The organism is Actinomadura madurae (assembly GCF_900115095.1).
GTDB classification, from domain to species: Bacteria; Actinomycetota; Actinomycetes; order Streptosporangiales; family Streptosporangiaceae; genus Spirillospora; species Spirillospora madurae.
The window spans coordinates 104127-161797 of the sequence record NZ_FOVH01000004.1 but is presented as its reverse complement, the minus strand read 5'-3'; the positions used below and the strand labels follow the sequence as shown (position 1 = coordinate 161797).

General features: G+C 71.8%; 51 protein-coding genes (1 of these 51 only partly in view). 41 read left to right on the top strand and 10 right to left on the bottom strand.

Annotated elements, in window-relative coordinates; all coding sequences use genetic code 11:
• Positions 1–31, top strand: partial view of a TetR/AcrR family transcriptional regulator gene (locus BM339_RS13535; protein WP_075021043.1) — the final stretch only. It extends 584 nt beyond the left edge of the window; only the last 31 of its 615 coding nucleotides appear in the window; its start codon lies off the left edge, out of view; it ends in the stop codon at positions 29–31.
• Between the two features lie 112 nt (positions 32–143).
• On the opposite strand, the gene BM339_RS13530 is transcribed toward BM339_RS13535, so the two are convergent.
• Both BM339_RS13530 and BM339_RS13525 read right to left on the bottom strand, forming a co-directional pair.
• Positions 144–554, bottom strand: a complete 411-nt coding sequence (locus BM339_RS13530; protein WP_075021042.1) for a hypothetical protein — start codon at positions 552–554, stop codon at positions 144–146.
• Positions 555–1097: 543 nt separating this feature from the next.
• Entirely contained in the window at positions 1098–1559 is a 462-nt protein-coding gene (locus BM339_RS13525) for an HIT family protein (RefSeq protein WP_075021041.1), read from the bottom strand.
• Positions 1560–1785: 226 nt separating this feature from the next.
• Between BM339_RS13525 and BM339_RS13520 the strand changes: the two genes are divergently transcribed.
• Positions 1786–2886, top strand: coding sequence for a hypothetical protein (locus BM339_RS13520; RefSeq protein ID WP_075021040.1), 1101 nt, complete (start codon positions 1786–1788; stop codon positions 2884–2886).
• Positions 2887–4039: 1153 nt separating this feature from the next.
• Here the strand turns inward: BM339_RS13520 and BM339_RS13515 are convergent.
• A complete protein-coding gene (locus tag BM339_RS13515; RefSeq protein WP_075021039.1) occupies positions 4040–5449 on the bottom strand; it encodes an HNH endonuclease signature motif containing protein in 1410 nt (469 codons plus the stop codon).
• 522 nt (positions 5450–5971) lie between these two features.
• Here BM339_RS13515 and BM339_RS13510 point away from each other — a divergent pair.
• Positions 5972–6961: an ATP-binding cassette domain-containing protein gene (locus tag BM339_RS13510; RefSeq protein ID WP_075021038.1), complete on the top strand. Its 990-nt coding sequence runs from the start codon at positions 5972–5974 to the stop codon at positions 6959–6961.
• Entirely contained in the window at positions 6958–7743 is a 786-nt protein-coding gene (locus tag BM339_RS13505; protein WP_075021037.1) for an ABC transporter permease, read from the top strand. Before BM339_RS13510 ends, BM339_RS13505 begins: the two co-directional genes overlap by 4 nt.
• Here BM339_RS13505 and BM339_RS13500 read toward each other — a convergent pair.
• From BM339_RS13500 to BM339_RS13490, 3 genes are all read right to left on the bottom strand, one after another.
• Complete coding sequence (locus BM339_RS13500; protein WP_075021036.1) at positions 7721–10984, bottom strand: ATP-binding protein; 3264 nt, start codon at positions 10982–10984, stop codon at positions 7721–7723. The genes BM339_RS13505 and BM339_RS13500 overlap by 23 nt on opposite strands.
• A gap of 69 nt (positions 10985–11053) precedes the next feature.
• The gene (locus BM339_RS13495) at positions 11054–11941 is read right to left on the bottom strand and encodes an HAD family hydrolase (protein ID WP_021591667.1); all 888 of its coding nucleotides are present in this window, start codon (positions 11939–11941) and stop codon (positions 11054–11056) included.
• Positions 11942–12312: 371 nt separating this feature from the next.
• Positions 12313–13098: a sigma-70 family RNA polymerase sigma factor gene (locus BM339_RS13490; RefSeq protein WP_083597607.1), complete on the bottom strand. Its 786-nt coding sequence runs from the start codon at positions 13096–13098 to the stop codon at positions 12313–12315.
• Between the two features lie 132 nt (positions 13099–13230).
• On the opposite strand from BM339_RS13490, the gene BM339_RS13485 reads away from it, so the two are divergent.
• From BM339_RS13485 to BM339_RS13450, 8 genes are all read left to right on the top strand, one after another.
• Positions 13231–14550: a putative quinol monooxygenase gene (locus BM339_RS13485; RefSeq protein ID WP_075021035.1), complete on the top strand. Its 1320-nt coding sequence runs from the start codon at positions 13231–13233 to the stop codon at positions 14548–14550.
• Between the two features lies 1 nt (position 14551).
• A complete protein-coding gene (locus tag BM339_RS13480; RefSeq protein ID WP_021591662.1) occupies positions 14552–14803 on the top strand; it encodes a glutaredoxin family protein in 252 nt (83 codons plus the stop codon).
• A gap of 296 nt (positions 14804–15099) precedes the next feature.
• Complete coding sequence (locus BM339_RS13475) at positions 15100–15840, top strand: redox-sensing transcriptional repressor Rex (RefSeq protein WP_024935749.1); 741 nt, start codon at positions 15100–15102, stop codon at positions 15838–15840.
• A 73-nt stretch (positions 15841–15913) separates the two neighbouring features.
• Entirely contained in the window at positions 15914–17491 is a 1578-nt protein-coding gene (locus BM339_RS13470) for a glutamyl-tRNA reductase (protein ID WP_083597606.1), read from the top strand.
• Between the two features lie 47 nt (positions 17492–17538).
• Positions 17539–18408, top strand: coding sequence for a hydroxymethylbilane synthase (hemC, locus tag BM339_RS13465; RefSeq protein WP_420883410.1), 870 nt, complete (start codon positions 17539–17541; stop codon positions 18406–18408).
• A gap of 158 nt (positions 18409–18566) precedes the next feature.
• A complete protein-coding gene (locus BM339_RS13460; protein ID WP_256255364.1) occupies positions 18567–20096 on the top strand; it encodes a bifunctional uroporphyrinogen-III C-methyltransferase/uroporphyrinogen-III synthase in 1530 nt (509 codons plus the stop codon).
• 64 nt (positions 20097–20160) lie between these two features.
• Positions 20161–21144: a porphobilinogen synthase gene (hemB, locus tag BM339_RS13455; protein WP_021591657.1), complete on the top strand. Its 984-nt coding sequence runs from the start codon at positions 20161–20163 to the stop codon at positions 21142–21144.
• Positions 21145–21277: 133 nt separating this feature from the next.
• Positions 21278–21931 (top strand): bifunctional DNA primase/polymerase, encoded by a 654-nt coding sequence (locus BM339_RS13450; protein WP_075021033.1) that lies wholly within the window; start codon positions 21278–21280, stop codon positions 21929–21931.
• A gap of 34 nt (positions 21932–21965) precedes the next feature.
• On the opposite strand, the gene BM339_RS13445 is transcribed toward BM339_RS13450, so the two are convergent.
• A complete protein-coding gene (locus BM339_RS13445; RefSeq protein ID WP_075021032.1) occupies positions 21966–23657 on the bottom strand; it encodes a serine/threonine-protein kinase in 1692 nt (563 codons plus the stop codon).
• Between the two features lie 87 nt (positions 23658–23744).
• On the opposite strand from BM339_RS13445, the gene hemL reads away from it, so the two are divergent.
• Entirely contained in the window at positions 23745–25049 is a 1305-nt protein-coding gene (hemL, locus tag BM339_RS13440) for a glutamate-1-semialdehyde 2,1-aminomutase (protein WP_021591654.1), read from the top strand.
• On the opposite strand, the gene BM339_RS13435 is transcribed toward hemL, so the two are convergent.
• Both BM339_RS13435 and BM339_RS13430 read right to left on the bottom strand, forming a co-directional pair.
• Positions 25046–25918 (bottom strand): dihydrodipicolinate synthase family protein, encoded by an 873-nt coding sequence (locus tag BM339_RS13435; protein WP_075021031.1) that lies wholly within the window; start codon positions 25916–25918, stop codon positions 25046–25048. The genes hemL and BM339_RS13435 overlap by 4 nt on opposite strands.
• A gap of 5 nt (positions 25919–25923) precedes the next feature.
• On the bottom strand, positions 25924–26859 hold the full coding sequence (locus BM339_RS13430; RefSeq protein WP_075021030.1) for an EamA family transporter: 936 nt from the start codon (positions 26857–26859) through the stop codon (positions 25924–25926).
• A 72-nt stretch (positions 26860–26931) separates the two neighbouring features.
• Here BM339_RS13430 and BM339_RS13425 point away from each other — a divergent pair, with 72 nt between their 5' ends.
• The 9 genes from BM339_RS13425 to BM339_RS13385 all read left to right on the top strand — a co-directional run bounded on the left by BM339_RS13425 (position 26932) and on the right by BM339_RS13385 (position 35995).
• Positions 26932–27858 (top strand): LysR family transcriptional regulator, encoded by a 927-nt coding sequence (locus BM339_RS13425; RefSeq protein ID WP_021591651.1) that lies wholly within the window; start codon positions 26932–26934, stop codon positions 27856–27858.
• 74 nt (positions 27859–27932) lie between these two features.
• Positions 27933–29714 carry a serine/threonine-protein kinase gene (locus tag BM339_RS13420; protein WP_075021029.1) on the top strand — a complete coding sequence of 594 codons (1782 nt, stop codon included), beginning with the start codon at positions 27933–27935 and terminating at the stop codon, positions 29712–29714.
• A 64-nt stretch (positions 29715–29778) separates the two neighbouring features.
• Positions 29779–30417 carry a histidine phosphatase family protein gene (locus BM339_RS13415; RefSeq protein ID WP_024935751.1) on the top strand — a complete coding sequence of 213 codons (639 nt, stop codon included), beginning with the start codon at positions 29779–29781 and terminating at the stop codon, positions 30415–30417.
• A gap of 49 nt (positions 30418–30466) precedes the next feature.
• On the top strand, positions 30467–31060 hold the full coding sequence (locus BM339_RS13410; protein WP_075021028.1) for a TlpA family protein disulfide reductase: 594 nt from the start codon (positions 30467–30469) through the stop codon (positions 31058–31060).
• Positions 31057–31800, top strand: a complete 744-nt coding sequence (locus BM339_RS13405) for a cytochrome c biogenesis CcdA family protein (RefSeq protein WP_021591647.1) — start codon at positions 31057–31059, stop codon at positions 31798–31800. Before BM339_RS13410 ends, BM339_RS13405 begins: the two co-directional genes overlap by 4 nt.
• 1 nt (position 31801) lies before the next feature.
• On the top strand, positions 31802–33514 hold the full coding sequence (gene resB, locus BM339_RS13400) for a cytochrome c biogenesis protein ResB (RefSeq protein WP_075021027.1): 1713 nt from the start codon (positions 31802–31804) through the stop codon (positions 33512–33514).
• A 4-nt stretch (positions 33515–33518) separates the two neighbouring features.
• The gene (gene ccsB / locus BM339_RS13395) at positions 33519–34535 is read left to right on the top strand and encodes a c-type cytochrome biogenesis protein CcsB (protein WP_075021026.1); all 1017 of its coding nucleotides are present in this window, start codon (positions 33519–33521) and stop codon (positions 34533–34535) included.
• 552 nt (positions 34536–35087) lie between these two features.
• Positions 35088–35663: a hypothetical protein gene (locus BM339_RS51290; protein ID WP_256255334.1), complete on the top strand. Its 576-nt coding sequence runs from the start codon at positions 35088–35090 to the stop codon at positions 35661–35663.
• A 50-nt stretch (positions 35664–35713) separates the two neighbouring features.
• Complete coding sequence (locus BM339_RS13385) at positions 35714–35995, top strand: hypothetical protein (RefSeq protein WP_021593175.1); 282 nt, start codon at positions 35714–35716, stop codon at positions 35993–35995.
• 60 nt (positions 35996–36055) lie between these two features.
• On the opposite strand, the gene BM339_RS13380 is transcribed toward BM339_RS13385, so the two are convergent.
• On the bottom strand, positions 36056–36259 hold the full coding sequence (locus BM339_RS13380) for a BldC family transcriptional regulator (protein ID WP_021593176.1): 204 nt from the start codon (positions 36257–36259) through the stop codon (positions 36056–36058).
• A gap of 261 nt (positions 36260–36520) precedes the next feature.
• On the opposite strand from BM339_RS13380, the gene BM339_RS13375 reads away from it, so the two are divergent.
• The 19 genes from BM339_RS13375 to BM339_RS13285 all read left to right on the top strand — a co-directional run bounded on the left by BM339_RS13375 (position 36521) and on the right by BM339_RS13285 (position 57322).
• A complete protein-coding gene (locus tag BM339_RS13375) occupies positions 36521–37513 on the top strand; it encodes a threonine ammonia-lyase (protein WP_021593177.1) in 993 nt (330 codons plus the stop codon).
• A gap of 70 nt (positions 37514–37583) precedes the next feature.
• Positions 37584–37865 (top strand): DUF4229 domain-containing protein, encoded by a 282-nt coding sequence (locus BM339_RS13370; protein WP_021593178.1) that lies wholly within the window; start codon positions 37584–37586, stop codon positions 37863–37865.
• Between the two features lie 78 nt (positions 37866–37943).
• Positions 37944–38660 (top strand): demethylmenaquinone methyltransferase, encoded by a 717-nt coding sequence (locus BM339_RS13365; protein ID WP_075021025.1) that lies wholly within the window; start codon positions 37944–37946, stop codon positions 38658–38660.
• Positions 38661–38809: 149 nt separating this feature from the next.
• Positions 38810–40066, top strand: coding sequence for a geranylgeranyl reductase family protein (locus BM339_RS13360; RefSeq protein ID WP_024935753.1), 1257 nt, complete (start codon positions 38810–38812; stop codon positions 40064–40066).
• A 145-nt stretch (positions 40067–40211) separates the two neighbouring features.
• Entirely contained in the window at positions 40212–40571 is a 360-nt protein-coding gene (locus BM339_RS13355; RefSeq protein ID WP_021593181.1) for an NADH-quinone oxidoreductase subunit A, read from the top strand.
• A 1-nt stretch (position 40572) separates the two neighbouring features.
• Complete coding sequence (locus BM339_RS13350) at positions 40573–41118, top strand: NuoB/complex I 20 kDa subunit family protein (protein ID WP_021593182.1); 546 nt, start codon at positions 40573–40575, stop codon at positions 41116–41118.
• Positions 41119–41213: 95 nt separating this feature from the next.
• The gene (locus BM339_RS13345; RefSeq protein ID WP_021593183.1) at positions 41214–41993 is read left to right on the top strand and encodes an NADH-quinone oxidoreductase subunit C; all 780 of its coding nucleotides are present in this window, start codon (positions 41214–41216) and stop codon (positions 41991–41993) included.
• A complete protein-coding gene (locus tag BM339_RS13340) occupies positions 41990–43336 on the top strand; it encodes an NADH-quinone oxidoreductase subunit D (RefSeq protein WP_021593184.1) in 1347 nt (448 codons plus the stop codon). Before BM339_RS13345 ends, BM339_RS13340 begins: the two co-directional genes overlap by 4 nt.
• 91 nt (positions 43337–43427) lie before the next feature.
• Entirely contained in the window at positions 43428–44207 is a 780-nt protein-coding gene (nuoE, locus tag BM339_RS13335) for an NADH-quinone oxidoreductase subunit NuoE (protein ID WP_075021024.1), read from the top strand.
• Positions 44204–45502 (top strand): NADH-quinone oxidoreductase subunit NuoF, encoded by a 1299-nt coding sequence (gene nuoF / locus BM339_RS13330; protein WP_021593186.1) that lies wholly within the window; start codon positions 44204–44206, stop codon positions 45500–45502. The genes nuoE and nuoF overlap by 4 nt, the downstream gene beginning before the upstream one ends.
• Positions 45499–47961, top strand: coding sequence for an NADH-quinone oxidoreductase subunit G (locus BM339_RS13325; RefSeq protein ID WP_075021023.1), 2463 nt, complete (start codon positions 45499–45501; stop codon positions 47959–47961). The genes nuoF and BM339_RS13325 overlap by 4 nt, the downstream gene beginning before the upstream one ends.
• Positions 47958–49319 (top strand): NADH-quinone oxidoreductase subunit NuoH, encoded by a 1362-nt coding sequence (nuoH, locus tag BM339_RS13320; RefSeq protein WP_075021022.1) that lies wholly within the window; start codon positions 47958–47960, stop codon positions 49317–49319. The genes BM339_RS13325 and nuoH overlap by 4 nt, the downstream gene beginning before the upstream one ends.
• A gap of 43 nt (positions 49320–49362) precedes the next feature.
• On the top strand, positions 49363–49968 hold the full coding sequence (gene nuoI, locus BM339_RS13315; protein WP_420883409.1) for an NADH-quinone oxidoreductase subunit NuoI: 606 nt from the start codon (positions 49363–49365) through the stop codon (positions 49966–49968).
• A complete protein-coding gene (locus BM339_RS13310; RefSeq protein WP_021593190.1) occupies positions 49965–50885 on the top strand; it encodes an NADH-quinone oxidoreductase subunit J in 921 nt (306 codons plus the stop codon). Before nuoI ends, BM339_RS13310 begins: the two co-directional genes overlap by 4 nt.
• Positions 50882–51181: an NADH-quinone oxidoreductase subunit NuoK gene (gene nuoK / locus BM339_RS13305; RefSeq protein ID WP_021593191.1), complete on the top strand. Its 300-nt coding sequence runs from the start codon at positions 50882–50884 to the stop codon at positions 51179–51181. Before BM339_RS13310 ends, nuoK begins: the two co-directional genes overlap by 4 nt.
• A gap of 10 nt (positions 51182–51191) precedes the next feature.
• Positions 51192–53108 carry an NADH-quinone oxidoreductase subunit L gene (gene nuoL / locus BM339_RS13300; protein WP_075021020.1) on the top strand — a complete coding sequence of 639 codons (1917 nt, stop codon included), beginning with the start codon at positions 51192–51194 and terminating at the stop codon, positions 53106–53108.
• Complete coding sequence (locus tag BM339_RS13295) at positions 53105–54685, top strand: NADH-quinone oxidoreductase subunit M (protein WP_021593193.1); 1581 nt, start codon at positions 53105–53107, stop codon at positions 54683–54685. Before nuoL ends, BM339_RS13295 begins: the two co-directional genes overlap by 4 nt.
• Positions 54682–56271, top strand: coding sequence for an NADH-quinone oxidoreductase subunit NuoN (nuoN, locus tag BM339_RS13290; protein WP_021593194.1), 1590 nt, complete (start codon positions 54682–54684; stop codon positions 56269–56271). Before BM339_RS13295 ends, nuoN begins: the two co-directional genes overlap by 4 nt.
• A 10-nt stretch (positions 56272–56281) precedes the next feature.
• Entirely contained in the window at positions 56282–57322 is a 1041-nt protein-coding gene (locus tag BM339_RS13285) for a polyprenyl synthetase family protein (protein ID WP_021593195.1), read from the top strand.
• Positions 57323–57671: the final 349 nt, after the last annotated feature.

The window sequence follows — 57671 nt, the reverse complement described above, 5'->3', positions numbered from 1 at the left end:
TCCCTCGGCAGCGGCCGACAACTCTCGCTGAGAGCGGCAAGCGCGACGCCGGCTTTCGCTGCGACCGGAGGGCCCCGATTGCCGGGCCACGGAAGACGCGTGGGAGTGCGGTCCGCAAGAGACGCAACCATTCTTCTCGGATGTCATTCGATGGCTTTCTCGGACCACACCCTCCACAGGCGCAGATGGTCGGTGCGGTCGAGGTCGGGAGCGAAGAGCATCCCGACGTCGGTGCCGGCCATACGCAGTCCGAGCGCGTCGTCGTCCAGCACCACTTCGGGCGCCGACTTCCAGGCAACTCCTGTCGTGGCCAATTCGGCGATCACCCGCTCGTAGGGAAGATCGGCGGGTTGTGGCTCCTGCCAGCCGCATACAGCGAAGGGCAAGGAGACCGAGGTTCTCTGCAGCGGCACGGCCATGTTGTGCACCGTGCCTTGGAAGATCATCAGTTCGAGGTCGTCCCAGAGATGGTGGAAGAACTTCTTGGGTGAGGGGCGGAATCGGCCGTCTGGATCGATCGGGCCAAGGAGCCGCTCGACCTCCAGCAGAGGCATGCCGCACCGTACCGGCCCCAGTTGTCCGGACGCTGCGAACTCCACTACCAGTAAAAGGAGGCTGCTGTTGTGAACATGTCGAGTCCTTGGGAGATCGTCCACGCGGCACAGTATTACTTAAGCCTCGCGAAGGCCACAACTGCCTTTTGGGAGATGATTTTAAATCGGACGAGAATGGGGCTGATTAGAGATTAAAGTCAGTGATCTCTCAAGTGGGCTGGTCGGCGAACGCGGTACTTCTCGTAGTATTGAGGTGATAGGTGTACTATGCCCTTCAGGTCGCCATTGCGAAATGGATTGCGGCAATGATCTCTAGTCGGGGATCGATCAGGTGCCTGGCCGCGCCAGTGGCAGTTGGCCAGCCCTGCTGGAGAGCGCTAGCCGTAACGCAGGTCGTCGCGGTGGTGGGACAGGTAGCGGATGGCTATGGCTATCTCTAGTCCGTTGTGGAGGTCGGTGGGAGCGGCGGCGACGCATTGTTCGGCGACTTGGGCCTCGGCAATGTGCAGGCGGCGGGCGGTGTGTCACCATTAATCAGGGCGTCTACTTTGGCGACTGTAGGTACTGCTGGATTTCGATGGCTATTTCGTCGCGTTGGGCGGTGCTGAGGTCTCGGTCCTCGGGTTGGCCGAGCATGGTGAATACCTTGGGCCCGCGCCGTTCGTCCGCCAAGTCGTTCATGCGCGCGATGATATGGAAGTGGACGTGGGCGAAGCCCTCGGCCTCGGCGAATTGAGCGACGTAGGTTTTGGTGCAGCCAGTGACGGCATGTAGAGCCCGTGACAATCGCACCTGCCACTGGCCCAGCACGGCGGCCTCGGCGTCGGTCAACTCGGCGATGGTGGTCACGTGCCGCAGGGGCACCAGGACCAGCCAGCCGGGCAGGCCCGTGCCGAACGCGTGCGCTGCCCGCCAGTACTGGTCGGCCGCGATGAGTTCGCGGGGCGAAAGTGAGCTAAGGCGTGCATTGTTGCCGCAGGTCAGGCATCCCGATGAGATCGTCATGGTGCCCGATCGTAGATGGTGCCCACCTGGTGTTCTCGGCGTCTAGCCGGGCATCTGCCGGGAGGTCAGTCGTTGTCGATCCGGGCTGGTGTAGCACGGGCGTGCTCGACCGCTCGCGTGCCGCCGCTGTAGTTCGGCCGCTGCGCCGGAGGTTGAAGATCTCGTTTGTCGGTGAAGGGCGACAGACTCGGTGTTGGTACTTCTTTCAGGGCTTGAGGAGGCGGCCATGCAGGTACTGTTCAGCGGCGAGGTGCACGTTCACTACAGTCAGTTGTACGTCACCAGTTCGCCGGACCTGATATCTGACCTGCAGGGCTGTTTCCTGGGGCAGGAGAACGGGTTGTGCGGCGCAGCGTCACCAGGGGCGCTCTACCTGATCACCGGGTTGCACACCGGAGACGTCGGGGTCGTCGTCGAGTCGCATAGTGAGCCGCCTCCGGTCGACAAGGACTGGGAGGAGATCGTCGAGGTCTCGTTCACACCCGAGACCGATGACGTGACCCTGATGCAGTGGGCCGGCGAGGCCGCGTGGAGTCTGGATCTGGATCGGGTCGACTACCGCGTCCGGTACTGCGCGAGCGGCATGCAGGCGGCCAGGGACGCCGACACCAGGCTCGATGACGAGCCGCAAATCGACCGTTATCTCCTGCAATTCTGGCCCGCCCCGCCCGAGGCCGACCGCGTGCTGAAGCAGACCACGGAGCACGCGGCGTATTGGCACAGCTTCGCGCGTGGCCTGCCGCCGGCTCCGACACCCGAGGAGCAAGCCGAGGCTGCACGCCTGGCCGAGTTGGAGAAGGAACGCGAGAGGGAGCGGGCCAAGCTGCGGTTCGAGACACATTCGTGGGGCGGGCACCTCCCTAGCGAGCGGCTTCGGCGCGTGTCCGGTAACGCGCGCGCCATGGCGCGGCTCGACCGTGAGCTCGGCGAGGCGATAGCCGCCGCTGATCCGCAGGTGCAGCGCGAGGTCGCCCGGTGGGTGGCGCGCCGGGCCTACGACGTGGCCGGTCTCACGAGTATCGATTGGATCGCGCCCGCGCTGCACGCCATGGACCAGGGGCGCGACCTGCCCCCGCCCTTCGACGACTTCGAACAGGTCTGGCCGAGGCTATGGGCAGACGAGCGCGTGCCGAGTACGACGGTCACGCTTCCTCATGGGCAGATCCATAACTTCTCCCAGCAGGCCGCCGCCATACCCGCACTGTTCGGGGCCGTCGAATCCGACCCGTTGCAGGCCGCGCTCGACGCCCTCTGGGCTGCGGCGGCGGCCTTCGGTACCGAGCACCCCAGCCTTCTGCAGGAGGTTCGGATCGCGTTCAAGCTTTGATGCGAGCTCGACGGTCAGCGACCTCGTATCCGCGTTGGTGCGGCACCGTCATGATTCATTTGGAGACCCATCGGCCGGTTGACCTGGGCGATGGCCGCGATGTCCGGGATGTTTGGCCTCCTGGCTGGCCCTACGCTCTGCCATCCCGGGGTGATCTGCCGGGATCGGGGGGCGGCTTTGCCGGCGGTGTGCGGCAGGGAGCGCCCCAGGCGGTGCAGGTCGTTGCCCGCTTCCGCCTGTGGCACAAGCTTGGTCATGCCGTCGAACGATCGTGGCGGCCGCCCACGGCGCGCTCGTCGTAGCGTTGACGGTTGCGTGTGGGGGGAGCGGCTTGCCAACGTGGAGGCGGCGGGGTAGCGCGCGGTGGTCGACGCGGCGCAGGGCGCGCGGTAGCGCGTCCTCGACCTTCGGCAGGTGCGCCTGCTGCGGCCCGTCCACCTGGTTCTCGGTCGGGAGTAGGGCGAACCGGCGGCGGGGCATTCGTCGGCGCAGGTGGATCGCCGCATCGCGGGCGTGACCGGCGCTGGATGGTCGGTGGAGCCGCACACCCGGCGCGGGTCGCCGTCATCCAGATCCTCGGCGAGCACGGCCTTCATCCCGTCCACGAGGCCGACGAGGTGCAGGGCGGCTGCGAACGGGTCGCATTTGACCGCGTGAGTGTTCTTAGCGATCAACGGGGCGGACCGTGGCGGTGGGGGTGCGGGGGCCACTGGTGGCGGACGCTGTCAGCATCCCGCCGAGCACGGTCGCGGCGTTTCCGGGACGTCTTCGGCCAGTACATCCACGACATCCACGGCCTCACCGAGACGACCTCGCCGTCCCACGCCGTCCCGCTTGCTCCGAGGCGCCGGTGGACGTTCGCGCCCGTGGTGTGTCACCTGGTGACGGGTGGGTGAGGGCAGGCAGGCGTCGGTGCCCCCGGAGGGACATGCGTCGCAATCGCCGAGGCTGGCCAGTGTGGTCCTGCGATTGATCGATGCGCGAGGCGGGTGCCTGCCAGCGCCGGGACGTCCTGGTACTGCTTGCGGCGGCATTTGCAGCTGGCGACGCACATGGCGTGGGTCACGGGCGTCCCGCGCCCGACGTCGGCGCCCTCGTGCAGGCCGCGTCGCGGCCCCGTCTCGATTGGGGGCGAGGTGCTGGGGCGGGGGCGTTAGAGGGCGCCGGGTGGGTGGTTGGTGCGGTGGGTGGGGTTGTGCTCTTGGGGGTGTGGGGGTGGTCGGGTGAGGGTGTTGGGGTGAGAGGTGTTGGTGGGGTGAGAGGTGGTGGTGATTTTGGGGTCGATGATCCAGGGGGTGGGCTCTCGGTCGGGGAGGTCGGGGAGGTCGGGGAGGTCGGGGAGTTTTGGTGGTTGGGTGTTTGGTGGGTGGGTGTTTGGGGGGCGGAGGCGGTAGATGTGGCGGCCGTTGGTTGTTCGGGTGATGTGGATGTTGTCGGGGTTGGTGGCCTTGTAGCGGTTGTGCCAGCCGCAGGTGAGGGTTAGTTGGTCGATGTCGGTGGGGGCTCCGAGGGCCCAGCCGTGGACGTGGTCGACTTCGCACAGGGGGCCGGGAACTTGGCAGCCGTGTACGGCGCAGGTGGGGTTGAGTGCTTCGAGGGCGCGGCGCTGGGCCGGGGTGGCGAAGCGTTCGGTGCGGCCGAGGTAGAGCGGGATGCCGCCTTGGCCGAGGAGCAAGGGTGAGACTCCGGCGGACAGGGCGATGCGGCGGGCTTGTTCGGCGGGGATGGGGGTGCCGTCGGGGAGTCGGGCGGGGGTGGTGCCGCCGGTGAGGGTGTCCAGGTCGCAGATGACGGTGACCTTGGTGGCCCGGTGGCCGCCGGAGAGAACGGAGGTCAACGCTGCCGCCGTGCGTTCGGCCAGGTCGCGGTGGTCGTCGGTTCCGGCGGGTTTGGCCAGGGGGCCGAGGGTGCCGTCCCAGATGGCGGCGTCTTCGGCGTTGAGCCAGCCTTTTATGTAGCGGCCGCCGTCCAGGGAGCGGGTGGAATCGATCCAGGAGCGTTCGTATCCGCGCCGGGTGTCGTCGGGGGCAGGTTCGGTGCCGTCGCGCTCGGTGATGATGTCGCGGATGCGGCGGCCGAAGGCGGCGATCTTCCCGGCGGAGAAGTCCTTGCCGACCATGTCGAGCAGGACTTCTTCGGCCGTCGCGCAGTCGTGGTCGTCCAGGCGGGCGACGGCGCCTGCGATGGTGGCGGCGTAGCCGAACGACAGTTCGCCTGCGGCCCACTGTTCGGCCACCTGGGGGAGGCGGTGGTGCTGGCGGGCCAGGGTGAGGCGTTCCTTGGCGCGGGCGTCGCGCATGCCGAGGCGGTTGCGTAGCCATGACTGGGTGGAGGGGAAGCCCCACCGTTGTACTTCGCGGCCGGTGTCGACCACGCCGATGAGTCCGGCGAGGGCGGCTTCGTGCATGTCGGTGGCGGCGGCGAGGGTTTCGGTGAGTTCCATGCAGGCGGGCGCCGATGGTGGTGGGGTGCGCCTGGCGAGTTCGGCGGCGATCGCGGACGCGGCGTTCACCAATTCCATGGTGGACGCCGATTCAAGATCGACCGCGATTTTCCCGCCCATGACTTCATGATATGCGATTTCGGTGGCTTGAATGTTCGGCGGACGGTTGGATTATTGTCACCCCCCGGACACGTCGGAGTTAGACGGCGCTGCTGCCTCTGTGGCGCGGTCTTCATTGACTCCAGGCGCATGCCGCCCGTCAGGCGATTGGCGTGTGTGGGCCTCGGCGGTTTTGCGCTCCGCCCTTATTGTTCGCTTTGGGTTGTCGGCTCTTGGAGGGCGGTGGGGGCGGCGCGTCGGGCAGGGGCAGGCGGAGCCTGCCCGATGAAAGCTGCACCTAGGGGCCGTAGAGGCTCCGAAGTCAAGGGTGGGACGGAGTCCCATCGCGAAGCGACGCCGAAGGCGCCCTTGACTTTGGAGGGGCGGCCCCGTACGCAGCGCCGCCCCCACCGCACGGCCGAACGAACATCGAACAATGCATGGCGCTCCGATGCTCAAATTCGATGCCGGTTTCATTCTCAAGATTAGAGATGAAACCCGAATGAAAGTGTGCTGAAAATTGGAGGATGCAAACTCCGTGGCATGACAACGAAAGCACGGCAGACGGCCATCCATGCGACCGGGCTGCGGAAGGCGTTCGGGGAGAAGGTCGTCCTCGACGGGATCGATCTGGAAGTGTCGCGCGGGACGGTCTTCTCGTTGCTCGGGCCGAACGGGGCCGGGAAGACGACGGTGGTGCGGATCCTGTCCACACTGATCCGCGCGGACGCCGGCGAGGCGCGCGTCGCCGGACGGGATCTGGCGCAGGACCCCGACGGGGTGCGCAGGGCGATCGGGGTGACCGGGCAGTACTCGGCGGTCGACGGTCTGCTCACCGGCCGGGAGAACCTGATCCTGATGGCGGACCTGCACCACCTCGGCAAGGCCGACGGCCGCCGGATCGCCGACGAGCTGCTGGAGCGGTTCGACCTGGTGGATGCGGCGGGCAGGACGGCCGCCACGTACTCGGGCGGCATGCGGCGGCGGCTCGACATCGCGATGACGCTGATCGGCGACCCTCAGATCATCTTCCTGGACGAGCCGACGACCGGGCTCGATCCGCGGAGCCGGCGGACGATGTGGGAGATCATCCGGGAGCTGGTCCAGGGCGGCGTGACGATCTTCCTCACCACCCAGTACCTGGAGGAGGCGGACCACCTCGCCGACAAGATCGCGGTACTGGACGAAGGCCGGCTGGTCGCCGAGGGCACGGCTGACGAGTTGAAGCGGCTGGTCCCGGGCGGGCACGTCCGGCTCCGGTTCGCCGATCCGGCCGAGCTGGACAAAGCGGCGCGGACGCTCGGCGTGACGACGCGCGACGACGACGCGCTCGCTTTGCAGGTGCCGAGTGACGGCAGCGTCCGGTCGCTGCGATCGCTGCTCAGCCACCTGGAGAACGCGTCGATCGAGGTGGACGATCTCTCCGTCCACACCCCCGATCTGGACGACGTCTTCCTCGCTCTCACCGGCCAGACCAAGCACGGGCAAGAGACCGACCACGAGAACCAGGACGAGAGGGTGAGTTCGCGATGACGACGCTCACGCAGGCCGCGACCGACTCCGCGACGATGCTGCGCCGCAACCTGCGGCACGCGCTCCGCTACCCGTCCCTGACGTTGGCCGGGATGATGGTCCCGATCCTGATCCTCCTGCTCTTCGTCGGCGTCTTCGGCAACGCGCTCGGCGAGGGCGTCGGCGGGGCGGCGAAGGGCGACTACATCAACTACGTGTCGCCGGGGATCATCCTGATGGCGATCGCCTCCGGGTGCATGGCGACGTCCGTCGCCATCTGCATGGACATGACCGAGGGCATCGTCGACCGGTTCCGGACGATGGCGATCTCGCGGTCCTCGCTGCTGACCGGGCACGTCGTCGGCAGCATGATCCAGACGGTGATCAGCACGGCGGGGGTCATCGCCGTCGCGGTCGCGATGGGGTTCCGGACGCACGGCGGCGTCCTCGACTGGCTCGCCGCGATCGGGCTGATGCTGCTGCTCACGTTCGCGCTGACCTGGGTGGCCGTCACGCTGGGGCTGCTGGCGAAGAACCCGGAGGGCGCGAGCAACTCGCCGATGATCATCCAGTTCATGCCGTTCCTCGGCAGCACGATCGTCCCGCCGGAGTCGATGCCCGCCGGGGTGCGGTGGTTCGCCGAGTACCAGCCGTTCACGCCGATCATCGAGACGGTGCGGGGCCTGCTCCTGACGACGCCGGACGTGCGCGACGTGATGCTCTCCCTCGCGTGGTGCTCGGGCCTGGCCCTGGCCGGCTACGTGTACTCGAAGGTGCTGTTCAACCGGAAGGCGCCCCGCTGACGCGGGTCCGCATGAGTCGGCGGGCCGCGTCCCGCAGCTCTTCACGGCCGAGGCCGGCGTACTCCGACACCGCGTCGGCATACGCCGGCCCGTCGGCTTCCTCGGCGGCGCGGCGAGCGGGCGCGGACGACATGGTCGGCTGGAACGCCCGGATGTGGTGGAGCCGCTCCGCGAGCGCGATCGCGCGTGCGGCCCACGCCCGACCGTCCGACCCGACATCGGGTCGGGCGAGTTCCGCCGCGGCGAGGGCGAGCAGCAGACCGCCGCAGACGGGCAGGTCCATGAAGAAGGACGGCAGCGGCTCCTGCCGGTCGGAGAGCAGGACGGCGAGCTTGGCCGGCAGCCCCGCGACGATGTCCTCGACCAGGTCGAGCCGGCCGTGCCCGGCGTGGGCGACGACGGCGACGCAGTGGGCTTCGAGCGTCCACGGGTCCAGGTCGGACGCCACCATCGGGTTGGGATCGCGGGAGAGCCGATCCACCGCTTCCCGCCACAGCCGCAGCCCGGTGTCCACGTCGCCGCGTGCGATCGCGATCTCCGCGCGCGCACCGAGAGTGAACGTGGCCGTGCCGTACTCGTCGTCCTGTCCAGGGCCCTGGAGGAGCGACCGGTCGAGCCACTGCTCCGCCTCGTCGCATTGCCCGAGGGAGATGTGCGCGGCGGCGAGCGCCCACATCAGCCCGAACGTGTCAGGCCACCTGTGCCGCTCCATCAGCTCCAGCGACGTGTGAAGGTGATGCAGGGCACGCTCGCCCTGGTCGAGCTGCGCCAGAAGCTCGCTGAGCCGCGAGTGGGCGAGCAGCCGCAGCCACGGGGCGGGCGACGTACCGGCCCCTGCGAGCATCCGTTCGGTGGCCGCGACCGCGCCGTCCAGATCCCCGTTCCTCTCGTACAGGTAGCCGGCGCCGAAGTTCGCGACGGCGACGAGCGAGGGGGCGTCGCTCGCGCACATCGCGGTGAGGACGGGACTGTCCGGCCCGAGGATCTCCGGCATCGAGGCCATCATGAGCGCCATGGCCCGGACGGGGTCGGTCGGAGGCGGTGCCGGGAGACGCCGCAGCGCGACGAGAGCGCGCGTCGCACGCGGTCCCTTCAGCATGGACGTCATCAGGACGCTGAGGGCGAGCGCCGTCCGGGTGACCTCGACGTCCTCCGGCCCGGGTCGGAACCGGCTCAGCAGCCCCGCCCCCTCCTCCAGCAGGACGATCAGCCGGCTGTAGGCGGATTCCAGCGTCCACATCCCGCCGAGGACGGCGGCCACCGCCGCGACGGCCGCGCCGTCCTGCCGGGCGAGCCCGTGGCGGTGCACGTGCAGCAGGTTGTCCTGCTCGACCCGGACGCGCTCCACGAAGTCGAACGGCTCGGCGCCGAAGAGCTGCCCGTGGTGCATCGCCCCGAACTCGCGAGCCCACGCGAGCAGCCCGGCGACCGCGCGTTCCGTCTCGCCCTCGGCCTCCCGGTGGGCCCCGCTGAACTCGCGGACGCTCTCCAGCATCCGGAACCGGGTCCCCGGCACGCCCTCGACCACCTCAAGCAATGACTGGTCGACGAGATCCTCCAAAACCTCCAACACATCACCACCGGACGGCAGGGCTTCGCCACCGAACAGCAGGTCCTCGCCACCGAACGGCAGGGCTTCGCCACCGGACGGCAGGGCTTCGCCACCGAGCAACAGGTGGCGCGCCGCGTCGGCCGTGAACCCGGCGGGGAAGATCGACAGCGCCCGCATGGCCGCCCGTCCCGAGGGGGAGAGCAGGTTCCAGCTCCAGTCGACGACGGCGTGCATGGTCCGGTGCCGGGACGGCGCGTCGCGCGCGTTCCCCCGCAGCAGCGCGAACCGGTCGTCCAGGCGACGGGCGATCTCCGGCACGGACATGACCCGGACGCGCGCCGCCGCCAGCTCGATCGCGAGCGGCAGCCCGTCGAGGTGGCGGCACAGCTCCTCGACGGCCCCGTCCGCCAGGTCGGCGCCGGGACGCGCCGCCTGCGCCCGCTGCCGGAACAGCTCCACGGCCGTCGGCAGGTCCAGGGCGGGCAGCGGATACACCGACTCCGACGACAGCCCGAGCGGCGCGCGGCTCGTGGTGAGCACGCGCAGATCCCGCGTCATGGACACCAGGGCACCGGCCAGGCCGGCGGCGCCGTCGATGACGTGCTCGCAGTTGTCCAGGACGAGCAGCACCGGCCCCGGGCCGAGGACGTCCGCGATCGCGGAGACCAGGTCGGCCGGCCCGCCGAGGCGTCCGCGCCCCCGAGGGGACTCGCCAACGCCGAGGACGGACGCGACCTCCCCGGCCACGTCCTCGTCCCGCGCGACACCGGCGAGCGCGACGACGTGGACCGCCCGCTGCGGGGCGTCCCGCGCGACGGTGTTCGCCAGCCGCGTCTTGCCCAGACCACCCGTACCGACGATCGAGGTGACGCGGGACGTGCGCAGCAGGCCCAGCACGGCGGCGAGGTCCCCGTCGCGGCCGAGCAGCGGGTTCGGCTCGTGCGCGACCCCGCGCCGGACGGCGGGCGCCTCGTCCAGCAGCAGCTCCCGCTGGACGTCCTGGAGCGGCGCCCCCGGATCGGTGCCCAGCTCGTCCCGCAGCGAGCGCCGGTAGGACTCGTACCGGGCCAGCGCGGCCGAAGGACCCGCCGTGGCCGCTTCGCACCGCAGCAGCTCGGCGAGCACCTCCTCGTCCCGCGGGTACTCGCGGACGACACCGGTGAGCGCGTCGAACCCCTCCGCGTGGCGCCCGAGCCGCGCCAGGGCGAGCGCGCGGGCACGCATCAGCGTCCAGTGCGTCGAGACCCGATCCGCCCGCAGGACGGACACCGGATCGTCCCCGGCGTCCGGCTCGGCTGGCGGCGCCTCCCACAGCGCGAGCCCTTCCTCGGCGTGCGCGAGCGCGCCCGCATGGTCGCCGTCACGGGAGCAGCGGGCGCTCGCGGACGCGGAGAGCACCACGGCCGACGCGTCCACGGCGGCCTCGTCCAAGCCGAGCCGGTACCCGGTGGGCGTGCTGGCGATCACGTCGGCGCCGAGCTGGGACCGCGCCCGCGAGACGACGACCTGGAGGGCTTTGGCCGGGTTCTCGGGACGACCGTCCGGCCACAGCCCTTCGACCAGCCGCACCACGGACACGCCGGTGCGCGGCTCACCCGCGAGCAGCGCGAGAAGACCCCGCAGCCGAGGACTCGTGACATCCCGCCCACGACAGGCGACGCGGGACAACAGCCTCAGCTCGACGGTCACACGGACACACTAGAGCCGGGTGGAGCGGGACGGAGCGGCTCAGAGCGGGTCAGGGCGGCTCAGAGCGGGTCAGCTCGTGCGGTAGTGGCGGCGGAGGGCGATGCCGGCCGCCACGCCGCCCGCGATGGCGCCGGCGCCCGCGGCGGCGGGGAGGGCGACCATCGTGACCTTGCGGCCGGTGCGGAAGTCGTGGATCGGCCAGCCGTGGTCCCTGGCGTGCGCGCGCAACTCCGCGTCGGGGTTCACCGCGTGCGGGTCGCCGACGGCGGTCAGCATCGGCAGGTCGTTGATCGAGTCGCTGTAGGCCGAGCAGCGCGCCAGGTCGAGCCCTTCCCGCTGGGCGAGGGCGCGGACGGCCTCCGCCTTCGCGGGCCCGTGCAGCAGGTTCCCGACGAGCCGCCCGGTGTAGAGGCCGTCGCTGGTCTCGGCGACGGTGCCGAGCGCACCGGTGAGGCCCAGGCGGTGCGCGATCGTCCGGGCGACCTCGACGGGCGTGGCGGTGACGAGCCACACCTGCTGGCCCGCGTCGAGGTGCTGGAGGGCGAGGGAGCGGGTGCCGTGCCAGATGCGGTCGGCCATCACCTCGTCGTAGATCTCCTCGCTCAGGTTGACGATCTTGTCGACCCGCTGCCCGGCGACGAACGCGAGCGCGGCCTCCTTGGCGCTGCCGATGTGCTCGGAGTTCTCGGTGCCGCGCAGCCGGAACGCGGCCTGGCCCCAGGCGAACATGGCGAGGTCGCGCATGGTGAACAGCTTGCGGGCGGCGAGCCCGCGCGCGAAGTAGTAGATGGACGCGCCGCGCATCATCGTGTTGTCGACGTCGAAGAACGCCGCCGCCGCGGGGTCGGGCGCCGGGAGCGGTCCCAGTTCGGCCGCCGCGGCGGCGGCCTCTCCGGCGCTCTTGTGGTCCTCGTCCCTGCCGCGGCCCCAGAAGTCCCGCTGCCAGATTCGCCGCATGAGCGAAGCCTAGTCAACCGGCTCCCCGTGGCCGTCCGCACGGCCGTGATTGCGACCGTCCTCACTCCGGTCGCCCGCGGCCGCCACCAGCCGCTCGCGCAGAACGGCGCGGAACCGCGGGTCCGGCCTCGGGTCGCCCGCCCGTAGCCGCCCCAGCACGTTCCCCTGCTCTGCGATCTTTCCCCGCCTCGTCTTCACGTCCCGGTTCTCACTGGCCGCTCCCTTGCGGACTCCAGGCGCGAACGCGCTCCTGCCCGCAAAACGAGCGGGCTCCGGGCCGGGTTACGGCCCGAAGGTTCATTGATAAACAATGCAATAGCCGTCGCGCAAGGGGCCGGTGTCCCGAAACCGGCGTGCGCCCCTGGGCGGGCTCAGCCGCGGAGGTCGGCCGGGAGCATACGGGCCAGGGACCGGACGGCCCGGTACTGCAGCGCCTTGATCGCGCCCGGCTTCTTGTCCATGATCAGGGCGGTCTCGGCGACCGTGAGCCCGTGCAGGAACCGCAGCACCACGCATTCCTGCTGCTCGGAACCCAGCTGCCGGACGGCCAGCAGCAGCGTCCGGTTGGTCATCGCGTCCAGGACGGCCCGCTCCGGCCCCTCCTGGTGGTGCTCGGGCTCGGCCGGCTCGGCGGTGCAGACCTCCAGCCGGTACCGGCCGGACTTGAAGTGGTCGGCGACGAGGTTCCGGGCGATCGTCACCAGCCAGGCGCCGAAGTCCTTGCCCTGCCAGTGGAAGTCGCAGATGCGGCGGAGGGCGCGCAGGAACGTCTCGCTGGTCAGGTCCTCGGTGAGCGAGTGCGTCCCCACCCGGTAGTAGATGTACCGGTAGACGAGCTCGACGTAGTGGTCGTAGAGGGAGCCGAACGCCTCGGCGTCGCCGTCCCGCGCCCGCAGCACCAGCGCCTTCAGAACCTCGGCACGGTCACCTGCCCGGTCACTGGCGCGGTCACCAACACGGTCGCCGGCGCGGTCACCAACACGGTCGCCGGCGCGGTCACCAACACGGTCGCCGGCGCGGTCACCAACACGGTCGCCGGCGCGGTCACCAACACGGTCGGGGGAGCGGCCTGCGGTTCTTCCGGCCGGACGGACCAGCCCGCCCCGGGAAGGCCGAGGAAGCGGGACGACCCCGGCATCGAGGGTCAAGCTGCTCATGCAGTTCTCCTCGGGGCGTACGCGACCTCCGGCGTGATCTGCCACTCTAGAGACCGAAAGGTACGCAAGGCAATGGTGCGTTCCCGGGAGCGGTTACCCGTCCGCCCCCGGCATCGGGCACCATGGGGCGCGATGGTCGATGCTCTCCTCGCGCTATTGGCGACCCTTGGTGCCCTCGCGGCGACCGGGTTGCTGATTCAGCGCGCCTCCAAGGACCGGCTGCTCTATCTGATCGCCTGGTCGTTCACCCAGGTCGGGCTCACGCTCGCCCTGCTGTCCATGGGCGTCGGCTTCCTCGCCGGGTTCAACGGCCTGCTGTTCCGCGTGATGGAGCTCGGCGCGGCGCTGATCGGGCCGGTGTGGCTCGCGCTCGGCATGATCGAGCTGATCGCGCGGTACGTGCAGGTCCGGTTCGCCGCCTGGCTGTTCGCGATCTCCTACACGGTCGTCGCGATCGTGATCCTGATCCTCGACCCGCTCAAGGGCTCGCTGTCCAAGAGCCTGCCCAAGCCGGGCGACACCTACGACGCGCTGCCGCTGCTGCTGATCGACGGCGCGCACGTCGTCGCGGTCCTCGCGCTCGCGGGCTGCACCGGTGTGACCGCGTGGCTGGCCAGCAAGCAGGACCAGGAGGCGGCGGAGCTGCTCATCCCGATCGCGCTCGTCGCCCTCGCCGGCGTGCTGGTGGTCAGCGGCACCCGCGGGTTCCTGCCCGCGCCGCTCGCCGTCATCGCGCTCGGCGCCGCCGCCGGCCTCGTCTGGTACGGCGCGATGCGCACGATCCCGGTGTACGACGAAGAGGGCTACGACGACTACGAGGACGAGCCCGCCACCGGCTACGAGGAGCAGGGCTACGCGCCCGCGTCCCGGCCGGAGCCCGTCCCGGCGCCGACCCCGCCCCCGGACCAGCGGCGCGGCGAGCTGCGCTTCCCCGAACCGTCCTCCGAGGAGCTGCGCTTCCCCGAGAACACCAGCATCCCGGTCCCCGCGCAGCCCGCCTACCCCGAGAGCCCGGCGCCCAACCCGGCCGGTCCCACGGCCGTCGACGGGATCGGCAACGCGCTCGACCAGTCGCCGCTCGCCGGTCTCGCCAGGCCGGGCGCGCTCGGCGGGGAGCTGGCGAACGCGTGCGGCCAGATCACCGTCTACACGCTGCTGGACGGGCGCGAGAGCGCCTTCGACCGGCTCGCCGCCGACCTGGTGAAGGCGGCCCTGGCCGCCGAGCCCGAGACGCTGATCTTCGCCTCGCACGAGGTGGTGGGCGCCCCCACGCAGCGGATCTTCTACCAGCTGTTCCGGGACGAGGCGGCGTTCGCCGCGCACCGCCGCCAGCCGCACCTGCAGCGCTTCCTCGCCGAGTCCCGCACCCACGTGATCGCCACCAACGTGATCGAGCTGAAGCTCGGCGCGGCCAAGGTGCCGCTGCCCGCGCCGGAGTTCCCCGGGAGGTGACATGCCGGCGCAGATCATGATCACGCTGCTCGGCAAGCCCGGCTGCCACCTGTGCGAGGACGCCCGCGCGGTGATCGAGCGCGTCGCCCGCGACCTGGACGTGCCGTGGGAGGAGCGCGACATCACGAAGTCGGAGCGGGACACCGAGCAGTACTGGGAGCAGATCCCCGTCACTCTGATCAACGGCGTCCAGCACGACTTCTGGCGCGTCGACGAGGCCCGCCTCCGCGCGGCCATCGCGAAGCTCCGCTGACCGGCGCGTGGGACGATAGGACAAATTTTGTCTCGTCGGTCACATCCCTGCTCCGTCGAGCCTTTCCGGATTTAGGGTGGAAGACCCTGCTAGACGGGCTTTTCGTATATCAGCCGGAACGCCCGCGGACCCCACAACCGGGGGGTGACTTTGTGCGTGTATTCACAAAGGCTTAACCTGGTGGACGGCCCTGGGGCGGCCGGGGCGTGGCCGTGAGGCCGCCGCCCGCCCGCGCGTGCCGAGGGCCGGCGGTCATCCCCATGACCTTTCCCAGCGTCGAGCCCGAAGAGCAGGCCGTGACACCTCGACAGAACCGCCACCGCGACCGCGCGGGCCGCGGCATCCCCGAAGCCACCGTGGCGCGGCTGCCGGTCTACCTCCGGGCCCTCACCGGCCTGCAGGAGCGCGGCGTCGCGACCGTCTCCTCCGAGGAGCTCGCGGCGGCGGCCGGCGTCAACTCGGCCAAGCTCCGCAAGGACCTGTCCCACCTCGGCTCCTATGGGACGCGCGGCGTCGGCTACGAGGTCGAGTACCTCGTCTACCAGATCTCCCGCGAGCTCGGCCTCACCCAGGACTGGGTCGTCGCCATCATCGGTGTCGGTAACCTGGGCCGTGCGCTGGCGGGCTACGGCGGTTTCGCGTCCCGCGGCTTCCGCGTGGCGGGCCTGCTCGACGCGGACGAGTCCATCGTCGGCCAAGAGATCTCCGGCATGACGGTGGAGCACATCGACCGGCTGGAGGACATCATCGCCGACCACGGCGTGTCCATCGCGGTCATCGCGACCCCGGCGGGCGCCGCCCAGGGCGTGTGCGACCGTGTCGTGGCCGCCGGGGTGACGAGCGTCCTGAACTTCGCCCCGGTGGTGCTGTCGGTGCCGGACGGGGTGGACGTGCGCAAGGTCGACCTCTCCATCGAGCTGCAGATCCTCGCGTTCCACGAGCAGCGCAAGGCGGGCGGGCCGGACGGGGTCGCCCCGCTGGCCGGCCCCGAGGAGCCCCCCGGCGCGGCGCAGTACGTGGAGACGGTGGAACTATGAGCCGGACAGCAGCAAGGCGGGCAGGACGGGCAAGCGAGGCAAGGCGGGCAAGCGGAGACGCTGGAGACGGCAAATGAGCATTCTGGTCGTGGGCCTCAGCCACCGGAGCGCGCCCGTGGCGGTACTGGAGCGTGCGGCGGTCGCGGGCGACGATCTGGTCAAGCTGCTGCACGCGGTGCACGAGTGCGCGAACGTCGCCGAGACCGCGATCGTCTCGACGTGCAACCGGGTGGAGATCTACGCGGTCGTCGACAAGTTCCACGGCGGCGTCTCGGCGATCTCCGAGCTGCTGGCCCTGCACTCGGGCGTCCCGATGGACGACCTGTCGCGGCACCTCTACGTGCACTACGAGGAGCGCGCCGTCCAGCACGTGTTCGCGGTGGCGTGCGGCCTGGAGTCGATGGTCGTCGGCGAGGGCCAGATCCTCGGGCAGATCCGCCAGGCGTTCCGGCTCGCCCAGGACGAGGGCACGCTCGGCCGCGACCTGCACGACGTCCTGCAGCAGTCCCTGCGGGTCGGCAAGCGCGCCCACCACGAGACCGGCATCGACAAGGCCGGCGCGTCGCTGGTCAGCGTGGGCCTGGACATCGCCGTTCGGCACCTCGGGCCGCTCACCGGCGTGCGCGCGCTCGTCGTCGGCGCCGGATCGATGAGCTCGCTGGCCGCCACCACGCTGAGCCGCGCCGGGGCGCGCGAGGTCGTGGTCGCCAACCGCACCCACGAGAACGCGGTGCGCCTCGCCGGGTCGCTGGACGTCCCGTCCCGCGCGATCGAGCTGTCCGTCCTGGACGCGGCGATCGCCGATGCCGACCTGGTGGTGTCGTGCACCGGCGCGACCGGGCTGGTGGTGACGACCGCGCAGCTCACGTCCCGCGGCGTCGGCTCGGACGGCCGGCGCCGCTTCTTCCTCGACCTGGCGCTGCCGCACGACGTCGAGCGGAGCGCCGGCGACCTCCCGGACGTCGAGCTGGCCGGCCTGGACGACCTGCGCACCGCGCAGGAGGCCGCGCAGGCGATCGGCCCGGAGGCGGTCGAGGCCGTCCGGCGGATCGTGTGCGAGGAGGTCGAGGCGTTCCTCAGCGCGGCCCGCGCCGCCGCCGTCGCGCCGACCGTCGTCGCGCTGCGCAGCAAGGCCGCCGAGGTGGTCGAGGCCGAGCTGTCCCGCCTCACGGGCCGGGTGCCCGGGATGGACGACCGGGCCCGCAAGGAGATCGAGCAGACGGTCCGGCGCGTCGTGGACAAGCTCCTGCACGCGCCGACCGTCCGGGTCAAGGAGCTGGCGGCGGCGCCGGGCGGCGACTCCTACGCCGACGCGCTGCGCGAGCTGTTCGACCTGGACCCGAAGGCCCCCGAGGCGGTGGCCCGCGCGGACATGCGCGAGCCGGACGTGCGTGAGATGGACGTGCGCGGGACGGATGTGCGCGGGACGGATGTGCGCGGGACGGATGTGCGCGGGACGGATGTGCGCGGGGAGGAGCCCCGGGTGGATCCGGGGTGCGCGGAGGCCGACTGCGTCAGCCCGGCGCCCCCGCGGGGGAGTGCCGCGGCGCCGGACGGCGTGAACGTGGAGACGGTGAACGCCCAGGCCGCGAGCGTCCGGGCGGTCAGCGCCCGGGACACGGTCCCGGGGCGTGAAGGAGACGAGACGTGAGTACGGCGAGCAGGGGCCCGCTCCGGCTGGGCACCCGCAGGAGCCTGATGGCGATGACCCAGTCCCGGGGCGTCGCGGACGCGTTGTCGCAGCTGACGGGGCATGCCGTCGAGCTGGTCGGGGTAACCACGCAGGGTGATGTGTCCAAGGCCCTGCTCGCCCAGATCGGCGGGACCGGCGTGTTCGTCAACGCGCTCCGCGACAAGATCCTCTCCGGCGAGGTGGACTTCGCGGTGCACTCGCTGAAGGACCTTCCGACGTCCGCGACGCCGGGGATCGCGCTGGCGGCGACGCCGGTCCGCGACGACCCGCGCGACGCCCTGTGCGCCCCCGCGAAGCTCGCCGACCTGCGCCGCGGGGCGCGCATCGGCACCGGGTCGCCGCGCCGCGTCGCGCAGCTGCGGGCGCTGCGTCCCGACCTGGAGATCATCCCGATCCGCGGCAACGCCGACACCCGGCTGCGCAAGGTCGCCGACGGCGAGCTGGACGCCGTGGTGCTGGCGCACGCCGGCCTGAAGCGGATCGGCCGGCTGGACGCGGTCGGCGAGGTCTTCGAGCCGGACCATATGCTGCCGGCCCCCGGGCAGGGCTCGCTCGCCCTCGAATGCCGCGCCGACCGGGACGACCTCCGTGAACTGCTTGGAACGGTCGACGACCCGCCGACCCGGCGGGCCGTCACCGCCGAGCGCACGGTGCTGGCCGTGCTGGAGGCGGGCTGCTCCGCGCCCGTGGGAACATACGCTGCCGAGATAGATGAAAGGCTGCATCTTACGGCGACCGTCGCGGCGTTCGACGGAAGCCGGCAGGTGCGGCTGTCCGCAAGCGGCCACCCGGACGCCGCAGAGCAGATCGGGCGCGACCTCGCGTCCCGGCTGCTCGCGCAGGGGGCCGACCAGTTGATGGGGGAGCGCGATTGAGCCCCGCCGCGAAGTCCACCGCCGCCGAGAAGACCACCACCGACAAGCCCACCGACAAGCACACGGCTGACAGCACCGCCACGGCCGCGAAGGGCGCCCGGACGCGGGCCGCCGTTGCGGCGTCCGCCCGCCGGACGGCCGACCCGGGCACGGTCGCGATCGTCGGCATGGGCCCGGGTGACCCCGGGCTGCTGACCCTGCGCGCCGCCGCCGAGCTGGAGCGCGCCGACACGGTCATCGTGAGCCGGGCGCACTGCCCGGCCGAGATCCTCACGCACTGCCGCCCCGACGCCGAGATCATCGACACGGCGGAGGGCGACCCGGTGAAGCTCGCCGCCCGCGCCGCGAAGGCGGGCCGCCGGGTGGTCCGGCTGTTCCGCGGCGACCCGGGCGTGGCGTGCAGCTTCGCCGCCGAGGGCGGTGCGCTGGCCAAGGCCGGCGTCCCGTTCGAGGTGGTGCCCGGCGTGTCGTCGGTGACGGGCGTGCCCGGCTACGCGGGCATCCCGCTGACGGACGCCAAGAACCGCGAGATCCGGATCGTGGACGCCTCCGAGGGCGGCGTCGACTGGGAGCGCTACGCGGCCCCGGACACGACCCTCGTCATCCTCGGCGCCGAGGGCGCGGTGGCGGAGGTCGCGAAGGGCCTCGTCGCCGCCGGGCGCCCCGACTCCACCCCGGCCGCGATGACGAGCCTCGGCACGACGACCGAGCAGGAGACCGTGGTCTCCACGCTGCAGAAGCTCGCGTCCGACACCAAGGGCATGGAGGCGCCCGCCCTGATCATCGTCGGGGACGTGGTGAGCTGGCGCGACAAGCTGTCCTGGTTCGAGACCAAGCCGCTGTTCGGCTGGCGGGTGCTCGTGCCGCGGACGAAGGAGCAGGCCGCGTCGCTGTCGGACCAGCTGCGCGGGTACGGGGCCGTCCCGGACGAGGTCCCGACGATCTCCGTCGAGCCGCCGCGCACCCCGCAGCAGATGGACCGGGCCGTGAAGGGCCTCGTCACCGGCCGCTACGAGTGGGTCGTGTTCACCTCCACGAACGCGGTGAAGGCGATCCGGGAGAAGTTCACCGACTACGGCCTGGACGCCCGCGCGTTCGCCGGCCTCAAGGTCGCCGCCGTCGGCGAGCAGACCGCCGCCGCGCTGGTCGAGTTCGGCGTCCAGCCCGACCTGACCCCGTCCGGCGAGCAGTCCGGCGAGGGCCTGGCGCGGGAGTGGCCGCCCTACGACGAGGACCTCGACCCGATCAACCGGGTGCTGCTGCCGCGCGCCGACATCGCCACCGACGTGCTCATCGCCCGGCTGACCGAGCTCGGCTGGGAGTGCGAGGACGTGACCGCCTACCGGACGGTCCGGGCCGCGCCGCCGCCCGCGCCGATCCGCGAGGCGATCAAGGGCGGCGGGTTCGACGCGGTGCTGTTCACCTCGTCCTCCACGGTGAAGAACCTCATCGGGATCGCCGGCAAGCCGCACAATGTCACGGTCATCGCCGTGATCGGCCCGCAGACGGCCAAGACGGCGCGCGAGTACGGGCTGCGCGTGGACGTCGAGGCGGACAAGCCGTCGGTATCCGCCCTCGCGGAGGCCCTCGCGGAGTACGGTGCCAAGCGGCGGGCGGCCCAGATCGAGGCGGGGGATCCGCTCCGCAAGCCCAGCCAGATGCGCCGGGGGGCCCGGCGCAGGAGATAGCACACACCCGAAGAGACAGCACACCCGAAGAGACAGAGCCCACCCGAGGAAACCCAGAGGGATCATGTCTGCTCAGTTCCCCGTCGCGCGGCCGCGGCGGCTGCGGCGCACCCCCGCGATGCGGCGCCTGGTCGCCGAGACCCGGCTCAGCCCGGCCGACCTCGTGCTGCCGATGTTCGTCAAGGAGGGCATCTCCGAGCCGCAGCCGGTCTCGTCGATGCCGGGCGTGTTCCAGCACACCCGCGACAGCCTCCGCAAGGCCGCGCACGAGGCGGTCGAGGCCGGCGTCGGCGGCATCATCCTGTTCGGCGTCCCGGCCGTGAAGGACGCGACCGGCTCGGCCGCCGACGACCCGGACGGCATCGTCCAGCGGGCGCTGCGCGACCTGGCGTCCGACCTCGGCGACGCGACCGTGCTCATCTCGGACCTGTGCCTGGACGAGTACACCGACCACGGGCACTGCGGCGTCCTCACCGACGCGGGCGAGATCGACAACGACGCGACCCTGGAGCGGTACGCGTCGATCGCGCGGGCGCAGGCCGAGGCGGGCTCCGCCGTGCTCGCCCCGTCCGGGATGATGGACGGCCAGGTCGGCGCGATCCGGGCGGCGCTCGACGGCGCCGGCCACCCCGACATCGCGATCATGGGGTACTCGGTGAAGTACGCCTCCGCCTTCTACGGGCCGTTCCGCGAGGCCGCCGAGTGCGCCCCGCGGTCGGGTGACCGCGCCAGCCACCAGCAGGACCCGGCGAACGCCGACGAGTCGCTGCGCGAGGTGCTCCTCGACCTCGACGAGGGCGCCGACATGGTCATGGTCAAGCCCGCCGGCCCGTACCTCGATATTGTCCGCCGCGTCCGCGACGCCGTGGACGTGCCCGTCGTCGCCTACCAGGTGAGCGGCGAGTACGCGATGGTCGAGGCCGCCGCCGGGAACGGCTGGATCGACCGCGACCGGACGATCATGGAGTCGCTGCTGTCGATCCGCCGCGCGGGCGCCGACATCGTCCTCACCTACTGGGCCGCGGAAGTGGCCCGCAGGCTCTCCTGATCACACCTGTCCCGGGACTCCCTCTAGTCACTTAGGGTCGTTTTCCGGGGGTTGCCGTGTCCGCGCTTCACGCCGCCGGGCATCATCGATAACCAAGGAACCTGCGTGCGACCTTGGGTATTGGGGGGCGGAGATGCTGGCGGTCTCGGGGAACAGGCGGCTGAAGGCGGCGCGCGACCGGATGGCCGCGGCGGCGCGGGAGTACGCGGATCTCGGCTGGCCCTGCTTTCCCGGGGCGCACTCGCCGGCCGGGGGCGACCGGGCGTGTTCGTGCGACCGGATCGGCTGTCCGGACCCGGGCGCGCATCCGGTGTCGGCGGCCTGGGCCCATCAGGCCAGCGTCGACGCGGAGGTGATCAAACGGTGGTGGGCGGAGCGCCCGCAGGCCAACATCATCCTGCCGACGGGCCGGGTATTCGACGTGTTCGACGTCCCGGCCGCCGCCGGGACCATCGCCCTCGACCGGATCGAGCGGGACGACCTCCCCGTCGGTCCGGTCGCTTCGTTCGGGGGCGACCGGCACCTGTTCTTCGTCGCGACGCGCGGCGCCCCCGTCGACGAGGACGAGTGGTGGTCGTGCCACCTGGACACCCTGCCGGAGGATGTCACCGAGACGCCCGGGATGCGCTGGCACTGCCGCGACAGCTACGTCGTCGCGGCGCCGTCCGTCCTCCCGTACGGGCGTGAGGTGGGCTGGCTGCGCCCGCCGTCCCGCGACCCGCTGCCCGACCCGCTGCGGCTCCTGGAGGTCCTCTCGGACGCCTGCGAGGACGGCGAGGACGCCTAGCGCCCCGCCGGCCGGTCAGCGGGGCGCTCTCGCGTCAGCGGGGCGCTTTGACGGCGGGCTTGCGGCCCCACTTGGTGTAGGAGCCGTGCTGCATCTGGTTGCGGCCCTTCTCGGGGCCGGCGCGCACCCAGAACCGGACCGGGCGGTAGCCGGAGTCGAACTTGATGGCGAAGGCGATCTGCTGGGCGCCGGTCGCCTGCGACATCCGCGCGTACATCGGCCCGACGCCGGGCGCCTGCGCCAGCTTCGCGGCCGGGGCCTCGCCCTCGTAGATCGAACCGGACCGGGTGAGCTTCGTCGCCGCGCGCAGCAGCGCCGTCAGGTTCCCGACGGACGAGCCCTGCCGCACCTGGTCGGCCGCCCCGGCGTAGCCGCGCCCGCCGAGCGGTGAGGACCGCCACTTCTTGCCGGCGCGCACGTACAGCCGGTCCTGGACGATGACGGCCCGCACGGGCTTGCGGGCCGAGCCCGTCCCGGCGAGCGTCAGCGTGTACGACGCCTGCCCGCCCTGGGCCAGTCCGAACGTCCCCCGGCCGTTGACGGGGAAGCCGCAGCAGCCCGTCTGCCGGTAGCTGAACGCGGCGCCGGGCGCCTGCGCGGTGGCCTGGTCGATCCGCGCGACGAGGGGCGCCGGGTCGACGCCGCCGGCCGGCAGCGTCGGCTGCGGGGAGCTGTTCTGCGCGGGCGTCGGCTCGGGCGGCTGCTTGTCGTCCTTCTTCAGCACCGCCGCCGCGCCCGCCCCGGCGCCCGCGATCACCAGGACGGCGACGGCGGCGAGGACCCAGCGCGTCCGCGACCCGCCGCCCGGCTGCCCGCCGGCGACGATCGCGTTGCGGCCGCTGCTGCGGGACTGCTTCGGCTTCGGCGGCTCCGGCCGCTGCGCGGCCTGCGCGCAGAGCTCGGTGAGGCGGCCGCGGCCCTGCGCCTCCCACGACGGCCCGTACGCCGAGACGGCGGCCTCCTCCAGGGCGGCGAGGTAGTCGGCGGCCGACTTCGGGCGCCGCTCCGGGTCCTTCGCGAGGCCCTGGTGGATCAGCTCGCGCAGCGGCCCGGGGACCTCGTCGGCGGGGACGGGCGCCTCGCGGTGCTGCCGCGCCATGTTCCGCCCGGTGTAGGGGGGATGGCCGGTGAGGCACTCGTAGAAGATCGCGGTGGCCGCGTACAGGTCGGTGGCGACGGTGGCGGGCGCGCCGTCCCACAGCTCGGGCGCCGCGTACGGCGGACCGAGCTGTGCCTCGGTACCCGCGGGCGCGGTCGCGAAGTCGGTGAGGCGCGCGTTGCCCTCGCCGTCCACGAGCACGTTCGCCGGGCGCATGGAGCCGTGCACCACGTCGTGCTCGTGCGCCGCGGCGAGCCCGAGGAGCGTCCCGCCCAGCAGCGACAGCGCCGCGAGCGGGCCGGTGGGCCCCTGCGCGGCGAGGACGCGGCGCAGGCTGACGCCCTCGACGCACTGCATCACGATCGCGGTGCCGTCCGCGGTCTCCACGAAATCGTAGAAGTCGACCACGTTGGGGTCCTCGAGCTGGGACAGGCTCCGGGCCGCCGCCCGGAACCGCGCCAGAAAGGACTCGTCGGCGCCGAGCGCCCTGTCGAGGTACTTGATCGCGACCCGCGTGCTGGTGAGATCGTCGACCGCCAGCACCACCCGGCCCGCGGCGCCGTCACCCAGCTCCCGCTCGTGGGTGAAGCCCGGGACCGTCCAGCCGTCAACCACGGTGAAAGCCATCCCTCCGATGTCGTACTTGGTGGAATATCGGCCCGTACGGCATGAGGTCAAGGCAAGTCGCCGAACTGCAACTGAGAGACTGCGACCGTGACTGATTTCGATCGCTCCCGGCAGCTGTTCGACCGCGCCGCCGCGGTGACCCCCGGCGGCGTCAACTCGCCCGTGCGGGCCTTCGGAGCCGTCGGCGGGACCCCCCGCTTCGTGGCGTCCGCGCGGGGCCCGTACCTCACCGACGCCGACGGCACAGAGTACGTCGACCTGGTGTGCTCCTGGGGACCGCTGATCCTCGGGCACGCCCATCCGGCCGTGGTGGAGGCCGTGCGGGACGCGGCCGGCCGCGGCACCTCCTACGGGGCGCCGACCGAGGGCGAGGTCGCGCTGGCCGAGGAGATCGTCGCCCGGACGCCGGCGGAGAAGGTCCGGCTCGTCAACTCCGGGACCGAGGCGACGATGTCGGCGATCCGGCTGGCCCGCGGCTTCACCGGCCGCACCAAGATCGTGAAGTTCGCGGGGTGCTACCACGGGCACGTGGACGCGCTGCTCGCCGCGGCGGGCTCGGGCGTCGCCACGTTCGGGCTGCCCGACACCCCGGGCGTGACCGGCGCGGCCACCGCCGACACGCTGATCCTGCCCTACAACGACGTCGCCGCCGTGGAGACGGCGTTCCACGAGCACGGCACCGACATCGCCTGCGTCATCACCGAGGCGGTGCCGTGCAACATGGGCGTCGTCCCGCCGATCGCCGGGTTCAACGCGCTGCTCAAGCGGCTGTGCGAGCGGTACGGCGCGCTGCTGGTGATCGACGAGGTGCTCACCGGGTTCCGCGCGTCCAGGACCGGGTGGTTCGGGATCGAGGGCGTGCCGGGCGACCTGGTGACGTTCGGGAAGGTGATGGGCGGCGGGCTGCCCGCCGCCGCGTTCGGCGGGCGCGCCGACGTCATGGACCATCTCGCCCCCGCCGGGCCCGTCTACCAGGCCGGCACCCTGTCGGGGAACCCGCTCGCCACCGCCGCCGGGCTCGCCACCCTCCGGCACGCCACCGACGAGGTGTACGCCGCGATCGGGCGCGCGGCGGAGACCGTGTCGAGGGCCGCGTCCGAGGCGCTGGAGCGGGAGGGGGTCCCGCACTCGCTGCAGACCGCCGGCACGCTGTTCTCGATCTTCTTCACCGACGGCGTCGTGGGCGATTTCGCCGCCGCGCAGCGCCAGGACTCCGGCGCCTACGGGGCGTTCTTCCACGCCGCGCTGGAGCGCGGCGTGTACCTGCCGCCGTCGGCGTACGAGGTGTGGTTCCTCTCGTCCGCGCATGACGAGGAGGCTGTGGGGCGGATCCTGGACGCGCTCCCGCACGCCGCCAAGGCCGCGGCACGGGCGTCGGCCTCAACCTCCTAGAGGGGCACGGCCCGGAATGCCGCCAGCGCTTCGGAGACCGGCTCGGGACGCGGTGTGTGCAGGGGTGCGCGCACCGCGGGGTCGTCGATCAGGCCCTGTTCGGCCAGGCAGGCCTTGAGCACCGCCGGCGACGGCTCGCTGAACAGCGCCACCGCCATCGGCAGCAGCGCGTTGTGGAGCGCCAGCGCGCGTGCCGCGTTCCCGTGGCGCGCCGCGTCCGCCATCGCGGCGTAGGCGGCCGGCGACAGGCACGCGCACGCGGCGACGCCGCCGGAAGCGCCGAGCTGGAGCATCGGGTAGATGTACGCGTCGTCCCCGCACAGGACGGCCTTGTCCGGGCGGGACGCGAGCACCGCGAGGGTGTCCTGGTCGATCGCTCCCGCGCAGTGCTTCATGCCCGCGACGCAGTCGAGGTCGAGGATCCGCAGGAGGGTCTCCGCGGCCAGGGGCTTCGCCGTCCGGTACGGCACGTTGTAGGGGATGAGGGGGACGTCCACGGCGGCGCCGACGGCGGCGAAATGGTCGACGACGCCCTCGTCCGACGGGCGCAGGTAGTACGGGACGACCACGAGCAGCGCGTCGGCGAGCGGGGCGCGCTCGCGGGCCTGCCGGATCGAGTCCTCGGTGCCCATCGTCCCGGCGCCCACCGTCAGCGGGGTTCCGTGTTCGAGCGAGACCGCGCGGCACACCTCCAGCACCGTCCGCCGCTCGGCGGCGCTCAGCAGGGCGGCCTCGCCGGTCGTGCCGAGCGCGACCAGCCCGTCCGCGCCGTTGTCCAGGCAGTGGACGGCGAGGCGTTCGAGCGACTTGGCGTCCACCTCGCCGGAGCGGGTGAACGGCGTCACGAGCGACGCGTGGATTCCGTGCATGGGTCTCACCTCGTTCGTGCCGGAGCGATGCCGGGGGCCGGCGGGAGGCCCGCGGCCGCGGGAGTGCGGGGCCGCAGGCGGAGGCTGCCCGCCGCGACCCCCGCGATGATCAGCGCGGCGCCGGCCAGCCGCACCGCGTCCACGTGCTCGCCGAGGAGGACCGCCGCGGAGGCGAGGCCGAACGGCGGGACGAGCAGCGAGTACATGGCGACCGTGCCGGCCTCGTACCGGCGGATCAGCCATCCCCAGACGCCGAAGCAGAACAGCGTCGAGACGTAGGCGATGAACGCCATGGAGGCGGCGCCCGGAAGCGTCAGGTCGCGTGCCGCGGCGGGCACGGCCTCCGGCCCCTCGAAGATCAGCGACAGCGCGAAGAGCGGGAGGGGCGGGACGAGCGACATCCACACCATGAACCCGAACGCGTCGACCGGTTCCCCGGCGGCCTGGTTCATCCGGCGCATCGCCACGTTGGCGAGCCCCCAGCTGGCCGCGGCCGCCAGGCTGATCAGGAACGCGCCCACCGGGCTGCCGCCCCCCGCCTGCGCCACGCCGAGCAGCGCCACGCCGCCGAACGCCACGACCATCCCCGCGATCTGCCGGGCGCCGGGCCGCTCGCGCAGCAGCAGGAACGCGAACAGCGCCGTGAAGATCGCCTGGACCTGGAGCACGACCGAGGCCAGGCCCGCGGGCATGCCGAGGTTCATGCCGAGGAAGAGCAGGCCGAACTGGCCCACGCCGAGCGGGACGCCCACCAGGACGAGCCAGCGCGCCGCGACCGGCGGCCGGCGGACGAGGAAGACGGCGGGCACCGCCGCGGCCGTGAACCGCACCGCGCCCATCAGCAGCGGCGGCAGATCGTCCAGCGCCACCTTGATGGGCACGAAGTTGAAGCCCCAGAGCGCGGCGATCAGGGTGGCCAGCAGGACGTGGCGGGAGCTCATATCCCGATCGTGAGGAAACACTTGCTTTAGGACAAGCGAGAACTTCTTGACACCTCGTTTTAGTATTGCTTCATGCTTGATCTGGAACGGCTGCGCGCCCTGCACTCCGTCGCGACCTACGGCTCGGTGAGCGCCGCCGCGGACGTCCTGCACGTCACCACCTCGGCGGTCTCCCAGCAGCTTGCCAAGCTGGAGCGCGAGACCGGCCAGAAGCTCCTGGAACGCAACGGCCGCGGCGTCCGCCTCACCGACGCGGCCGAACTGCTCGTCGCGCACGCGGAGCGGATCCTGTCGCTGGTCGAGCAGGCGCAGGCCGACCTGGAGGCGCACCGCGGCTCCGTCGTCGGGCAGCTCACCGTCGCCGCGTTCCCCACCGCCGTCCGCGGGCTCATGCCCGCCGCGCTGCGGACCCTGCGCACCGACCACCCCGACCTGCGCGTCCTGCTCCGCGAAGAGGACCCGATGCAGAGCATGCCGCTCGTGCTGCGCGGCGACCTCGACATGGCCGTCGTCCAGGACTGGAACAACGAGCCGCTGCCGCTCCCCGAGGGCCTGCACAAGGGCGTCATCTGCGACGACGTCGCGGACGTGGCGCTGCCGTCCGGCCACGAGCTGGCCGGGCGCGACACGATCGACCTGAAGGAGCTCGCCGGCGACCCGTGGATCAGCTCCTCGCCCGACAGCATCTGCTGCGACTGGCTCCTGCGCACGCTCCGCGCCATCGACAGCGAACCCCGCATCGACCACATGGCCTACGAGTTCGCGACGCAGCTGTCACTCGTGGCCGCCGGGCTCGGCAACGTGATCCTGCCCCGCCTCGGCCGCTGCGACGTGCCGCCGGGGGTGGCGATCGTGCCGCTGTCCGCACCGCTGTCCCGCCGCGTGTACGCGGTGTGGCGCGAGGAGGCCGCCCGGCGTCCCGCGATCCGCGCCGCCCTCACCGCGCTGCGCGCCGCCGTCCCGGCCGATGCCGCGGAGCTGGTGGGCGCGCCCGGCTGATCCGTCCGAACCTTATTCGGGGCATGATCGTCATATCGGACGTTTTTCCCTGATCGAGCGGCGGCGGTGGGCACGTGGACGGCGAGTGGCGGGTCGACGGGTTCGCGGAGGTGCGGGAGCTCGGGTCGGGCGCGCAGGGACGGGTCGTGCTCGCCCGGCACGAGGCGTCCGGCACGCCCGTCGCGATCAAGTACCTGCCGGCCGGGGCGGACGAGGCCGAGCGGGAGCGGCTGCGGCACGAGGCGCTGATGCTCGGCCAGGCGGACAGCCCGCACGTCGCGCGGCTCTTCCGGCTCATCGAAGGCCCGGAGACCAGCGCCATCGTCATGGAAGCCGTCGACGGGGTCTCCCTCAAGGAGCTGCTGGCGCGGCACCGGGCGCTCGGCCCGGAGGCGTCCCTGGCCGTCCTGAAGGGCTCGCTGCTGGGCCTGGCCGCCGCGCACGCCGTCGGCGTCGTCCACCGCGACTACAAGCCCGCGAACGTCGTCGTCCCGGCGGACGGGCGCAGCCGCCTCGTCGACTTCGGCATCGCCACCCCGGCCGGGGAGGAGGCCGGGGGCGCCGGGACCCCGTACTACATGGCGCCCGAGCAGTGGAGCCGGCACGTCGCCACGCCCGCGTCCGACGTGTACGCGGCGACCTGCGTGTTCGTGGAGTGCGTGACCGGGGAGCGGCCCTACACCGGCGACCGGGCGGCGCTGATGCGCGCGCACCTGACCGGTGACGTCCCGGTCGAGGACGTGCCGGAGGCGCTCCGCGACCTGGTCCGGCGCGGGATGGCCAAGGCACCCGAGGACCGCCCGGACGGCGCCGCCGCCTTCGTCGACGACCTCGAACGCGCCGCCCGCGAGACGTACGGCGGTGACTGGGAGGCGCGCGGCGTCCGGACCCTCGCCGCGTCCGCCGCGGCCCTCGCCGTGCTGTTCCCGCTCGCCGCCTGGCTGGTGCCCGGCGCGGCCGGAGCGGTCGGCACAGCGGGCACCGTGGCCGGCACGGCGGGCACCGCGGGCGCGGTGTCCGGGACGGCGTCGGCGTCCACCGCGGGCAACGTCGCCGGGGCGTCCGCGGTGAAGGCGTTCCTCGGCAGCGGCGCCGGGCTGGCGGCGGTCTCCGTCGGGACGGTCGTGGTCGTCGGCGCCGCCGCGTTCACCGTCGACCGCGCCACCCGGCAGGACCCCGAGCCGACGCCCACCGTGACGAGGGCGGCGGCCACGGTGGCGGACGTGCGGAGCTGCCCCGTCACGGGGCCGGGCGGCGGGCCGATCAGCGTGTCGCCGGGCCCGGCGAAGGTGACGCTCCCCGCCCAGGTGCGGATGCCCCGCGACACCGTCGTCTACTGGACGCAGCAGGGCCCGGTGATCGGCCCCTCGGGCGGCGGGTGCGAGGGGTCGATGGGCGTGAACTCGGGCCTCAGCACCGCCGGGGACGTCCGGACCGCGCTGGTCGTCCAGGAGTGGCAGGGGTCGGTCGGCGGGATCAGGAGCTCGCTGTGCCAGTACTTCCCCGACTCCCCGCAGGCCGAGCGGGAGCGCGCGGAAGCCGGCGACTGCACCTCCGGCGTCACCGGGCGGCAGGACATCCCGACCGGGGTTCCCGGCGTGCTGGCGATGATGGTCTCCGAGCCGCCGAGCGAGACGCCGCCGTCCCCGTACGTATCGGCCAAGCTGTCCACGCTCGGCACCAAGGGCGTGGCGTGGCCGATCTCCTGCACCGCGCCGCTGGCCAACGCCGACATCTGCACCGCCGCGCTCACCTACTGGTACGTGCAGGGGGTGCAGGAGGGCCGGCCCGCCAAGGCCGACCTCGACCGCGCCGCGAAGCGCATCGCCGACTTCGTCGCGTCCAGCCGCCGCTGAGCCCGTCCCAGGGGCACGGCCGGTGGACGGGAGCGGCTGGTGGCGCGGGTAATCTGACCTCGCGATGACTGAAACGACTACCGTTCACCTCTTGCGGCACGGCGAGGTGCACAATCCCGAGGGCATCCTCTACGGGCGGCTGCCCGGCTACCGCCTGAGCGAGGACGGCGTCCTCATGGCGAAGGCCGCCGCGAAGTGGTTCGGCGACCGGGACGTGGCCGCGCTGTTCTCCTCGCCGATGCAGCGGGCGCTGGAGACGGCCGCGCCGCTGGCCGACGCGCTGGACCTGCCCGTCACGGTGGACGATCGTCTGATCGAGGCCGACAACCACTTCGAGGGGCTGACGTTCGGCGCCGGGGCCGGCTCGCTGCGCCGCCCCGAGCACTGGCGGCATCTGGTCAACCCCTTCCGGCCGTCGTGGGGCGAGCCGTACCGGGAGCTGGCCGCCCGGATGCGCGCCGCCGTGATCCGGGCGCGGGAGGCGGCGCGCGGCCACGAGGCCGTGTGCGTCAGCCACCAGCTGCCGATCTGGATCCTGCGGCTGCACGCCGAGCGGCGCCGGCTCTGGCACCACCCGAACAAGCGGGAGTGCGCGCTCGCCAGCCTCACGAGCCTGACGTTCCAGGGCAGCCGGCTGGTCGAGGTCGCCTACTGCGAGCCCGCGGCCGGGATCGCGAAGGGCCCCAGTGTCGCGGGCGCGTGACCGCACCGGTAAGTTGTACTACGTCCTGTAGTAGTAGGAGGAGGGTCCGTTGAACCCCCGCCGAAACCCCCCGCTCCGCGCCGCCGCCGCTGCCGTCGCGCTGTCCGGGCTGCTGGCCGGCTGCGCCGGGACGGGCGCCGCGGAGAACGGGCCGGACGGCGGCGACAACCGCTTCATCGCCGGCGACGGGAACGTGACGGAGTACAAGCCCGCCGACCGCAAGAGCGTCCGGGACGTCGGCGGGGAGCGCCTCGACGGCAAGGCGTTCGAACTGTCGGAGTTCAAGGGCAAGGTCGTCGTCGTCAACTTCTGGGCGTCGTGGTGCGCGCCGTGCCGCGGCGAGGCGCCGTCCCTCCAGCACGTCTACGACGAGAACAAGGCGAGGGGCGTGGAGTTCCTCGGCGTCGCCTTCAAGGACTCCAAGCCCAACGCGCAGGCGTTCGAGCGCAAGTTCAAGGTCACCTACCCGAGCCTCTTCGACGCGGACGGCCAGGTCACGCTGGCGTTCCGGGAGGTCCCGCCGAGCGCGATCCCGAGCACGCTGGTGCTGGACCGGCAGGGCCGCGTCGCCGCCCGCGTCATCGGCGCGACGACGTACTCGAAGCTGAACCCGCTGGTCGCCAAGGCCCTCGCAGAGCGGTGAGCTCCCTCGGCGAGACGGTCGTGAGCGGGTCGCTGGTGGCGGCGGCGCCGCTGGCGGCCCTCGCCGGGCTGGTCTCGTTCGCCTCCCCCTGCGTCCTGCCGCTCGTCCCCGGCTACCTGTCGTACGTGACGGGGATGACCGGCGTCGACCTGGCCGAGCAGCGGCGCGGGCGGCTCCTCGCCGGCGTGCTGCTGTTCGTCGCGGGGTTCAGCGCCGTGTTCGTCAGCTACGGGGTGATCTTCGGCGGGCTCGGCCGGTGGCTGCTGGAGTACCAGGACCCGATCACCCGCGTCCTCGGCGCCGTCACGATCGTGTTCGGGCTGGCGTTCATGGGCCTCGTCCCCGGCCTGCAGCGGACGATGAAGTCGGGACGCCTCCCGGCCGCCGGGCTCGCCGGGGCGCCGCTCCTCGGCGTCCTGTTCGGGCTGGGCTGGACGCCGTGCATCGGCCCGACGCTCGGGGCGGTCCAGGGCCTCGCCATAACGGAGGCGAGCGCCGGGCGGGGCGCACTGCTGTCCTTGGCGTACTGTGCGGGGCTCGGGCTTCCGTTCGTCGTCACCGCGCTCGCCTACCGCCGCGCGCTCGGCGCGTTCGGCGCCGTGAAGCGCCACTACCCCCTGGTGATGCGGACCGGCGGGGGGATGCTCGTCCTCATCGGGGTGCTGCTGGTGAGCGGCCTGTGGGGTGACCTGACCATCGAGCTGAGGTCGTGGATCAGCGGCTTCGAACCGGTGATATGAGATGACTGAGATCGAGCACGACGCCCCGGCCACCGAGTCTTCCGAGTCTTCGGCCACCGGGTCTCCGGCCGCGCGGCAGGCGCCGGAGGAGGTGCCGCGGCCCTCCGGCATCGGGCCGCTCGGCTGGCTGCGGTGGGGCTGGCGGCAGCTCACCACGATGCGGACCGCGCTGATCCTGCTGTTCCTGGTCGCGCTCGGCGCCGTGCCCGGCTCGGTCCTGCCGCAGCGCGGGCAGGCCCCCGAGAAGGTCGCGGCCTACCTGGAGGAGCACAGGACGCTCGGGCCGTGGCTCGACCGGTTCTCGATGTTCGACGTGTTCGCCGCGCCCTGGTTCGCGGCGATCTACATCCTGCTGTTCGTGTCGCTGGCGGGCTGCGTCATCCCGCGCGCCGTGAAGCACTACAGGTCGATGCGGGCGCGGCCCCCGGCGGCCCCGCGCAACCTGGGGCGGCTGCCGCAGTCCGCGACCTACGAGACGGACGCGGCGCCCGACGACGTCCTCACCGAGGCCCGCGAAATCCTGCGCCGGCGCCGGTTCCGGGTGGACGTCTCCAGCAGCGCGGCGTCCGCCGAGAAGGGCTACCTGGGCGAGTCGGGCAACCTGCTGTTCCACCTGGCGCTGCTCGCCCTGCTGTTGGCGCTCGGCCTCGGCAACCTGTTCGGCTACCGCGGGAACGTCCTGCTCAGCGAGGGCAAGACGTTCGCGAACTCGCTGAGCCAGTACGACCAGTTCACGCCCGGACGGGCCTTCCAGGGCGGCGAGCTCGCCCCGTTCACGGTCACGCTCGACGACTTCAAGGCCGAGTACGAGCCCAAGGGCGACAAGCGCGGCCAGGCCACCGCGTTCGACGCGCACATCCGCTACCGGGCGACGCCGGACGGCCGAGAGAAGCGGTACGACCTGCGGCTGAACCATCCGCTGGAGGTCGGCGGCGCCAAGGTGTACCTGCTCGGGCACGGGTACGCGCCGGTGTTCACCGTCCGGGACGCCAAGGGCGACGTGGCGTTCCAGGACTCGGTGCCGTTCCTGGAACTGGAGCCGCGGAACCTGACGTCCGAGGGCGTCATCAAGGTCCCGGACGCACAGCCCGACCAGCTCGCCTTCTACGCGATCCTGTGGCCGACCGCGGTCGCCAGCGAGGACGGCAAGCAGATCGTCTCGGCGTTCCCCGCGCCGATCCGCCCCGTCGTCACGATCTCCTCGTTCAAGGGCGACATCGGGCTGGACTCCGGCAGCCCCCAGTCGGTCTACAAACTGGAGGGCATCGGCAAGACGCTCCATCCCGTCAAGGACGGCCAGAAGCTGCTGGAGCCGGGGGAGACGTTCACGCTGCCCGACGGGTCCGGCTCGATCACCTTCGACGGGCTCCGGGAGTGGACGAGCCTGTCGGTCAACCACGACCCGGGACGCATCCCCGCGCTGATCGCCGCGGTCCTCGCGGTGCTCGGCGTCGCGACCTCGTTCATGGTCCGGCGCCGCAGGGTGTGGGTCCGTGCGAGCGCCGGAGAGGGCGGGCGTACGGTGGTGGAGGTCGGCGGCCTCACGCTGGGGAACCCGACCCCGGAGTTCGACGAGATCGTGGCCGCGCTGCGCGGTCCGGACGACGGGACCGGTTCAGGAGACGGGACCGACACCCTGCCCGGCGACCCCCTGCCCGGCGAGACCGAGCCCGCCGACCGCCCCTCCGGGCCGGCGACCGAACCGAAGGAGTGACGAGGTGAGCAACGCCGACCTCGCGAACCTGAGCGACAAGCTCATGCTGACCACCGTGGTGATGTACGTCATCGCGCTGGTCGCCTACGCCGCCGACCTGGGCTTCGGCCGCCGCCGCGCGGTGGCCGGGGCCGCCGCGGAGGCCGAGGCCGTCCCGGCTAAGGCGGGGGCGAAGGTGCTGGTGGGCTCCGCCGGGGCCGCGGCCCCGGACGGCGCCCCCGCCAAGGCGGACGCGGAAATGGACGCGGACGCGGAGGGGGACGCGGCCGAGCGTCCCCGGGTCGACTGGGTCCGCCTCGCCGTCCTGCTGAACGTGCTCGGCTGGGGCGCGCACCTCGGCGTCCTGGTGACCCGCGGGCTGGCCGCGAACCGGTGGCCGTGGGGCAACATGTACGAGTTCCTCACCGCCATCTCGTTCGCCGCCGTCACCGCGTTCATCGTCGTGATGCTCCGGTACAACGCGCGGTTCCTCGGCGCTTTCGTGATGGCCGCCGCGGCCATCGCGCTCGGCGTCGCCAACATCTGGCTGTACGACTCGGTGGGCCCGGTCAGCCCGGCGCTGAACTCCTACTGGATCGCCATCCACGTGACCGCCGCGATCGTCGCGACCGGCTCGTTCACGGTGGCGGGCGCCGCCACCGTCCTGTACCTGGTCAAGGATCGGGCGGAGTCGCGCGGCGGCGTCGCCGCGGGCGGCGTGCTGTCGCGCATCCCGTCGGTGGAGAGCCTCGACCGCCTGTCGATGCGGGTCACGATGTTCGCGTTCCCGATCTGGACGGCCGCGATCATCATGGGCGCGATCTGGGCCGACCAGGCGTGGGGTCGCTACTGGGGCTGGGACCCCAAGGAGATCTGGTCCTTCATCACCTGGGTCGTCTACGCCGCCTACCTGCACGCCCGCGCCACCGCCGGATGGAGGGGCCGCAAGGCCGCGTACCTGTCGCTGCTGGCGTTCGCGGCGCTGCTCTTCAACTTCTTCGGCGTGAACTACATGTTCTCCGGCCTGCACTCCTACGCCTGACGGGTGCCGCGCGGCCGTGTCCCGTGACTCCCCGGGATGACGGAATGTCGGGTTCCGGCTTACCCTTCCTCCGGGACCCGGTCGCGCGGACGCCGTGCGGCACCCCCGCGGGTCCCCGCTGACAGAGGAGCCCGATGCGCTTCAAAGGCGTGCACCGCAAGACCCGGGAGCCGAGGCCCCGGGAGGCGTTCCGCGGCGGCCGGCACCGCCCGGACGCGGCCGCGGACGACGTCGCCTACGCGTCGTCCCCGCCCGACTCCGGGCAGGTGCGGCCGCGCAGCAACCAGCCCCGCGACCGGTTCGGCCGGTTCCGCAAGGCGGGCCGCGACGACGACCACGCCCTCGGCCGGGACCGCCCCGACGCCGCCCCGCCCGTCGACACGGCGGGCGGGCAGCGCGGGCTGACCGGCCGGTTCGGGCGGCGCGGGCACGGCCGGCCGCGGGCGGGCGACTACCGATGGCGCGACTTCGAGCTGGAGGACGAGCGGCTGCGCGTGGAGCCGTACCCCGCCGGGCACGCCGCACGCCGCCGACGGCCGCCGCCACTGCGGCGTGCTGGAGAGCGTCCTCTACCGGCAGTGGGACGTCCGGGAGGGCCCGCCGCCCCCGGAGGTGATCGGGGCCGTCGACAGCCTGGCGTCGCTGCCGGAGCCGCTGAAGGAGAAGCTCGCGGACGGGCTGGACGGCATCTACGTCGGCCCCGGCGGCGTCCCGCAGCTGGACGACATGGGCCACCTGCGCGACCGCCCGCTGCCGTCGGGCCGCGCCACCTGGGACATCTGCGCCGGCGCGTACGGCGACCGCAAGATCGTCGTGGGGGACCGGCCGTCCCCGACGCCGGACGTGATGCTGCACGAGGTCGGCCACGCGCTCGACGACATCGACGGCGACGACGGCGAGTGGACCTCCGACAGCCCCGCCTTCCGCAGGCTGTACGAGGAGTGCCGCCCGCACCTCGCGAGCGAGTTCCACCGGCAGCCGGACGCGCTCGGCCGCCGCGAGTTCTTCGCCGACGCGTTCGCCGCGATCTCGTCCCGGCAGCGGCCGGCGCTGGTGGATATGCTCGCCGGCAACATCCGGACGGCCCTGGAGGTCATGCTGTTCTTCAACCGCCGGTACGGGATCTAGGACGCCGCGATGGCAGGCCGTGCGGCGGCGCAGAGCGAAGGGGAACGACGATGTACGTGATCCGGCTCCCCGACGGCACGCTCCGGGTGCCCCACAGCGTGCTCGCCGACACCGGCGGGCACGGGGACGAGACCGGGGACGAGGCGCGCGAGGGACGGATCATCGCCGACGCGTACGTCGAGATCGGACCGGACGACCCCGACTACGACCGGCTGCTCGACGAGTCGCTCACGGAGGAGGAGCTGGAGGACAGGCGGCGCCGGTGGCGGGACGAGGACGCTGAGCTGCTGCGCCGGTTCGAGGAGTGGAAGGCGGGGGACCGGGAGGACTGAGCCCGGCCGCCCGGCGGAGGGGACTGCCTTCGGCGCGGCAATCCGGGCGGCTGGGCCTCGTCAGCGGGCCGAATGCTCGGCGACGGGCTCCTCGCCGCGCAGCAGCGCGTGCACCTCGGACTCGCGGAAGCGCCGGTGGCCTCCCGGAGTGCGGATGCTGCTGATCCGGCCCGCGGCGGCCCACCGGGTGACCGTCTTCGGGTCGACCCGGAAGAGGGCGGCGACCTCCCCAGGGGTCAGCAGGCGCTCGCTCGTGCTCTCCACGTTTTCTCTCCCCCTTTGTCCCGCTCTCGGCGCGGGTGGACTGTTTACAGTGTGGCGGGTCAAGACCGATTTCTCCCTTGTTTTCGCAAAAGATCACCGACCGTAGTTCGCCGAGCTGGCGCGATGACGAACGGTAATCGCGGCATGGGCCACAGAGATCACGCTGACCCCGTTTGACCTGCCAAGTCACGCCCGAGACACGTCCCGGAAGGCCGTCCCCGGCGGATCGTCCGGAACGGCGCCCGAAGTAGTCTCCCGGACATGTCGGATCTCGTTTCGCCACCGGATATCGAGCGCGCCGCCGAGCGCATCGCGGGCGTCGCCGTCCGGACGCCGCTCGTCCCCTTTCCCCGCGACCCCGCCCCCGCCGACGACGGCGCGGAGGCGCCGTCGCTGCTCGTGAAGGCCGAGTCGCTGCAGCCGATCGGCGCCTTCAAGATCCGCGGTGCGTACTCCGCCATCGCGTCGCTGGAGCCGCGGGAGCGCGAGCGCGGCGTCGTGACGCACTCCAGCGGCAACCACGCGCAGGCCGTCGCCTACGCCGCCCGCGCGCTCGGCATCCGGGCCGTCCTCGTCATGCCGCACACCGCCCCGGGTGTGAAGGTCGACGCGTGCATCGCGCTCGGCGCCGAGGTCGTCCACGTCGAGCCGACGTCGCAGGCCCGCGTCGAGACCGCCCGCAAGCTCCAGGCCGCGCACGGCTTCACGATGATCCCGCCCTACGACGACGCGCGGATCATCGCGGGCCAGGGCACCACCGGGCTGGAGATCGTCCAGGACCGCCCGGACGTGGACGTGGTGCTCGTCCCGGTCAGCGGCGGCGGCCTGCTCGCGGGCGTCGCCACGGCGGTGAAGGAGCTGCGCCCCGAGGCGAAGGTGATCGGCGTCGAGCCGGAGCTGGCCGCGGACGCCCGCGAGTCGATGGCCGCCGGGCGCCCGGTCGCCTGGACGGCGGAGGAGACCGGCCGCACGATCGCCGACGCGCTGCGCGTCCAGCAGGTCGGCGACCTGCCGTTCGCGCACATGCGCGCGTACGTGGACGGCATCGTCACCGTGACCGAGGACGAGATCCGCGGGACGATGCGCCGCCTCGCCCGCGAGGCGCGCCTCATCGCCGAGCCGGCCGGGGCCGTGGCCACCGCCGCCTACCTCCACCACCGCGCGGAGCTTCCGGAGGGCCGGACCTACGTGTCGATCCTCTCCGGCGGCAACGTGGACCCCGCCCTCCTGCTGGAGGTGCTGGGCCGGGGGTAGCCGCCTCCGTGACCCCGGGCGGCGACCCCGGGCCGGGGTCGCCGGATCGCGGGGATACCCTCGAAGGGTCATGCGTTCCGTCCTGCTCTACACCCTCGCGCGGCTCGCGATCTTCGCGGCCACCGCGGGCGTGCTCGCGCTCTTCGGGGCCCGCGGTTTCCTGCTCCTGATGCTGGCCCTGCTGATCAGCGGGATCGTCAGCTACGTGCTGCTGTCCGCCCAGCGGGATCGGATGTCGGCCGCCGTCACCCGGGGCGTGCGCGCCCAGCGGGAGCGCTTCGAGAAGTCGGTCACCAAGGAGGACGGGACACGCCCCGCGCGGAGTGACACGGCGCGGCCCCGCGCTGAGTGAGACAGTGCGCTCCCGCGCGGAGTGACACCCGCGAGCCCCTTGCGCCCGGCGGTGCGCGGGGCCTCTTAGGGTGGGGGCATGACCCGCGCCTCACTCGACAAGCAGCCCGCCGACGTCGCGGCGATGTTCGACGGCACCGCGGAGCGGTACGACCTGCTGAACACGCTGATGACCGGCGGACAGGACCGGCGGTGGCGGCGGGAGGTCGTCCGGGCGCTGGCGGCGAAGCCGGGTGAGCGCGTCCTCGACCTCGCGGCGGGGACGGGCACCTCGTCGGTGCCGTTCGCCGAGGCCGGCGCCGACACGGTGGCGTGCGACTTCTCGCTCGGCATGCTGCGCGTCGGGGTGCGCCGGCACGGCCGGGGGCGGCCGGGCGGCGTCCGGGGGCTGAGCTTCGTGGCGGGTGACGCGCTGCGCCTCCCTTTCGCGGACGCCTCCTTCGACGCCGTCACCATCTCCTTCGGGCTGCGCAACGTCGCCGACACCGGACGCGCGCTGCGCGAGCTGCGCAGGGTGACCAGACCGGGCGGGCGGCTGCTGGTCTGCGAGGTGAGCCACCCCCCGAACGCGGTGCTGGCGCTCGGCCACCGGGCGCATCTGCGGTACGGGCTGCCGCTGCTGGCACGGGTCAGCTCCAACCCCGACTCCTACCGCTACCTCGCCGAGTCGACGCTGGCCTGGCCGGACCAGGCGGCGCTGGCGCGGCTGATCCAGGACGCGGGCTGGGGCGAGGTGCGCTGGCGCGACCTCACGTTCGGGGTGGCCGCGCTGCACCACGCCGTCAAGCCCGGCTGAGGCCCCCTCGACCCGGTGACGGGCCGGTGGGCTCGGACCGCTCCAAACTCGGACCGCCCCAGAAGTACCCACCAGTCGTGATAAAGGAATAGACTCCCCAACGGATCCTTGTGAAGTACTTCACAAGCGAACGAGCGAAGAGGACCATCGTGACCGACTCCACCCGACACGCGGATGCCATCGTCGTCGGGGCGGGCCCCGCCGGATCGTCGACCGCCTACTGGCTCGCGCAGGCCGGACTGGAAGTCCAGCTGCTGGAGAAGGCCACCTTCCCGCGCGACAAGATCTGCGGCGACGGCCTCACCCCGCGGGCCGTGCGCGCCCTCATCGGCATGGGCGTCGACGTCAACGACCCGGGCTGGGGGCGCAACAAGGGCCTGCGCATCTACGGCGGCGGCGTGAAGGTCGAGCTGCCCTGGCCGGAGCTCGCGTCCTTCCCCGACTACGGGCTCGTCCGCAAGCGCACCGACCTCGACCAGCTCCTCGCCGAGCACGCCGCCAAGGCCGGCGCCAAGCTCCTGCAGGGCTGCACCGTCACCGGCCCGATCCTGGACGAGCGCACCGACCGCATCGTCGGCGTCACCGCCGAGTACGGCGGCGACGAGATCGAGTTCCGCGCGCCGCTCGTCGTCGCCGCCGACGGCAACTCGACGCGGCTGTCGCTCGCCATGGGGCTGCGCCGGCGCGAGGACCGCCCGATGGGCGTCGCGGTCCGCCGCTACTTCCAGAGCCCCCGCCACGACGACGCGTTCATGGAGGCGTGGCTGGAGCTGTGGGACGGCCAGCGCCTGCTGCCCGGCTACGGCTGGGTGTTCGGCGTCGGCGACGGGACGTCCAACGTCGGGCTCGGCCTGCTCAACACCAGCAAGGCGTTCCAGAGCGTCGACTACCGCGGCATGCTGAAGCGCTGGTGCGCGCAGATGCCGGAGGACTGGCAGTTCGACGAGGAGCACGCCACGTCCAAGATCCGCGGCGCGGCGCTGCCGATGGGCTTCAACCGGCAGCCGCACTACACCCGCGGGATGCTGCTCGTCGGCGACGCCGGCGGCATGATCAACCCGTTCAACGGCGAGGGCATCGACTACGCGCTGGAGTCCGGCCGGCTGGCCGCCGACATCATGGTGCAGGCGCTCGCCCGCCGCACCCCGGCGCAGCGCGAGCGGACCCTGTACGAGTACCCGCGCATCCTGAAGGACGAGCACGGCGGCTACTTCACCCTCGCCCGCGTGTTCGTGCAGGCCATCGGCGACCCGCGGATCATGAAGTTCCTCACCTCGCACGGCCTGCCGCACCCGACGCTGATGCGGTTCACGCTCAAGCTGCTGGCGAACCTGACCGACCCGAAGGGCGGGGACGCGATGGACCGGGTCATCAACGCGATGCAGAAGGTGGCGCCGGCGGCATGAAATGCAAGCTTCCGCAGGTGAGCGGACTAAAGTGCAGTACCCGACCCCCTGAGGGGAGCGCTATTGATCACCTTGGCTAGGGTGGCGGGTCGCAGACGGCCCGTCCCGTACAACGTCGTACGTCCCGAGGAGAGGCTGTAGGGATATGGATCTCTATATTCCGATCATCGTGCTCGGGGTGCTCGCCTTCGTCTTCGCGGCCGGCTCGGTGGGAATGGCCGCGCTCACGGGGCCCAAGCGGTGGAACCGGGCCCGGCTGGACGCCTACGAGTGCGGCATCGAGCCCACCCCGCAGCCGGTCGGCGGCGGGCGCTTTCCGGTCAAGTACTACCTGACGGCGATGCTCTTCATCGTCTTCGACATTGAGATCATCTTCCTCTACCCCTGGGCGGTCGCGTTCGACCGGATGGGGCTGTTCGGCCTTGTCGAGATGGTCCTTTTCATCGTCACCGTCCTCGTGGCGTACGCCTACATCTGGCGGCGCGGCGGTCTGGAGTGGGACTGAGATGGGTCTAGAGGAGAAACTCCCCAGCGGCTTCCTGCTGACCACGGTCGAGAAGCTCGCCGGGTGGGGGCGCAGCAGCTCGATGTGGCCGGCGACGTTCGGCCTCGCCTGCTGCGCGATCGAGATGATGGCGACCGGCGATCCCCGGCACGACTTCTCCCGGTGGGGGATGGAGCGTGCCTCGGCGACGCCGCGGCAGGCCGACCTGATGATCGTCGCGGGCCGGGTGAGCCAGAAGATGGCGCCGGTGCTGCGGCAGATCTACGACCAGATGACCGAGCCGAAGTGGGTCATCGCGATGGGCGTGTGCGCGTCGTCGGGCGGCATGTTCAACAACTACGCGATCGTGCAGGGCGTGGACCACATCGTCCCGGTCGACATCTACCTGCCGGGCTGCCCGCCGCGGCCGGAGATGCTGCTGGACGCGATCCTGAAGCTGCACGACAAGATCAACAACACCAAGCTCGGGGCGCAGCGCGCGAAGCAGATCGCGGAGCTCGAAGAGGCCAAGCGCCGCCAGCTGCCGCTCTTGGGACAGGGAGCGTGAACGATGACCGGAACGGAGCGCAGCGGAGTGCAGGTCAGCGTTCACGGGCACTTGCCGGGGGGTCTGGGGGGTCGTCCCCCCAGGAGGTGGTCGCGATGACGTCTCAGCATCCTGAGCAGCAGGCCGAGCAGGGCGCCGACCAGCTTCCCGCGCAGACCGAGGAGGAGCGCCGGGAGCAGCCGATCGCGCGCAAGGGGATGTTCGGCGCGAAGACGACCGGCGACACGTCCGGCTACGGCGGCCTGGTCATCCGGCAGAGCCCGAAGGTGTCCGCGCAGCGCCCCTACGGCGGGCCCGGCGGCGCGGCCGAGGCCGGCGAGTTCGACGAGATCGCCGACGAGCTCGAAAGGGCGCTCGGCTCCCAGGGGGCGTCCGCGGAGAAGGCGGGCCCCGACTTCGGGGACGCGATCGAGCGGGTCGTCGTCGACCGCGGTGAGCTCACGTTCTTCGTCCGGCGCGAGCACCTGGCCGAGGTCGCCCGGACGATGCGCGACGAGCCGTCCCTGCGCTTCGAGCTGTGCTCCGGCGTGTCGGGCGTCCACTACCCGAAGGACGAGGGCGCCGAGCTGCACTCGGTCGTGCACCTGCTGTCGATCACGCACAACCGGCGCGTCCGGCTGGAGGCGACCTGCCCCGACGCCGACCCGCACGTCCCGTCGCTGGTGCCGGTGTACCCGACCGCCGACTGGCACGAGCGGGAGACCTACGACTTCTTCGGGATCGTCTACGACGGCCACCCGGCGCTCACGCGGATCGAGATGCCCGACGACTGGGTGGGGCATCCGCAGCGCAAGGACTACCCTCTCGGCGGCATCCCCGTCGAATACCGCGGGGCGGAGATCCCGCCGCCCGACGAAAGGCGGTCGTACGCATGAGCTCCACGAAGTACACCGAGTACGACGCCTACGCCGCGGAAGAGGCGGCCGAGGGCAAGGTCTTCGACGTCAACGGGCAGGACTGGGACCAGGTCGTCGCGGGCGCCGAGGACCTCGGCGACGAGCGGCTCGTCGTCAACATGGGCCCGCAGCACCCGTCCACGCACGGGGTGCTCCGGCTCATCCTGACGCTCGACGGTGAGACGGTGAACGAGGCCCGGGTGGGCATCGGGTACCTGCACACCGGCATCGAGAAGAACATGGAGTTCCGCACCTGGACGCAGGGCACCACGTTCTGCACCCGGATGGACTACCTGGCGCCGATCTTCAACGAGACGGCGTACTGCCTGAGCGTGGAGAAGCTGCTCGGCGTCACCGAGCAGGTCCCGGAGCGCGCCCAGATCATCCGCGTGATGATGATGGAGCTGAACCGGATCTCCTCGCACCTGGTCGCGATCGCCACGTTCGGGCTGGAGCTCGGCGCGACGACGGTCATGCTGAACGGCTTCATCGAGCGCGAGTACACCCTCGACCTGTTCGAGGAGATCACCGGGCTGCGGATGAACATGGCCTACGTCCGTCCGGGCGGGGTCGCGCAGGACCTGCCGAGCGGCGCGACCAGCAAGATCCGCGACTACCTGGACCGGATGCCGAAGCGGATCCAGGCGCTGCGCAAGCTGATGGACGCGAACCCGGTCTACCTGGCGCGGACGAAGGACGTCGCGTACCTGGACCTGACCGGCTGCACGGCCCTCGGGGTCACCGGCCCAGTCCTGCGCGCCACCGGTATCCCGTGGGACCTGCGCAAGTCGCAGCCCTACTGCGGCTACGAGACCTACGACTTCGAGGTCGCGACGCAGGACACCTGCGACGTGTACGGCCGCTACCTCGTCCGGATGGACGAGATGGAGGAGTCCCTGAAGATCGTCGAGCAGTGCCTGGACCGGCTGCAGTCGGCCAAGGGCCCGGTGATGATCGAGGACAAGAAGATCGGCTGGCCGGCGCAGCTCGCCATCGGCGCGGACGGCATGGGCAACTCGCCCCGGCACATCGCGCACATCATGGGCACCTCGATGGAGGCGCTGATCCACCACTTCAAGCTGGTGACGGAGGGCTTCCGGGTGCCGGCGGGGCAGGCGTACGCGCCGATCGAGTCGCCGCGCGGCGAGCTCGGCGCCCACGTGGTCAGCGACGGCGGCACCCGTCCGTACCGCGTCCACTTCCGCGAGCCGTCCTTCGTCAACCTGCAGGCCACCCCGGCGATGGCGGAGGGCGGTATGGTCGCCGACGTCATCGCAGCCGTGGCCAGCCTCGACCCGGTCATGGGAGGCGTGGACCGATGAGCATCGCACGGGGTCCGGCATGCGGCATGGTCGCACCTGCTGCCTTCGCCGCCGTGGCCAGCATCGACCCGGTCATGGGGGGAGTGGACCGATGACGTACGAACCGGAGATTCGGGAGCGGCTGGAGGCGGACGCCAAGGCGATCATCGGCCGCTACCCGCGGCCGAGGTCGGCGCTGCTGCCGCTGCTGCACCTGGTGCAGTCGGTGGAGGGGCACGTCACCGAGGACGGGATCGAGTTCTGCGCGGAGCAGCTCGGCATCACCCCGGCGCAGGTGAAGGGCGTCGCCACCTTCTACACGCAGTACAAGCACGCGCCGGTCGGCGACTACCACGTCGGCGTCTGCATCAACACGCTGTGCGCCATCATGGGCGGCGACCAGATCTGGAACGAGCTGAGCGAGCACACCGGGGTCGGGCACGACGAGGCCACCCCGGACGGCAAGGTCAGCCTGGAGCGGATCGAGTGCAACGCCGCCTGCGACTTCGCGCCGGTGATGATGGTCAACTGGGAGTTCTTCGACAACATGACTCCCGAGAAGGCGAAGCGGCTCGTCGACGACCTGCGCTCGGGTGAGCAAGTGCTTCCTTCACGCGGCGCGGAGCAGCTTGCCACCTGGAAGGAGGCGTCCCGCGTGCTCGCCGGGTTCCCGGACGGGCGCGCCGGCGAGGGCGTCCAGGCCGGGCCGGAGTCGCTGGTCGGCCTCAAGCTGGCGCAGGAGCGCGGGTGGTCGGCGCCGTCCGCCGAGACCGACCGCGAGCGCCCGGAGGAGCCGGTGAAGCCGGAGCAGATCTCCGCGCCGCCGCACGAGCCGGGCAAGCCCGTCCCCGGCGAGGCGAAGCCCGGAAGCCAGGAGGGACGGAACAAGTGACTACGCTGACCCCGATCCTCACCAGCAACTGGGATCAGGCCGACTCCTTCACCCGCGCGGGGTACGAGCGCGGCGGCGGCTACAAGGCGCTGCGCAAGGCCCTCGGCATGGAGCCGGACGAGATCGTCCAGGCGGTCAAGGACTCCGGCCTGCGCGGCCGCGGTGGCGCCGGCTTCCCCACCGGGATGAAGTGGGGCTTCCTGCCGCCGACGAGCCCGAACCCGCGCTACCTGGTGGTGAACGCGGACGAGTCCGAGCCGGGCACGTGCAAGGACATCCCGCTGATGATGGCCAACCCGCACGTGCTCGTCGAGGGCATCGTCATCAGCTCCTACGCGATCAGGTCGAACGTCGCGTTCATCTACGTCCGCGGCGAGGTGCTGCACGTCATCCGCCGCCTCCACCAGGCGGTGGCGGAGGCGTACGAGGCCGGCTACCTCGGCAAGGACATCCTCGGGTCCGGCTACGACCTGGACGTCGTCGTCCACAGCGGCGCCGGGGCCTACATCTGCGGCGAGGAGACGGCGCTGCTGGACTCCCTTGAGGGGTTCCGCGGTCAGCCCAGGCTGAAGCCTCCCTTCCCGGCCGTGGCGGGCCTGTACGGCGGGCCCACCGTCATCAACAACGTCGAGTCGATCTCGTCGGTTCCCTCGATCATCGGGAACGGCCCGGAGTGGTTCGCCGCGATGGGCACCGAGAAGTCCCAGGGATTCGGGATCTTCTCGCTGTCCGGGCACGTCACCCGGCCCGGCCAGTACGAGGCGCCGCTCGGCATCACGCTGCGGGAGCTGCTCGACATGGCGGGCGGCGTCCGGGAGGGCCACCGGCTGAAGTTCTGGACGCCCGGCGGGTCGTCCACGCCGATCTTCACCGAGGAGCACCTGGACGTGCCGCTGGACTTCGAGTCCGTCGGCGCCGCCGGGTCCATGCTCGGCACCCGCGCCCTGCAGATCTTCGACGAGACGACCTGCGTCGTCCGGGCCGTGCTGCGCTGGTCGGAGTTCTACGCGCACGAGTCGTGCGGCAAGTGCACGCCGTGCCGCGAGGGCACCTACTGGTACAAGCTCATGCTGAAGCGGCTGGAGGCCGGCCAGGGCACCGAGGAGGACCTGGAGACCCTGCTGGACATCTCCGACAACATCCTCGGCCGCGCGTTCTGCGCCCTCGGCGACGGCGCGACCAGCCCCGTCGTCTCGTCCATCAAGCTGTTCCGGGACGAGTACCTCCGGCACTTCGAGCAGGGCGCCTGCCCCTTCGACCCGGCCGAGTCCACCCTCTGGGGAGGTGCCAAGTGACCGTCACCGACGACAAGGCGGCGGTGGAGAAGGTCGAGATGGTCTCCTGCACCATCGACGGCTTCGAGATCGAGGTGCCCAAGGGCACGCTGATCATCCGGGCCGCCGAGCTGCTCGGCATCCAGATCCCCCGGTTCTGCGAGCATCCGCTGCTCGACCCGATCGGCGCCTGCCGGCAGTGCCTGGTGGAGATCCCCGACGCCGGGAACGGCCGCGGGATGCCGAAGCCGCAGGCGTCCTGCACCACCGCCGTGATGCCGGGCATGGTCGTCAAGACCCAGCTCACCTCGCCGGTGGCCGACAAGGCCCAGCACGGCATCATGGAGTTCCTGCTCATCAACCACCCGCTGGACTGCCCGATCTGCGACAAGGGCGGCGAGTGCCCGCTGCAGAACCAGGCGATGTCCAACGGGCGCGGCGAGACGCGGTTCACCGAGACCAAGCGGACCTGGCCGAAGCCGCTCCCGCTGTCCAGCCAGGTGCTGCTCGACCGGGAGCGGTGCATCCAGTGCACCCGCTGCACCCGGTTCTCCGAGCAGATCGCCGGCGACCCGTTCATCGACCTGTTCGCCCGGGGCGCGAAGGAGGAGGTCGGGACCGCCGACGGCAACCCGTTCCACTCCTACTTCTCCGGCAACACCGTGCAGATCTGCCCGGTGGGCGCGCTGACCGGCACCGCGTACCGGTTCCGGTCCCGGCCGTTCGACCTCGTGTCGCAGCCGAGCGTCTGCGAGCACTGCGCGTCCGGCTGCTCGCTGCGCACCGACCACCGGCGCGGGAAGGTCACGCGGCGGCTGGCGGGGGACGACCCGCAGGTCAACGAGGAGTGGAACTGCGACAAGGGCCGCTGGGCCTTCACCTACGCGACGCGGCCCGACCGCCTCACCCACCCGCTCGTCCGCAACGAGGACGGCGTGCTGGAGACGGCGTCGTGGCCGGAGGCGCTCACGATCGCGGCGCGCGGCCTCGCCGGGGCGCGCGGCTCCGCCGGTGTGCTGGCCGGCGGCCGCGTCACCCTTGAGGACGCCTACGCCTACGCCAAGTTCGCCCGGATCGCGCTCGGCACCAACGACGTCGACTTCCGGGCCCGCCCGCTGTCGGACGAGGAGTCGCGGTTCCTCGCCTCGTCCGTGGCGGGACGCTCCATCGAGGTGTCGTACTCCGACCTGGAGAAGGCGCCGGTCGTCCTCCTCGCCGGCCTGGAGCCGGAGGAGGAGTCGCCGATCGTGTTCCTGCGGCTCCGCAAGGCGTTCCGCAAGAACCGGCTCCCGGTGTACGCCGCCGCGCCGTTCGCGACGCGCGGGCTGGCGAAGCTCGGCGGCACGCTGCTGCCGACGGCGCCCGGCGCGGAGGCCGAGACTCTCGGCTCGCTCATCGGCGACGACGACCGCGCCGACGTCCGGACGCTGCTGGAGACGCCCGGCGCCGTCATCCTGGTCGGCGAGCGGCTCGCCACCAGCCCCGGCGCCCTCACCTCGGCGGTCCGGGTGGCGCAGGTCACCGGCGCCAGGCTGGCGTGGGTGCCGCGCCGGGCCGGGGAGCGCGGCGCGATCGAGGCCGGGGCGCTGCCCGGGCTGCTGCCGATCGGCCGTCCGGTCACCGACCCGGAGGCGCGCGCCGAGGTCGCCCGCGCGTGGGGCGTCGCGGAGCTGCCCACCGGGCCCGGCGAGGACACCGCGGGCATCATCGCGGCGGCGGCGCAGGGGCGGCGCGGCGCGCTGCTCGTCGGCGGCGTCGACCCCTACGACCTCCCCGACCCGGAGGCGATGCTGAAAGCGCTTGAGGCCGCCCCGTTCGTGGTGAGCCTGGAGCAGCGGCCGAGCGCGGTCACCGACCGCGCCGACGTCGTCCTGCCGGTCGCGGCGGTCGCGGAGAAGTCCGGGACGTTCGTCGACTGGGAGGGCCGCGGCCGGCCGTTCGACGTCGTGCTGAAGTCGTCCGGGCGGATGTCGGACCTGCGGGTCCTGCAGGCGCTCGCCGACGAGATGGACGTCCACCTGGGCCTGCCCGGACCGGACGCCGCGCGCCGCGAGCTGACCGCACTCGGCGCCCACCGCGGCACCCGCCCGGACGCGCCGGACGTGGCGCAGCCGCTGCCGCCGCACCCCGAGCAGGGCGAGGCGCTGCTCGCGACGTGGCGGCTGCTGCTGGACCGGGGCCGCCTCCAGGACGGCGAGCCGTTCCTCGCGGGCACCGCCAAGGCCGCGGTCGCCCGGCTGTCGCCCGCGACGGCCGCGGAGATCGGCGCGACCGGGGCGGTGACGGTGTCGGCGCCGCGCGGCGAGGTCACGCTCCCGCTGGAGATCACCCCCGACCTGCCCGACCGGGTGGTGTGGCTGCCGACGGACTCGGCCGGCTGCGCGCTGTACCGGGACCTGGGCGCGGCCGCCGGCGGCATCGTCAAGATCGCGAGCGGGACGCTCGCGAGCGCGCACGGGAACGCTGGAGGTGCCGAATGAGCCCGCTCCCCGCCGCCGTCCCGGCCGGGCCCCTGGCCGCGCCCGCGGCCGACCCCGCGCTGGAGGGCTTCGGCACCGACCCGTGGTGGCTGATCGGCGGCAAGGTCCTCGCCATCTTCGTGTTCCTCGTCGTGACCGTGCTGATGACGATGTGGATCGAGCGGCGGATCATCGGCCGGATGCAGCTGCGCGTCGGCCCGAACCGCGCCGGGCCCTTCGGCCTGCTGCAGGGCCTCGCCGACGGCGTCAAGCTGGCGCTGAAGGAGGACATCGTCCCCCGCCAGGTGGACAAGATCGTGTTCATCCTCGCGCCGGTGATGGCGGCCGTCCCGGCGTTCATCTCGTTCATCATCATCCCGTTCGGGCCGCGCGTGTCGGTCTTCGGGCACGAGACGGCGTTGCAGGGCACCGACCTTCCGGTCGCGGTGCTGCTCGTCCTCGCGATGTCGTCGATGGCGATCTACGGCATCGTGCTGGCCGGCTGGTCGTCGATGTCGCCGTACTCGTTGCTCGGCGGGCTCCGCTCGTCCGCGCAGATGATCTCCTACGAGATCGCCATGGGCCTGTCGTTCGTCGCGGTGTTCATGTTCGCGGGCTCGATGTCCACCTCGCAGATCGTCGCGGCGCAGCAGGACAAGTGGTTCGTGGTGCTGCTCGCGCCGTCCTTCGTCGTGTACGTGATCACGATGATGGGCGAGTCGAACCGCATCCCGTTCGACCTGCCCGAGGGCGAGGGCGAGCTGGTCGGCGGCTTCCACACCGAGTACTCGTCGCTGAAGTTCGCGATGTTCTTCCTCGCGGAGTACATCAACCTCGCGACGCTGTCGGCGCTCGCCACCACGATGTTCCTCGGCGGCTGGCGCGCTCCCGCGCCGATCTCCACGGTCTGGGCCGGCGCCAACTCCGGCTGGTGGCCGGTGCTGTGGTTCCTGGTCAAGATCTTCGTGTTCATCTTCTTCTTCATCTGGCTGCGCGGCACGCTGCCGCGCGTCCGCTACGACCAGCTGATGAAGCTCGGCTGGAAGGTGCTGATGCCCTTCTCGCTCGGCTGGATCCTGCTGGTCGCGACCATCCGCGCGCTGCGCAACGACGGCTACGACATGCGGCAGATCGTCATCGTCGCCGCCGTGGCCGCCGCGGTCGTGCTGGTCGCCACGGTGATCTGGGAGATGTTCCGCGGCGAGGACGACAAGGAGATCGTCCCGGGCGCCGCGGCGGGGACGCGGACCGACCCGGCCGCGGGCGGGTTCCCCGTGCCGCCGATGGACGCGCCCCACTACCACGGCCGCGCCCGGGAGCCGCGCGGGCAGGCCACGATCGAAAACCCTCCCGAGGAGGTCACCAGTGGGACTCACTGATTTCCTGAACCCGGTCAAGGGGTTCGGGGTCTCGTTCCACCAGATGTTCATGAAGAGCGAGACCGTTCAGTACCCCGAGGTGAAGAAGCCGACGGCGCCGCGCTTCCACGGCCGCCACCAGCTCAACCGGTGGCCGGACGGCCTGGAGAAGTGCATCGGCTGCGAGCTGTGCGCGTGGGCGTGCCCCGCTGACGCGATCTTCGTCGAGGGCGCCGACAACACCGCGGACGAGCGGTACTCGCCCGGCGAGCGGTACGGCCGCACCTACCAGATCAACTATCTGCGGTGCATCCTGTGCGGGCTCTGCATCGAGGCGTGCCCCACCCGGGCGCTGACGATGACCAACGAGTACGAGCTCGCCGACGACAGCCGCGAGAGCCTCATCTACACCAAGGAGATGCTGCTGGCGCCGCTGCGCGAGGGCATGGAGGCGCCGCCGCACGAGATGCGGCTCGGCGACACCGAGGAGGACTACTACCGCCTCGGCCTCCAGTCCGAAGACGCGCACGTTTCTCCCGAGGGGGGACGACCCCCCACGCCCCCCGGAGCGCCTTCGGCTCCGAACGTTCCCTCTGAGGGCGGCGGGCGCGCCAGCGTCGACCAGGCCGTCAAGCGGGAGAAGGCGCGCAAGGGCGGTGAGCGGAAATGACGCCGTCCCTGGCTGGCGCGCACGTCCTCGCGGCCGACGTCGCCGACAAGCAGTCGGGCGAGCCGTTCTTCTTCTGGCTGCTCGCCGTCGTGTCGGTCCTCGCCGCGCTCGGCATGATCCTCATGCGGAAGGCGGTGCACTCGGCGCTGCTGCTCGCGACCGTGATGCTCTGCCTCGCCGCGCTGTACGCGATCCAGAACGCGCCGTTCCTGGCGTTCGTGCAGGTGATCGTCTACACCGGCGCGGTGCTGATGCTGTTCCTGTTCGTGCTGATGCTCGTCGGGGTCAGTTCCACCGACTCCCTGGTGGAGACGATCCGGGGCCAGCGCTTCTGGGCGGTGATCGCCGCGGTCGGCTTCATCGTCCTGCTGACGGTCGGGCTCGGCAACGCCGCGCTCGGCGACTCGGCCGGCCTGAACCAGGCCAACGCCGAGGGCAACGTGGTCGGCCTGGCCCGGCTGCTGTTCTCCAAGTACGTGTTCGCGTTCGAGGCGACCAGCGCCCTGCTGATCACCGCGGCGCTCGGCGCGATGGTGCTGGCGCACCGGGAGCGCACCGAGCCGAAGGCGACGCAGCGGGACCTGTCCAAGGCGCGGTTCCTGTCCGGCGACCACCCGGGCCCGCTACCCGGCCCCGGCACCTACGCCCGGCACAACGCCGTCGACATGCCGGCGCTGCTGCCGGACGGGACGCCGTCGGAGCTGTCGGTCAACCCGGTCATCGCCGCCCGCACCGACACCGCGGAGCGGCACGCCGACCTGTTCGGCGGCACCGAGGAGGAGGCCCTCGAACGGGACGTGGCCGCGGTCAAGGCGGCCACCGAAGAGGCCGAGGACGCCGACGCCGAGTCGCGCTCGGTCAAGTCGGGGTCGCCGGCCGCGGGCGGCGGCGCGAGTGAAGGCGAGGCTGGTCAATGAGTCCGGGGCACTACCTGGCGCTCTCGGCGATCCTGTTCACCATCGGAGCGCTCGGCGTCCTCGTGCGGCGCAACGCGATCGTGGTGTTCATGTGCGTCGAGCTCATGCTGAACGCGACGAACCTCGCGTTCGTCTCGTTCTCCCGCATGCACGGCAACCTGGACGGCCAGATCATCGCGTTCTTCGTGATGGTGGTGGCCGCGGCGGAGGTCGTGGTGGGCCTGGCGATCATCATGACCATCTTCCGGACCCGCAGGTCCTCGTCGGTCGACGACGCGAACCTGCTGAAGTACTGAGAGGCCTGGGATGAAAGCGGAAGGCGTCCAGGCCGCGTCCTGGCTCCTCATCGCGCTCCCGCTCGCGGGCGCCGCGATCCTCCTGCTGGGAGGGAGGCGCACCGACAAGTGGGGCCACCTGCTCGGCGCCGCGATGTCGGTCGCGTCGTTCGCGGTCGGCGTCGCGATGTTCGCGCAGATGATCGGGTACGACGCCGAGGAGCGGCGCCGCACCCTGCACCTGTGGGACTTCATCGACGTCGGCACGTTCAAGATCGGCATGGACCTGCTGGTGGACCCGCTGTCCATCAGCTTCGTGCTGTTGATCACCGGGGTGGGCTCGCTCATCCACATCTACTCGATCGGCTACATGGCCGACGACCCCGACCGGCGGCGGTTCTTCGCCTACCTGAACCTGTTCGTCGCGGCGATGCTGCTGCTCGTGCTGGGGAACAACTTCCTGATCCTGTTCCTCGGCTGGGAGGGCGTCGGCCTCGCCTCGTACCTGCTCATCGGGTTCTGGCAGCACAAGCCGACCGCGGCGACCGCGGCGAAGAAGGCGTTCGTCGTCAACCGCGTCGGCGACATGGGGCTGATCATCGCGATCGCGCTGATCTTCGCCACCTTCGGCACCATCGACTTCGGGCCGGTCCTCGGCACCGGCGCCGAGCACGCGGGCCTCGCGTCCCAGCTCGGCACCGGCACCGCCACCGCGATCGGGCTGCTGCTCCTGCTCGGTGCCTGCGGCAAGTCGGCGCAGCTCCCGCTGCAGTCCTGGCTGCTGGACGCGATGGAGGGCCCGACCCCGGTGTCGGCCCTCATCCACGCGGCGACGATGGTGACCGCGGGCGTGTACCTCATCGTCCGGTCCGGGCCGATCTTCGAGATGTCCGACACCGCGCAGCTCGTGGTGACGATCGTCGGCGCGGCCACGCTGCTCGCCGGTGCGATCATCGGGTGCGGCAAGGACGACATCAAGAAGGCCCTCGCCGGGTCGACGATGTCGCAGATCGGCTACATGCACCTCGCCGCGGGCCTCGGCAAGCCCGGCTACGTCTTCGCCATCGCGCACCTCATCGCGCACGGCTTCTTCAAGGCGGGCCTGTTCCTCGGCGCCGGCTCGGTCATGCACGGCATGAAGGACGACGTGAACATGCGCCACTACGGCGCGCTCCGCTCGGTGATGGCGATCACCTACGCGACGTTCGGGCTCGGGTACCTCGCCATCATCGGGTTCCCCGGCCTGTCCGGCTGGTTCACCAAGGACGGCATCATCGAGGCCGCCTACGACAAGGGCGGCACGTCCGGGATGATCCTCGGCTCGTGCGCGCTCGTCGGCGCCGGCATCACCGCGTACTACATGTCGCGCGTCATGTTCATGACGTTCTTCGGTGAGAAGCGCTGGGAGGACGACGTCCACCCGCACGAGTCGCCGGCCGTCATGACGTGGCCGCTGATCCTGCTGGCCCTCGGGTCCGTCTTCGCGGGCGGCTACCTCGTCCTCGGCCCGTTCGCCCACTTCCTCGAACCGGTCGTCGGCGCGCCCGAGCACGAGCACGAGTTCCAGCCGCTCGCCGCCCCGGGCATCGCCACCTTCGTGCTGATGATCGTCGGCGCGGGGATCGCCTGGGTGCAGTACGGGAGCCGGAAGGTGCCGCGCGAGGCGCCCAAGGGGTCCTTCGTCACCGTCGCGGCCCGCAAGGACCTCTACGGCGACGCGCTCAACGAGTCGCTGCTGATGCGCCCCGGCCAGTGGCTGACCCGGCTCGCGGTCTGGTTCGACGGGCGCGGCGTCGACGGCGCCGTGAACGGCACGGCCGCCGGGGTCGGCGGCAGCTCCGGCCGGCTCCGGCGCGTCCAGACCGGCTTCGCCCGCTCCTATGCCCTGTCGATGCTCGGCGGCGCCGCCCTCGTGGTGGCGGCGCTCCTGGTGGTGAACGTGTCATGAGCGACTTTCCCTGGCTGAGCGTCCTCATCGCGCTGCCACTCGCCGGCGCGGTGCTGCTCAGCGTCATCCCGCGCGAGCGGGAGGCGCTGGTCAAGCAGTTCGCGCTCGGCGTCTCCCTCGTCGTCGCCGCCCTCGCCGGCGTCATGGCGGCGGGCTTCGACGCGGGCGGCGACCGGTTCCAGTTCACCGAGAAGTACTGGTGGATCAAGGAGTTCGGGGTCCACTGGGCGGTCGGCGTCGACGGCGTCGCGCTGGTGATGATCCTGCTGTCGGTGATCCTCGTCCCGCTGGTCATGCTGGCGTCCTGGAGCGAGGCCGACCGGTCCGGCGGGGTGGACGTCCCCGCGAAGCGGTCGCTGAAGACCTACTTCGCGCTGCTGCTGTCGCTGGAAGCGGCCATGATCGGCGTCTTCGCGGCGACCGACGTGTTCCTCTTCTACGTCTTCTTCGAGGCGATGCTCATCCCGGTGTACTTCATCATCGGGTACTACGGCGGCGCCCAGCGCTCCTACGCGGCGGTCAAGTTCCTGCTGTACTCGCTGTTCGGCGGCCTGCTGATGCTCGTCGCCGTCATCTGGCTGTACCCGCTGTCGGCGAAGTCCGTCGACGAGGGCGGCCTCGGGCACGGCACGTTCATGTTCGACGAGCTGTCGACGATGAACATCGACCCGACGACGGCCAAGTGGCTGTTCCTCGGCTTCTTCGTCGCGTTCGCGATCAAGGCGCCGATGGTGCCGGTGCACACCTGGCTGCCGGACGCGGCGCAGCAGTCCCCGACCGGCGCGCTGGTGCTGATCGTCGGCGTCCTGGACAAGGTCGGCACGTACGGCATGCTCCGGTTCTGCCTGGAGCTGTTCCCCGGCGCCGCGAAGTGGGCCACCCCGGTCGTCCTCGCGTTCGCGGTGCTGAGCATCATCTACGGCGCGATCCTCGCGATCGGCCAGGTCGACATGAAGCGCCTCATCGCCTACACGTCGGTGTCGCACTTCGGCTTCATCGTCCTCGGCATCTTCGCGATGACGTCGCAGGGCCAGTCCGGCGCCGCGCTCTACATGGTGAACCACGGGTTCTCCACCGGCGCGCTGTTCCTCATCGTCGGCTTCCTCATCGTCCGGCGGAAGTCGGCGCGGATCGCCGACTACGGCGGCGTGCAGAAGGCGGCGCCCGTGCTCGCCGGGACGTTCCTGATCGCCGGCCTGTCCGGGCTGTCGCTGCCGGGCCTGTCCACCTTCGTGTCGGAGTTCCTCGTCATCGTCGGCACGTTCAGCACCCACCGGTGGGCGGCGGTCCTCGCGGTCAGCGGCGTCGTGCTCGCCGCCATCTACATCCTGTGGATGTACCAGCGGACCATGGGCGGCCCGAAGGCGCCCGCGGTCGAGGGCATGAAGGACCTGTCCGCCCGGGAGAAGTGGGCGATCGCCCCGATCATCGCGATCATCGTCGCGATGGGCCTCTTCCCGCAGCCGGTGCTGCACGTGATCAACCCGTCCGTGGACCACACGCTGGCCCGCGTCGACAAGCGCGATCCGGCGCCGGACATCACCGGTAACGTCGCCGAGAACGGAGCCCGTCCATGAGCACCACCAGTCAGGTGAGCGGCGTCCTCGCCCAAGGGGGTGACATCCCCGCGCCGCACATCGAGTACGGGCAGATCGGCCCGCTGCTGCTGGTCCTCGGCGCCGCCGTCGTGGGCGTGCTCGTCGAGGCGTTCGTCGGCCGGAGGGGCCGGTACTGGACGCAGGTGCCGGTCGCGTTCCTCGGCCTCGCCGGCGGGTTCGTCTGGACGATCCTCCTGGCGTGGCGCGACGACCCGCACCACGTCGCCGCCGAGGGCGCGCTCGGCGTGGACGGCCCCACCCTGTTCATCCAGGGCACCATCCTGGTGCTGGCGCTGGTCAGCACGCTGCTGATCGCCGAGCGGGGGGACGGCCGCGCCGCCGGCGGGCACTTCGCCGCGCAGGCGTCCGCCCTGCCCGGCAGCGAGGCCGAGCAGCGCACCACCGCGGCCGGGTTCACCCAGACCGAGGTGTTCCCGCTGATGATGTTCGCGGTCGGCGGCATGATGATGTTCCCGGCCGCCAACGACCTCCTCACGATGTTCGTGGCGCTGGAGGTCATGTCGCTGCCGCTGTACCTGCTGTGCGGGCTCGCCCGCCGGCGGCGCCTCCTCTCCCAGGAGGCGGCGGTGAAGTACTTCCTGCTCGGCGCGTTCTCCTCGGCGTTCTTCCTCTACGGCGCCGCGCTGCTGTACGGGTACGCCGGGTCGGTGCGGCTGTCGGACATCTCCGCGCAGATCGGCAAGGACGCCGGCAGCGAGACCATGCTCCTCGCGGGCGTCGCGCTGCTGTCGGTCGGGCTGCTGTTCAAGCTCGGCGGCGTCCCGTTCCACATGTGGAAGCCGGACGTCTACCAGGGCGCCCCCACCCCGATCACGGCGCTGATGGCGTCCTGCACCGTCGTCGCCGCGTTCGGCGGGATCCTGCGCGTCTACTACGTCGCGTTCGAGACGCTGCGCTGGGACTGGCAGCCCGTCATGTGGGGTGTGGCCATTCTCACCATGGTCGCCGGGTCGATCATCGCGATCACGCAGACCGACATCAAGCGGATGCTGGCCTACTCCTCGGTCGCGCACGCGGGCTTCCTGCTCATGGGCGTGATCGCCAGCTCCCCGGACGGCCTGTCCAGCACCATGTTCTACCTGGTCGCCTACGGCTTCACCTCGGTCGGCGCGTTCGCCGTCGTCACGATGGTCCGGGACGCGGGCGGCGAGGCCGGGCACCTGTCCCGCTGGGCGGGCCTCGGCAAGCGCTCCCCGGTCGTTGCGGGCGTGTTCGCGTTCTTCCTCCTGGCGTTCGCCGGCATCCCGCTCACCAGCGGGTTCACCGGCAAGTTCGCGGTGTTCAAGGCGGCCGTGGAAGGGGACGCGACGCCCCTGGTGATCGTCGCGGTCGTCTCCTCCGCCGTCGCCGCGTTCTTCTACGTCCGTGTGATCGTCGTCATGTTCTTCAGCGAGCCGGACGCCGAGGGCCCGGTCGTGGTGGCCGGCCCGGCGACCGCGGTCGCGGTGGCCCTCGGCGTGACGGCTACTGTGGTACTCGGCGTGATCCCGCAGCCCGTCCTGGACCTCGCGGGGACCGCCACGACCCACATGTTCGTCCGGTAGGGAGTCTTGGGTGAGCAACCCATCCGCTGAGAAGCCCGGCGGGCCGGCCTTCGAGGAGACCGGCCCGTTCGGGCTTCCCGTCGACGCCGCCCTCGCGGCCGACGCCAAGGAGCGCCTGGCCGCCGTCGAGACCCTCCTCCAGGAGTGCGTGCGCGGCGAGGACCCGCTGCTCACCGAGGCCTCACGGCACCTCGTCGAGGCGGGCGGCAAGCGGTTCCGGCCGATGCTGGTGCTGCTGGCCTCCCACTTCGGCGACCCGTCCGCCCTGGGCGTCGTCCCCGCCGCCGTCGTCGTCGAGCTCACCCACCTCGGCACCCTCTACCACGACGACGTCATGGACGAGGCGACCGTCCGCCGCGGCCAGCAGTCGGCCAACTCCCGCTGGACGAACACCGTCGCGATCCTCACCGGCGACTACCTGTTCGCCCGCGCATCCGACCTGCTCGCCGACCTCGGCCCCGAGGCCGTCCGCATCCAGGCCCGCGCGTTCGCCCGCCTCGTCCGCGGCCAGATCCAGGAGACCGTCGGCCCCACCCCCGACGCCGACCCCCTCAAGCACTATCTGCAGGTCGTCGCCGACAAGACCGCGTCCCTCATCGCCGTCTCCGGCCAGTTCGGCGCCCTGCTCGCCGGCGCCCCCGCGCACGTCGTCGACACCGTCACCTCGGCCTGCGAGAAGATCGGCATCGCCTTCCAGCTCTCCGACGACATCCTCGACATCGCCTCCGAGACCGAGGAGTCCGGCAAGACCCCCGGCACCGACCTCCGCGAGGGCATCCGCACCCTCCCGATGCACCACGTCCTCGCGGGCATCTCCTCGGGCCCCGACGACGCCCGCCTCCGCGAGCTCCTCACCCAGGACCTCACGGACGACGCCCTCCACACCGAGGCCCTCACCCTCCTGCGCGCCCACCCCGCCATGGACCGCGCCCGCGCCGACCTCCGCCGCTGGGCCGAGGACGCCCGCACCGAACTCCTCACCCTCCCCGAAATCCCCGCCCGCCAGTCCCTCACAAACCTCTGCGACTACGTAATAACCCGAACCGGCTAACCCCCGGCCACATCCCCACGCGCGCCGCGCCATCGCGCAGGCCCGTGTCTTCGCAGGCAGCCACGAGACGGCCCGCGCCACTGTGCGGCCGGTGCCCATCGTGCAGGGCGCGTCGCTCCACCCGCCACATCGCTGCCTGGGCGACGTCACCAGGCGGGCTGTGCGACTGCGCGAGGCACGTCGCCTGTGGACGCGGGCCACGCAATCAGGAGCGCCGCGACATCGCGGGGGCTTAGTAGTACGCGGGTCGTGTGACTACGCGGGCCTTGTGACTGCGCGGGCCTTGTGACTGCGCGGGCCTTGTGACTGCGCGGGCCTTGTGACTGCGCGGGCCTTGTGACTGCGCGGG

Bases quoted from the DNA above. Each gene is read 5' to 3' on its own strand.
- BM339_RS13530 (WP_075021042.1), bottom strand. From the start codon at position 554: ATGCCTCTGCTGGAGGTCGAGCGGCTCCTTGGCCCGATCGATCCAGAC.
- BM339_RS13525 (WP_075021041.1), bottom strand. From the start codon at position 1,559: ATGACGATCTCATCGGGATGCCTGACCTGCGGCAACAATGCACGCCTT.
- BM339_RS13520 (WP_075021040.1), top strand. From the start codon at position 1,786: ATGCAGGTACTGTTCAGCGGCGAGGTGCACGTTCACTACAGTCAGTTG.
- BM339_RS13515 (WP_075021039.1), bottom strand. From the start codon at position 5,449: ATGGGCGGGAAAATCGCGGTCGATCTTGAATCGGCGTCCACCATGGAA.
- BM339_RS13510 (WP_075021038.1), top strand. From the start codon at position 5,972: ATGACAACGAAAGCACGGCAGACGGCCATCCATGCGACCGGGCTGCGG.
- BM339_RS13505 (WP_075021037.1), top strand. From the start codon at position 6,958: ATGACGACGCTCACGCAGGCCGCGACCGACTCCGCGACGATGCTGCGC.
- BM339_RS13495 (WP_021591667.1), bottom strand. From the start codon at position 11,941: ATGCGGCGAATCTGGCAGCGGGACTTCTGGGGCCGCGGCAGGGACGAG.
- BM339_RS13490 (WP_083597607.1), bottom strand. From the start codon at position 13,098: ATGAGCAGCTTGACCCTCGATGCCGGGGTCGTCCCGCTTCCTCGGCCT.
- BM339_RS13485 (WP_075021035.1), top strand. From the start codon at position 13,231: ATGGTCGATGCTCTCCTCGCGCTATTGGCGACCCTTGGTGCCCTCGCG.
- BM339_RS13480 (WP_021591662.1), top strand. From the start codon at position 14,552: ATGCCGGCGCAGATCATGATCACGCTGCTCGGCAAGCCCGGCTGCCAC.
- BM339_RS13470 (WP_083597606.1), top strand. From the start codon at position 15,914: ATGAGCATTCTGGTCGTGGGCCTCAGCCACCGGAGCGCGCCCGTGGCG.
- hemC (WP_420883410.1), top strand. From the start codon at position 17,539: ATGGCGATGACCCAGTCCCGGGGCGTCGCGGACGCGTTGTCGCAGCTG.
- hemB (WP_021591657.1), top strand. From the start codon at position 20,161: ATGTCTGCTCAGTTCCCCGTCGCGCGGCCGCGGCGGCTGCGGCGCACC.
- BM339_RS13450 (WP_075021033.1), top strand. From the start codon at position 21,278: ATGCTGGCGGTCTCGGGGAACAGGCGGCTGAAGGCGGCGCGCGACCGG.
- BM339_RS13445 (WP_075021032.1), bottom strand. From the start codon at position 23,657: ATGGCTTTCACCGTGGTTGACGGCTGGACGGTCCCGGGCTTCACCCAC.
- BM339_RS13435 (WP_075021031.1), bottom strand. From the start codon at position 25,918: ATGCACGGAATCCACGCGTCGCTCGTGACGCCGTTCACCCGCTCCGGC.
- BM339_RS13430 (WP_075021030.1), bottom strand. From the start codon at position 26,859: ATGAGCTCCCGCCACGTCCTGCTGGCCACCCTGATCGCCGCGCTCTGG.
- BM339_RS13425 (WP_021591651.1), top strand. From the start codon at position 26,932: ATGCTTGATCTGGAACGGCTGCGCGCCCTGCACTCCGTCGCGACCTAC.
- BM339_RS13415 (WP_024935751.1), top strand. From the start codon at position 29,779: ATGACTGAAACGACTACCGTTCACCTCTTGCGGCACGGCGAGGTGCAC.
- resB (WP_075021027.1), top strand. From the start codon at position 31,802: ATGACTGAGATCGAGCACGACGCCCCGGCCACCGAGTCTTCCGAGTCT.
- BM339_RS13385 (WP_021593175.1), top strand. From the start codon at position 35,714: ATGTACGTGATCCGGCTCCCCGACGGCACGCTCCGGGTGCCCCACAGC.
- BM339_RS13375 (WP_021593177.1), top strand. From the start codon at position 36,521: ATGTCGGATCTCGTTTCGCCACCGGATATCGAGCGCGCCGCCGAGCGC.
- BM339_RS13370 (WP_021593178.1), top strand. From the start codon at position 37,584: ATGCGTTCCGTCCTGCTCTACACCCTCGCGCGGCTCGCGATCTTCGCG.
- BM339_RS13365 (WP_075021025.1), top strand. From the start codon at position 37,944: ATGACCCGCGCCTCACTCGACAAGCAGCCCGCCGACGTCGCGGCGATG.
- BM339_RS13355 (WP_021593181.1), top strand. From the start codon at position 40,212: ATGGATCTCTATATTCCGATCATCGTGCTCGGGGTGCTCGCCTTCGTC.
- BM339_RS13350 (WP_021593182.1), top strand. From the start codon at position 40,573: ATGGGTCTAGAGGAGAAACTCCCCAGCGGCTTCCTGCTGACCACGGTC.
- BM339_RS13345 (WP_021593183.1), top strand. From the start codon at position 41,214: ATGACGTCTCAGCATCCTGAGCAGCAGGCCGAGCAGGGCGCCGACCAG.
- BM339_RS13340 (WP_021593184.1), top strand. From the start codon at position 41,990: ATGAGCTCCACGAAGTACACCGAGTACGACGCCTACGCCGCGGAAGAG.
- nuoE (WP_075021024.1), top strand. From the start codon at position 43,428: ATGACGTACGAACCGGAGATTCGGGAGCGGCTGGAGGCGGACGCCAAG.
- nuoH (WP_075021022.1), top strand. From the start codon at position 47,958: ATGAGCCCGCTCCCCGCCGCCGTCCCGGCCGGGCCCCTGGCCGCGCCC.
- nuoI (WP_420883409.1), top strand. From the start codon at position 49,363: ATGTTCATGAAGAGCGAGACCGTTCAGTACCCCGAGGTGAAGAAGCCG.
- BM339_RS13310 (WP_021593190.1), top strand. From the start codon at position 49,965: ATGACGCCGTCCCTGGCTGGCGCGCACGTCCTCGCGGCCGACGTCGCC.
- nuoK (WP_021593191.1), top strand. From the start codon at position 50,882: ATGAGTCCGGGGCACTACCTGGCGCTCTCGGCGATCCTGTTCACCATC.
- nuoL (WP_075021020.1), top strand. From the start codon at position 51,192: ATGAAAGCGGAAGGCGTCCAGGCCGCGTCCTGGCTCCTCATCGCGCTC.
- BM339_RS13295 (WP_021593193.1), top strand. From the start codon at position 53,105: ATGAGCGACTTTCCCTGGCTGAGCGTCCTCATCGCGCTGCCACTCGCC.
- nuoN (WP_021593194.1), top strand. From the start codon at position 54,682: ATGAGCACCACCAGTCAGGTGAGCGGCGTCCTCGCCCAAGGGGGTGAC.